Here is a 57,517-nt window from a genome sequence, read left to right as displayed (position 1 = left end):
GTTCCGGATGACGGACGAGAAGGGCGGCGACGACAAGGTCCTCTGCGTGCCCTACGAGGACCCGCGTCAGGAGCACCTGCGCGACATCCACCACCTGGGCGAGTTCGACCGGCTGGAGATCCAGCACTTCTTCGAGGTCTACAAGGACCTGGAGCCGGGCAAGTCGGTCGAGGGCGCGACCTGGGTGGGCCGGGTCGAGGCCGAGGCGGAGATCGCCGCGTCGTACCGGCGCGCCAAGGAGGCCGAGGAGCGCGGCGAGACGCTGCACTGACGCTCACGCTTTCACCGGAGGCCCGGGTCGCGCTTCGCGACCCGGGCCTTGCGCGTGTTCAGGCGAGCAGGTCGCGGGCCCGGTCGTAGAGGTCGAGCACCGCGCAGGCCACCGGCACGACCGCGACCACGAGCGCGGTGTCGGTCAGGTCGGCCAGCCGGCCGAGGTACGGGGAGACCGGGCGCCGGGCGTACGTGGCGCCGGCGGTGACCGCCGTGAGTGCCAGGGCCAGCCCGCCCACTGTCAGCGCCAGGCGGCCACCGGGACCGGCCCGCTCGGCCAGCACCACGCCGAGCAGGGCGAACCCGGCCAGCCCGGCGACGACAGCGGGCACCCGGTGCCGTACCGCCACGAACAGGCGGGAGCGCAGCAGCAGCACCCCGCAGGCGACGGCGGCGAGCAGCAGCCCGGCGGTACGCCCGACGGAGACGAGCACCGCAACCGCGCCGACTGCGAGCACCGCGTGGCCGAGCAGCATGCCGGTGAGCACCTCCTCGGCGCGGGCCACCGCCGCGTGCACCCGCCCCCGGTCCGGCAGGTCCCGGGTGCCGGCCGGGCTGGGCAGGGTGAGCGGTGGCAGCGGCAGCTTGCCGACCCGGATGGCCAGCAACGGCAGCCCGCCGAGCGCGAACACCAGCACGGCGAGCAGGACCGCGGCGGTGCCGTCCGGGTCGAGCAGCAGCCCGCCGAGCGCGGCCGCCACGCCTGCCACGCCGACAGTCACCCCGGCCACGGAGACGCGGGACCGGCTGGCCACGCCGAGCAGGCCGAGCACCGCCACCAGCAGCAGCGCCACCGAGCCGACCAGCAGTTCGGGGGCGCCGACCCAGCGCAGGCCGGGGATCGGGCCGACCGGGTCGCCGGAGGTGACCGCCAGCGCACCGGCCGCCGCGGCCCAGGGCAGCGCGTACCCGCCGAGCGTGGCGCCGACCGGGCCGTCCCCGTACGCCCGGGACGCCGCGGTGGCGGTGAGCACCAGGATCAGGGCGACCGCCGCGGCGACCGGCCAGCCGCGCGCGCCCGGCCCGCCCGCGACCACGGCGACCAGGCCGACGGCCAGGGGTACGGCGGCACCGGCGAGCGCCGCGGCCCGGGTGGCCCGGCCCGACCAGGCGGCACCCCGGCGCCGGGCGCCGTCCACGATCGCCTCGACCACGTCGTCGTACTCCAGTTCGGGCCACTGCGCGCGGGCCGGCACCAGGTGCAGCACCTCGCCGTCGCGCACTCCTTGCGGCAGCAGCGCCTGGGCGGTGGCGAGCACCGCCCCGTCGGTCCGGCGCAGCACCCACCCGCCGTGCCGTTCCCCGTCGTCGGCCAGCCCCTCACCGGCGTGCCGGAGCACCTCGGGCAACAGCTCGGCCAGGGGCACCTGCTCCGGGAGGGCCACGTCGACCCGCCGCCTGGGCGCGCTGATCGTGACCCGGGCGAGTCCGCTTGTCATCGAGGCATCTCCATATCGAGCGGAGGGAGTGGGCTGACGGACGAGAGGACTTTACCTACGATGAGCCAGGCTCGGGTTACCCAGAGCCACTTCCGGGGAGGGTGAGTGTCCACTGTCGTCATCAAGCGGCCGCCACGCCGCCCGGCACCGGAGATCCCGGTCGGTGAGCTGCCCGTCGAGGCGCCGCCGGAGATCCCCGCCGCGACCGGTGGGCGCTGGCAGCAGGCGCTGATGGTGCTGCCGATGCTCGGCGGGACGGTGGCCATGGCGATGATGTTCGGCCGCGGCGGCGGGGCCTACTCGTACGTGGTGGGCGGCATGTTCGGCCTCTCCTCGCTGGCGATGCTGGTCACCACCTGGGGCAGCGCCGGGCCGAAGAAGTCCGAGCTGATGGCCGCCCGCCGGGAGTACCTGCGCCACCTCGCCACGCTCCGGCGCCGGGTGCGGGAGACCGCCGGCGCCCAGCGGGCCGGGCTGTCCTACCGCCATCCGGAGCCGGGGCGGCTCTGGTCGACAGTCGACAGTCACCGGGTGTGGGAGCGCCGGCCGGGCGACCCGGACTTCGCCGTGGTCCGGGTCGGCGTGGGCCCGCAGACGCTCGCCACCCCGCTGGTCCCGCCGGTCACCCGCCCGCTGGAGGAGCTGGAGCCGATGACGGCCGGGGCGCTGCGGCGCTTCCTGGACGCGTACTCGGTGGTGCCGGACCTGCCGGTGGCGCTGTCGCTGCGCAGTTTCGCCCGGGTCTTCGTGCGCGGCCCGGCCGGCCCGGTACGCGGCGCCGGCTCGCCCGCCGCGCAGGCGCTGGCCCGGGCGGTGCTCACCCAGCTCGCCGTCTTCCACGCGCCGGACGAGCTGCTGATCGCGGTCTGCGCCGGGCCGGAACGCCGGACCGCCTGGGAGTGGGTGAAGTGGCTGCCGCACGCCCACCATCCGGCGCGCACCGACGCGCTGGGCCCGGTGCGGCTGGTCACCAGCTCCGCCGCCGACCTGGAACGGCTGCTCGACGACGTGCTCGGCGCCCGGTCCCGGTTCAGCCCGCACGGCACCGCCACCGACGGGCCGCACGTCGTGGTGGTGCTCGACGGCGGTGACCTGACCGGCGCGACCGACCTGGCCGGTGACGGCGGCATCGACGCGGTCACAGTGCTCGACCTGGACACTCCGCCGCCCCGGCTGCTCGACCGGTACGCGCTCCTGCTCGACCTGGTCGACGGCCGGCTGCACTCGCACTCCGCGGAGGGGCACGCCGAGGTGGGCGCCGCCGACGCGCTGGCGCCCGCCGACGCCGAGGCGGTGGCCCGGCGGCTCGCGCCGCTGCGGCTGGCCGGCACGGTACGCGGACCGGACGCGCCGCCCGGCGCCGAGCTGGGTCTGCCCGAGCTGCTGGGTCTCGGCGACCCGGAGAGCTTCACCGCCGAGCAGGGCTGGGCGCCCCGGGCCGCGCGGGACCGGCTGCGGGTGCCGATCGGCGTGGGCGCCGACGGCGGGGCGATCGACCTCGACCTGAAGGAGTCGGCGCAGGACGGCATGGGCCCGCACGGCCTGCTGATCGGCGCGACCGGCTCGGGCAAGTCGGAGCTGCTGCGCACGCTCGTGCTCGGGCTGGCCGCCACGCACAGCTCGGAACAGCTCAACTTCGTCCTCGTCGACTTCAAGGGCGGCGCCACGTTCGCGCCGTTCGGGCGGCTGCCGCACACCGCCGCCGTGATCACCAACCTGGCCGACGCGCTGCCGCTGGTGGACCGGATGGTGGACGCGATCAACGGGGAGCTGATGCGCCGGCAGGAGCTGCTGCGCCGGGCCGGCAACTTCGCGAGCGTGCGCGACTACGAGCGGGCCCGGGCGGCCGGTTCGCCGCTGGCCCCGCTGCCGTCGCTGCTGCTGATCTGCGACGAGTTCTCCGAGCTGCTGTCCGCCAAGCCCGACTTCATCGACCTGTTCGTGCAGATCGGCCGGCTGGGCCGGTCGCTCGGGGTGCACCTGCTGCTTGCCAGCCAGCGGCTGGAGGAGGGGCGGCTGCGCGGGCTGGACACGCACCTGTCGTACCGGATCGGTTTGCGGACGTTCTCGGCGCTGGAGTCCCGGACGGTGCTGGGCGTGCCGGACGCGCACGAGCTGCCGCGCAGCCCGGGGCACGGTTACCTGCGCTCGGGCACCGATCCGCTGGTCCGGTTCAAGGCCGCGTACGTCTCCGGCGCGGTCCGCCGCCGCGGCGGCGGGGCGGGCGCGTCCGGCGCCGGTGAGGCACGGGTGCTCGCGTTCTCCACCCACCTGGTCCCGGTGCCCGAGCCGCCCGCGCCCGTCGCCCCGCCCGCCGAGGACGACAGCGGCGAGACGTTGCTGGACCTGCTCGTGGACCGGCTGACCGGGCAGGGCCCACCGGCGCATCAGGTGTGGCTGCCACCGCTGGACGCCTCGCCCGCCCTGGACGAGCTGCTCGGCCCGGTCGGCGTCGACCCGGCACGCGGGCTCACGGTGGCGAATCCGGAGCTGCACGGGGCGCTCCAGGTGCCGGTGGCGGTAGTGGACAAGCCGTTCGAGCAGCGGCGTGACCTGCTCTGGCTGGCGCTGGACGGCGCGGCCGGGCACGTCGCTGTGGTCGGCACCACCCGCAGCGGCCGGTCCAGCCTGCTGCGCACCCTGGTCTGCGCGCTCGCGCTCACCCACACCCCGGCCGAGGTGCAGGTCTACTGCCTCGACTTCGGCAGCGGGACGCTGGGCACGCTGCGCGACCTGCCGCACGTGGGCGGTGTCAGCGGGCGGACCGACGGCACCGCGGTGCGCCGTACCGTCGGCGAGGTCGCCGGCCTGCTGGCCGAGCGGGAGCGGCGTTTCGCCGAGGCCGGTGTGGAGTCGATGGCCGCATGGCGACGGCGGCGGGCGGCGGGCGCGCCGGACCCGTTCGGGGACGTGTTCCTTGTGGTGGACGGCTGGAACACGCTGCGCGGCGAGTACGAGGATCTGGAACCGCTGGTCACGGAGCTCGCCACCCGGGGCCTGGCGTACGGGGTGCACGTGGTGGCGAGCGCGCTGCGCTGGTCGGACTTCCGCCCGGCGATCCGTGACCTGTTCGGCTCCCGCCTGGAGTTGCGTCTCGGCGACCCGGCCGACTCGGTGGTGGTCAAGCGCGCGCTGGCGGCAACCGTGCCGGAGGAGCGTCCGGGACGCGGCATCACGGCGGGAGGGCTGCACTTCCTCACCGCCGAACCCCGCGTCGAGGCACTGGGCACGGAGACCGCCGACATGGTCAAGGCGGTCGCCGGCGCGTGGACCGGTCCGCCGGCGCCCCGGGTGCGGCTGCTTCCGCCGGTGCTGCCGTACGCCGAGCTGGACCAGAGCGCGACGAGCGGGCTGGCGTTCCCGATCGGCGTGGCCGAGGCGGACCTGTCCCAGGTGGTGCTGGACTTCGCCACCGAGCCGAACTTCCTGGTCTTCGGCGACGCCGAGTGCGGCAAGTCGTCGTTCCTGCGGGCGCTCGCCACCTCGATCGTCAACCGGTTCACCCCGGAGCAGGCCCGGGTGATGCTCGTGGACTACCGGCGCAGCCTGATGGGCGTGATCGAGACGCCGCACCTGATCGGGTACGGGACCGCGGCGCCGCACACCGCCGAGCTGATCGAGTCGGCCGCAGGCTATCTCCAGGGGCGGCAGCCGGGGCCGGAGGTGACCCCGGCGCAGCTGCGCAGCCGGTCGTGGTGGCAGGGACCGGAACTGTTCGTGCTCGTCGACGACTACGACCTGGTGGCCGGTGGCCCGACGAATCCGTTGCGGGCGTTGGAGGAGCATCTGCCGCACGCGCGGGACGTCGGGCTGCACCTGGTGCTGGCGCGGCGTACCGGCGGTGCCGGGCGGACCGCGTACGAGCCGATCGTGCAGCGGCTGCGCGAGCTGTCCACGGCGGGGCTGGTGATGTCGGGCGGCCCGGAGGAGGGCGCGCTCGTCGGTCAGGTCAAGGCCGGGCCGCTGCCCCCGGGGCGGGCGCGTCTGGTCACGCGCCGGGAGGGGGTGCGCCTGGTGCAGTTGGCGCATCTCCCGCCCGGGTGATCCGCCTCGCGGAGTTGCCCCGTGACGGTCGGGACAACCGGTAATCTCCGTGCAGCATGTGTCTGACGCGACCGAACGGCTGGGGAATGTGACAGGGGATCGGCAGGGACCGCCCGGTGGGCCGCCCCGGCGTCGCGCCGGACGCGCGCTGCTCGCCGCCGTGTCGGCGCTGGCCACCGTCGCCGGTCCGCTGGCGCCGCCGGCCCACGCCGCGCCCGCCGCCCCGGCCACAGTGGCGCGTCCCTGGGTGTCCCCCGACCGCCTGCTGCGCACCGATCAGGTACGCGACGAGCAGTGGCAGCTGGAGGAGTTGCGGGCGAAGACCGCGTGGCGCACCTCGACCGGGCGCGGCGTGGTGGTCGCGGTGATCGACTCCGGTGTGGACGGCACCCACCCCGACCTGGCGGGCCAGGTGCTGCCCGGCCTCGATCTGGTGACGCCGGACGGCTCGGACGGCCCGGACCCGGTGGGGCACGGCACCACGGTGGCCGGGCTGATCGCCGGGCGGGCCGACGACGACCGGGGCGTGCTGGGGCTCGCGCCGGACGCCAAGATCCTTCCGGTCCGGGTCCTCGACGCCGAGAACCGCTACGACGACGCGCTGATCATCGCCAAGGCGGTGCGCTGGGCGGTCGACAACGGCGCCCAGGTGGTCAACCTGTCGCTCGGCGGCAGCAGCGACAACCCGGCCCTGGCCGCGGCGCTCGACTACGCGTTCGCCCGGGACGTGGTGGTGGTGGCCTGCACCGGCAATCTGGCCACCTCGACGACCACCGAGGTCTGGTACCCGGCCCGGGAACCGGGTGTGCTCGCGGTCGCCGGGCTGGAGCGGACCAGCGAGAACCTCTGGTCCGGCTCGATCACGGGTCACGAGACGGTGCTCAGCGCCCCGGCCACCGGGCTCTACGGCGCCCGGCCGGAGGGCTACTGGCGGGTGCAGGGTACGAGCTTCGCCGCGCCGCTCGTCGCCGCGACGGCTGCCCTGGTCCGCGCGCGGTATCCGAAGATGTCAGCCGGGGACGTGGTGAACCGGCTGATCGCCACCGCCCGGGATCTCGGCCCGACCGGCCGGGACGACCGGTTCGGCTACGGCCTTGTCGATCCGGTGGCCGCGCTCACCGCCGACGTCCCGGCGGTGGGCCACAACCCGCTCGACGACAACGGCTCCCCCGGCGTGGTGGGCTTCGGGCCGGCGCCCGGCGACACGCGGGACACCCGGGCCGCCGCGGCGGGCCGGGGCGGTGACCCGCTGGGGCGTTCCTCGGAGGGCTGGAACGCCCGGCCGGCGGGCCAGACGGACGCCTCCGCCCCGGAACGGCTCTGGACCGGCCTGGCCCTGTTCGTCGCACTCGTCACCGGCACCGCGTTGATGGTTCGCCGGTTCCGGCAGACCCGTCGCTGAACCGGTCTGATCCCGCCCTCGGATGGGTAGGGAGAGCCCCATGGACACCACCGGGGCCACTGTCACGCGGCAGCGGTCGTGGCGGAGCCGCCGCCTCGACCCCGAGCACTCGCTGGGCCTGCGGCTCACCCTGGCCGCGGTCGCGGCGTTCCTGGTGCTGGTGCCGTTCGCCCTGATCGCGCTGCTGGTGCTCGGCGCGTGGCCGCCTCTGCTGCGGCTGGACGCCTCGATCGCCGACGCGTTCCACGGGTACGCACAGGACCATTCCGCCTGGGTCGATGTGATGACGATCTGGACGCACGTGTTCGGGCCCGGGCCGCTGCGGGTGGCCGCGGTCGTGGTGGTGGTCTGGCTGGTCCGGCGCGGCGCGTCCCGGCTCGCGATCTGGGTGGTCGTCACAATGGCCGCCGGCGGGCTGCTCGGCGCGCTGCTCAAGCTGCTCGTCGGCCGGGACCGGCCGGATCTGCTCGACCCGGTGGCCCGGGCCGCCGGTTACTCGTTTCCGTCCGGTCACGCGCTCAACGCCACGCTGGCGGCGGGTGTGCTGCTGCTGGTGTTCCTGCCGTTCGTGCGGGACAGCCGCCGGGGCCGGGTCGCGCTGTGGACCGCCGCCGTGCTGGTCGCAGTGGTGACCGGGCTCAGCCGGATCGCGCTGGGCGTGCACTGGACCAGCGACGTGGTGGGCGGCTGGGTGCTCGGGGCGGCGGTGGTGGCCGCGACAGCGGCCGGCTTCGCCACCTGGCGCAGCGGATCCGGGCGGCCGTCCGCCCGTGCGCTCCGTGAGGGGGTCGAGCCGGAGCTGGCCGACCAGCGGCCGGAGGGCGGCCGGGCGTAACCGGACCCGCGCCGGGGTACAGGCGTGCCCATGTCCGATGTCGTGATCCGAGTCACCCGGCGTGTCCTGCTGCCGCTGGCCCTGCTCTTCGCGCTGATGGTGGGCCTGGGCCTGCTGGTGACCCGGGTGCTGGCCCGTACCTGGCCGTTCACCGTGGAGGACACGGTCAACCGTGAGCTGGCCGGCGACCGGACGCCGGGGTGGAACGACGTCTCGCTGGTGTTCAGCACGCTGGCCAGCACCCAGATGATCGTCGTGGTGACGGTGCTGGCGGCGCTGGTGCTGCGGCTGGTGCTGCACCGCTGGCGGGAGCCGCTGTTCCTGTGCGCGGCGGTGACCGCGCAGGCGCTGATCTTCCTGTTCACCACCATGGCCATCGACCGGAACCGCCCGGCCGTCGCGCACATGGACGCCTCCCCGCCCACGTCCAGCTTCCCGTCCGGGCACACCTCGGCGGCCACGGCGCTCTACCTCGGTCTCGCGGTGCTGCTGGCGCTGCGGGCGCGCAGCACCCCGGCCAAGGTCGGCTGGTGGACGCTGCTGGTGCTGGTGCCGATCGGCGTGGCGCTCACCCGGATGTACCGGGGCATGCACCACCCGAGCGACGTGGTCGCCTCGTTCCTCAACGGCGGCGCGTGCGTAGCGATCATGGCGCGGGCGGTACTCGACCGCACGCTCACCTGGGGCCGCGCCCGGCTGCCGCTGTCCCGCTCGGGCGACGAGGCGACACCGGCGGGAGCACCGGCGGGTGGCTGAGCGCCGCCGGCCGGCTCAGGTGCAGTCGCCGGTCGCCACTCCCCGGGTACGCTCCGCGCCCGCGAGCGCCACCGGTCGCGCCTCGGCGGCGGTCACCGCGAAACCGGTGTTCGGGTCGTCCGCCGCCGCCGCGAAGATCACGCCGAGCACCAGACCGTTCGAGGAGACCAGCGGGCCGCCGGAGTTGCCGCTGCGCACCAGCGCCCGGATCGTGTAGATCTCCCGGTTGACGTCACCGGCCGAGTAGATGTCCGGGCCGGTGATCCGGTCGACGTCCCGGATCCGGGCCGGGCGGGCGTCGTACGGGCCGTCGAGCGGGAAGCCGAGCACGATCGCGTCAGCGCCGGTGGCGGCCGGGCCGGCGGCGAAACGCAGCGACGGGCCGGGCAGCCCGGGTACGTAGAGCACCGCCAGGTCCCGGTCCGGGTCGTAGACGACGACCTCGCCGTCGTACCGCTCGCCGCGCAGTTCCACAGCCACCGAGCGGGTGCCGGCCACCACGTGCGCGTTGGTCATCACCCGGTCGTCGGCGTACACGAAACCGGAGCCCTCGATGCGGCGCGAGCAGCTCGGCGCGGAGCCGAGCACCTTCACCACCGACCGCCTGCTGTTCTGCACCACCTGGGAGTTGGCCAGCGCCGGGTCGGGCGGTGCCACCTGCCGGGCCCGGGTCGGCGCGAGGTCGCCGAACACGTCCGGGAAGCCGTTGGTGTCGACCGTGTCGCGCAGCGCTGTGGACAGGTCCTGCGCCTTGTCCGGCAGCACCTGGTCGACGACGGTGAGCAGCGCGCTGTTGCGGACCGAGGAGGCCAGCCACGGCACCGAGGAGGAGCCGAGCGGCACGGCGACCAGCCACGCCACGAGCATGACCGCGATGACCGAGATGAACGCGCCGCCGACGTCGTCGATCTTCCGGCCGGCCGGGCCGGTGATGGCGGCCCGCAGGTTCGAGCCGAGCCAGCCCGCCAGCGCCTGCCCCAGCACCGCGAGCCCGAAGATCGCCACCAGGGAGATCAGCACGCGTGTGCCGCTCGCCGCGAACTGCTGCGCGATCAGCGGCCCGACCTGGAGGCCGAGCAGCGCTCCGAGGAAGAAGCCGGAGAACGACAGGGCTCCGATGACGAAACCCTGACGGTATCCGCTGATCGCGAACACGAGCATGAGCAGAAGAAGGACGAGATCCACGGCGGACACGCCCCAAGGGTACGGGCACGGGGCCCGTGCTCGGCTCAGCGCTCGCGGAACGTGACCCGGGGATGCGTACGGGTGATCAGCGCACCGGGCTCTCGTCGGCCGCCTCGGTGCCCGCCGACGGAGCGGGCGTGGCGTCCACGGGCGGCAGGTCCACCACACGCGAGTGCGGCCAGGGCCGGGACCAGCCGCCCATCTCCAGCAGCCGGTCGATCACGCCTGCGGTGAAGCCCCAGACGAGCATGCCGCGTGCGGAGAAGGCGGGACCGATCCAGCCGCTCGGGTGGCGTACCCGCATGCGGTTGTCCGGGTCGACCAGCTCGGTGACCGGCAGCCGGGCCACGTGCGCGACCTCGGCCGGCTCGCGCGGGTGCACCGGGTGCGGGTCGTGCCACCAGGCGAGCACCGGGGTGACCACGAAGTCGCTGACCGGGATCCAGAGCCGGGGCAGCTCGGCGAGCACTGTGACGCTGCCGGGGTCGAGGCCGACCTCCTCGTTCGCCTCGCGCAGCGCGGTGGCGCGGGCGTCGGCGTCCTCCGGGTCGGCCGCCCCGCCCGGGAAGGCCGGCTGCCCGGCGTGGTTGCGCAGCGTCGCGGCGCGCTGGAGGACGAGCACGTCCGGCCCGGCGCCGGGCTCCTCGCCGAGCAGCACCAGTACGGCGCTCTCCCGGCCGCCGCTGGACGGCGTGACGATGCGGGTGAAGTCCTCCGCCCGCGCGGTGCCGAGCCGGCCCAGCAGCGGGTCGAACCACAGCGGCGGCCGTCGGGTCATACCCGCACCCCGAGGTGACGTTCGAGCAGCGCGGCGAGGCGGGCGTCGTCGAGCGCGCCGGTCGCGTCGGTGTGCCGGATCCGCCCGTCGGCGTCGACGAGCACTGTGAGCGGGAACGCGTTGCGTTCCAGCGCGCGCTGGAACGCGTCGCCCTGGTCGAGCAGCATCGGGAAGTCGACGCCGTAGTCCTCGCCGATGGACTGCGCGCCGCCGCGGCTGTCCCGGCTGTTCACGCCGATCACCTGGAACCGGCCGTCGGCCCGCTCGCTGAGCCGCTGGAACGCGGGCAGCTCCTTGCGGCACGGCGGGCACCAGGAGGCCCACACGTTGATCACCGCCGGGCCCTTGACGTCGCGCAGGTTCACCGGCGCGCCGCCGGTGAAGCAGTTGAGCGTCAGGTCGGGGAGCTGGTCCCCGGCCTTCCCTGCAAGCGTCGGGGACACGGCCTTCCCGGCGGACGTCGGGGACGCGGCGGCGGGCGCGACGGTCAGCGGGGCGCAGTCGGCGAACGGCGAGGGGCGCTCGGCCCGGGTGGCGGGCGCGGGACGTTCCGGCTCCTCGGTCGTGGCGGTGCAGCCCGCCGTCGCCAGCAGCAGCGGGACGAGAAGGTACGCGAGCCGGCGCATCACGGCACGTCCGCCGCTGCCGCCTGCTGCGGCACCAGGTCGGGATCGAGGCCGACGGCCACCGCCAGGTCACGGGCGCGGGGGCCCTTGAGCAGCTTGGCCGCGGCGGCCGGCTCGGTCGGCCCGGTGCCGTACGCGGGACACAGCTTCGCCAGCGTGCACGCGCCGCAGGCGGGCTTGCGGGCGTGGCAGACCCGGCGGCCGTGGAAGATGACCCGGTGCGACAGCATCGTCCAGTCGCGCTTGGGGTAGAGCGCGCCGATCGCGTGCTCGATCTTCACCGGATCGGTCTCGGTGGTGAGCTGCCACCGGTGCACCAGCCGCTGGAAGTGGGTGTCGACGGTGATGCCGGGGACGCCGAAGGCGTTGCCGAGGATGACGTTGGCGGTCTTTCGGCCGATCCCCGGCAGGGTCACCAGGTCGTCGAGCCGCCCGGGCACCTCGCCGTCGTACCGCTCGCAGAGCGCCCGCCCGAGGTTGATCAGGGAGCTGGTCTTGTTGCGGTAGAACCCGGTGGGCCGGATCAGCTCCTCCAGCTCGGCACGGTCCGCCGCGGCGTAGTCGGCGGCGGTGCGGTAGCGGGCGAACAGCTTCGGCGTGACCTCGTTGACCTTCTTGTCGGTGCACTGGGCGGACAGGATCGTCGCCACTGCGAGCTCCAGCGCGTTGGCGTGGTCGAGTTCACAGTGCGCGTCGGGGTGCGTCTCGGTCAGCACGCGGCCGATGCGCCGGGCGCGGCGCGTACGACCGAGGTCGGTCTCGGGGGAACGCGTGGTCACGTCGGCCAGCCTACGTCGCGGGACCGACGCTCCGGCGGCTCGGCGCGGCCGGGGTGCGCTCAGCCACCCGCCGGTGCGGTGATCTTGCCGGTCCCGTCGAGCTTCGCGCCGGTGTCCGGGAAGTCGGACCGGTTCAGGTCACGGACCAGTCCGAGGCCGCGGTTCTGCCGGTCCACCGAGGGACGGCCCACGCCGTTCATCACGGTGGAGGTGAACGTGCCACCGGCGAACTTCCCGTCGGCGGTGAGCGACACCTTGAGCACGCCGCCCCAGCCGAGCCGGCCGGAGCTGTTCAGCGACTTCCCGCCACCGGCGAAGTTGCCGAGGCTGTACGCGATCAGCCGCCCCTTGTAGAACTCCATCCCGCGCAGCACGTGCGGGCCGTGCCCGATGACCAGGTCGGCGCCGGCGTCGATGACGGTCCGGGAGAAGCGGATCGGGTCGCCGCGGTTCTCGCCGAAGAACATCTCGGTGCCCGGCTTCACCCGGGTCTTGTCGGCACCCTCGGCGCCCATGTGCACCTGCACCACCACGATCTGGGCCTGCTCCTTGGCCATCTCGATCACCTGCTTGGCGGCGTTCAGGTCGACCAGGCTGTTGGACCAGGGGTACGACGAGAAGCCCACCACGGCGACCTTGATGCCCTTGACGTCCACCACGGTGATCTCGCCCGGCGCGCCGGTGTGCTTGAGCCCGTGCGCCTCCAGCGCCGACTGGGTGTTCTCGTAGCCCTGGCGGCCGTAGTCGTAGCCGTGGTTGTTGGCCTGGTTGAGCAGCTGGAACCCGGCCGAGCGCAGGTGTGCGGCGTAGCCGGGCGGCGCGCGGAACTGGTAGCAGTTCTTCGGCTCCGGGCCGCACTTGCCGGCGCCGGTGTCGTCGGTGAGCGGCTCCTCCAGGTTGCCCATCACCAGGTCGCCCTTGAGCGCCGACTTCACGTCGTCGAAGAAGCCCTTGCCGCCGTTCGGGGGCAGCCGGTCCGGCGCGTTACCCATGATCACGTCACCGGTCGCGGTGAGCGAGATCGACGGCTCCTTCGACGCATCAGGCGCGGCCGGCTGGTCACCGGTGGCCGGCCAGGCCGAGCCGGTCGATCCGCCGCCCTGTCCCGTCTGCCACCGGGGGTCGCCGCCGGACCCGCCGGCGTCGCCGCAGCCGGCGACGAACAGGACGGCGACGAGCGCGGCGAACGCGGCCAGGCGTCGGCCGAGCACCGCACGACGCGGGCCGGGCACGGCGGCTGGCGGTCCGGCGACGGCGGCGCGGAGGGTACGGGGCACAGAGCGGGCGGAAGCGTACATCGTCGGCGACGCTACCGTCCCCGGAACGCCGCGACGAGGGCCGATCGGTCGGAAAACCCGGCGTGTCGCGTGTGCCGGGCCCACGTCAGCCCGCCCGCCGGTCGGACCAGGGCACCACGGTCCCGGCGCCGCCGGAGCGCACGGCGGCGTGCACGGCCCGCGCCAGCGGTGCGCCCCAGGATGACCGGGGACCGCCGTACGGGGCCGGATCGCCGTCGGCCGGGCAGAGCACCGTCACCGCGTCGGTGGGGGTGCCCGTGGCGGGCAGTCCGAGTTCCCAGATCGCCTGGGCCTTCGCCTCGGTGGCGGTGGCCACGGCGTTGACCAGGGCGGCGTCGCCGAGCCGCACCGGGACGTACACGACGATGTTGACGGTGCCGACGTGCTGCGCGGGCCGGGCCGGCTCGCTCGCGGCCGACGGCGCCGGCTCGGGCACGGCGGACGGCTCGGGTGTGACGGTGGCCGGCTCGGGGGCGGCGGCCCAGACCGGCGTGCCCAGGCCGACAGTCGCCCAGACGCGGACGCCGCCGTCCGTGCGGCGGACCACCTCGCTCACGTCCACGCCGGTCAGCAGCCCGACGCCGGGGCCGTCCAGGTCGAGGCCGTGCGCCAGCTCGGCCAGGTGCGCGGCGGGGTCGTCCCGGTCGTACGACATGGGCACCGTCGCGTTCAGCACCCACCGGCGGACGCCGATCCCCCCGCCCAGCGGCGCGGAGCCGACCGCCAGCAGCGGGGCCTCGGCCCGCCAGGCCAGCATCGGGATGTCCCACCCGGATTCGGACCGGCTGGTCAGGAACGGCTCACACAGCACGCCGGTCACCCTACGATCACAGGTGGGAACGGGTGGCGCCGGCCCGTGCCGGGGGCGGGATCTTAGCCGCTCCCCAGGTCGGGTGGGTTACGCCCAACGATCAAGATTCCAGGGGTGCACCTCTGATTCCTGCTCATGTGCGCCTAGACTGGCGGCGCGCGAGGGATCAGCGGACGGCAGACCCGGCCGACGGACGGCACGCGCAGGCGGAGGTGCGCGATGGACGAGGTACTGGCCCGCAGCGGGATCTTCCAGGGTGTCGACCCGGAGGCTGCCGAGGCGCTCGCCAAGGAGATGGAGACGATCGAGGTCCGCAAGGGCGAGATCGTGTTCAACGAGGGCGAGCCCGGCGACAGTCTCTACATCCTCCTGTCCGGCAAGATCAAGGTGGGTCGCCGCGCGGCGGACGGCCGGCAGAACCTGATCGCCGTGATGGGCCCGTCGGACATGGTCGGTGAGCTGTCGCTCTTCGACCCCGGTCCGCGTACGGCGACGGCCACGGCGGTCACCGACACCCGCCTGGTCCGGCTGCGCAAGCAGGCGCTGCGGCCGTGGCTGAACAACCGGCCCGAGATCGCCGAGCAGCTGCTGCGGGTGCTCGCCCGCCGGCTGCGCCGGACCAACGACTCGCTCGCCGACCTGATCTTCACCGACGTACCGGGCCGGGTCGCCAAGAACCTGCTCCAGATGGCCGGCCGGTTCGGCACCCGCGACGGCGGCGTGCTGCGCGTGACGCACGACCTCACCCAGGAGGAGATCGCCCAGCTCGTCGGCGCCTCCCGGGAGACCGTCAACAAGGCGCTGGCCGACTTCGCCTCGCGCGGCTGGCTGCGGCTGGACGGCAAGAGCATCATCATCCTCGACCCGGAGCGCCTGGCCCGCCGCGCGCGGGTCTGACCCTCCGTACCGGCTTCCCGGCCCGGCCCGCCACCGCGCGGAGCCGGGCCGATGCCGTCTTCTGCGCAGGCCGGGCCGATGCCGTCTCTGCCCAAGCCGGGGCCGATGCCGTCTCTGAGCGGGCCGGTGCCGTCAGGGCGCGGGACGGCCGGTGCCGGCTCTGCCCGCCGCAGAATCGCTTGGTGCTCCCGCAACGGGGTCGCCAGGCTGGGACGATGCCCGATCGCGTCGCCGTCCTCTCCGACATCCACGGTGTGCTGCCCGCGCTGGAAGCAGTGCTGGCCGAGCCGGACGTGGCAGCCGCCGACCTGATCGTCCTCACCGGTGACCTGGCGGCCGGTCCGCAGCCGGTCGAGGTGCTGGACCGGCTGGCCGCGCTCGGTGACCGGGCCTGCTGGGTCGGCGGGAACGCCGACCGGGAGCTGGTGCAGGCGCGGGCCGGCAGGTCCTCCCCCATCGCCGTCTCGAACTGGGCCGCCGGGCAGCTCCGCGACGACCAGGTGGCCCGGCTGGCGGCGCTGCCGCCGTCCGTCACGCTGCCGGTCACCGGTCTGGGCGACGTGCTGTTCTGCCACGCCACCCCGCGCGACGACGAGGAGGTCGTGCTCGTGGACTCGCGGCTGGACCGCTGGGCCGAGGTCTTCGCCGGCCTGCCGGCCGAGATAGGCACGGTGGTCTGCGGACACACGCACATGCCGTTCACCCGGCTGGTCGACCGTCGCCTGGTGGTGAACCCGGGCAGCGTCGGCATGCCGTACGGGGGCGCGGGCGCCTGGTGGGCGCTGCTCGGCCCGGGCGTGCAGTTGCGCCGGACCCGCTTCGACGTGGACGCCGCCTGCGCCCGGGTCGCCGCCGAGTCCACGTTCCCTGATGCGGCGGCCTGGGCCGACGAGTACGTCCGCTCCCGCCACTCCGACGCCGACGCCCTCACGGTCTTCGCTCCGCGCGACGGCCGCTGAGGCGTTAACAAGGGGCCCTTCCTCTACCGCAGGCGTTAACAAGGGCCCCCTCCTTTCAGAAAAAGTCAGGCTTGACTGTTTGTTTTGGGCGGGGCACGCTGTCTGCGTGTCGAGCCGAGTTCCGCAGCAGGAGCGCAGCCGTGCCACCCAGGCCCGGCTGCTGGAGGCGACTGTCGAGTGCCTGGTGGAGCACGGCTGGTCCGGCACCACGACGACAGTGGTGGCAGCCCACGCCGGCGTCTCCCGGGGCGCCCAGCTGCACCACTACCCCACCAAGGCCGCCCTGGTGACCGCCGCCGTCACGCACCTGACCGAGCGCCGGGCGGCCGAGCTGCGCGCCGAGGCGGCGCACCTGCCGGTCGGCCCGAAGCGGCTCGACGGCGTGGTCGACCTGCTCGCCGCCTCGTTCACCGGCCCGCTGTTCGTGGCCGCGCTGGAACTGTGGGTGGCCGCGCGTACCGACGCCGAGCTGCGCGCCGCGCTGGTGCCGCTGGAGGCGCGGATCGGCCGCGAGATGCACCGGCTCACCGTCGAGCTGCTCGGTGTGGACGAGCGCAAGCCGGGCGTACGTGAGTCGGTGCAGGCCACCCTCGACCTGCTCCGCGGCCTCGGCGTGGCCAACCTGCTCAGCGACGACTCGCCCCGCCGCGCCGCCCTGCTGCACACCTGGAAACGCCAGCTCGCCGCGCTGCTCACCCCCGAGAGCGAGCGGCACTGATCCCCTGACGCCCCACCCCGCCCGGAGGCACAATGGTCGACCTGACAGCCCTGCTCGCGGATCTGGCCGCCGAGTCCGAACAGCTCGACGCGCTCGTCGCGGACCTGCCGCCGGAAGGATGGGAGCGGCCGACACCGGCCCCGGGCTGGACCGTCGCGCACCAGGTCGCGCACCTGGCATGGACCGACCACGTCGCCTACCTGGCGGCCACCGACGAGTCCGCGTTCTTCGCCTCGGTGATGGCCGCACCGGACCCGTCGCGCCTGGTCGAGGACGGTGCCGAGTCCTTCCTGGCGCCACCGCCCGCGCTGCTGGCCCGGTGGCGTGCCGGCCGGTCTGCGCTCGCCGGGGCGCTCGCCGCCGTACCGGCCGGGCAGAAGATCCCCTGGTACGGCACCAGCATGTCGCCCACGTCGATGGTCACGGCACGGCTGATGGAGACGTGGGCGCACGGCGAGGACGTAGCAGACGCGCTGGGCGTCAGCCGTACCCCGACCGCGCGCCTGCGGCACATCGCGCACCTCGGCTTCCGTACCCTCGGGCACGGCTTCTCCGCCCACGGCCGCGACGTGCCCACGGCGCCGGTGCGGGTCGAGCTGACCGCGCCCGCGGACGGCGAGGTGTGGGAGTTCGGACCGGCCGACGCGACCGACCGGGTGACCGGCCCGGCGCTCGACTTCTGCCTGCTCGTCACGCAGCGCCGGCACCGCGCGGACCTGGCCCTGACCGCCACCGGGCCGGTGGCCGACGAGTGGCTGGACGTGGCCCAGGCGTTCGCCGGGCCGCCCGGCGACAAGCGCGAGCCGGCGAACGGAACCTCCTCATGAGCGTGCTGCGGATCGGGAACGCGTCGGGCTTCTACGGCGACCGCTTCGCCGCCTGGCGGGAGATGCTCGACGGCGGCGAACTGGACGTGCTGACCGGTGACTACCTGGCCGAGCTGACCATGCTCATCCTCGGCCGGGACCGGATGCGCGACCCGTCGCTCGGCTACGCCAAGACGTTCCTGCGCCAGGCGGAGGGCGTGCTCGGCACCGCGCTGGAGCGCGGCGTCACGCTGGTCACCAACGCGGGCGGCCTCAACCCGGCGGGGCTGGCCGACGCGATCCGGTCACTCGGCGACCGGCTCGGCCTCCAGGTCCGGGTCGGGTACGTCGAGGGCGACGCGATCCAGCGGCCGGACGCGCTGACCGCGAACGCGTACCTGGGCGCGTTCGGGATCGCGGCCTGCCTCGACGCGGGCGCGGACGTGGTGGTCACCGGGCGGGTCACCGACGCCTCGCTGGCTGTCGGCCCGGCGATCGCCCGCTTCGGGTGGACCCGCGACGACCTCGACGCGCTGGCCGGCGCGACTGTCGCCGGGCACCTGATCGAGTGCGGCGCGCAGGTCACCGGCGGCAACTTCAGCTTCTTCACCGAGTTGCCGGACGGCGGGCACCGGCCCGGCTTCCCGATCGCCGAACTGCACGCGGACGGCTCGTCGGTGCTCACCAAGCACGCCGGCACCGGCGGCGCGGTGACGGTCGAGACGGTCACCGCCCAGCTGCTGTACGAGGTGGGCGGACCGGACTACCTCGGGCCGGACGTGGTGACCCGGCTGGACACGGTACGGCTGGCGCAGGAGGGCCCGGACCGGGTACGCGTCTCCGGGGTGCGCGGCACGCCGCCGCCGGACACGCTCAAGGTGGGCGTCAACAACCTGGGCGGCTTCCGCAACTCGATGACGTTCGTGCTGTGCGGGCTGGACATCCCGGCCAAGGCGGCGCTGGTCCGGGGCCAGATCGAGGAGTCGGTCGGCACGGAGGGGCTGGAGTTCACGCTGGCCCGTACCGACCACCCGGACACCGGCGACACCGAGGCGGCGAGCGCGCTGCTGCACGTACACCTGCGCGACGGCGACAAGTCGCGGGCCGGGCGGGCGTTCTCGGCGGCGGCGGTGGAGCTGGCGCTGGCCTCCTACCCGGGCTGCACGCTCACCACGCTGCCCGGTGACGCGACGCCGTACGGGGTGTTCACCGCCGACGCGATCGCGCAGGACGCTGTCGAGCACGTCGCGGTGCTGCCCTCCGGGGAGCGGGTGGCGATCGCGCCGCCGACGGTGACGGGCGGTTTGCAGGGGGCCCCTGTACAACACGAGGCGTTAAGAGGGGGCCCTTCCTTACCCGCCACCCGGCGGGGGCCGCTCGGTGAGCTGGTCGGGGCGCGGTCGGGCGACAAGGGTGGCGACGCCAACCTGGGCGTCTGGGCCCGCACCGACGCGACCTGGCCGTGGCTGCGCGACTGGCTGACGGTGGAGCGGCTGGCCGAGCTGCTGCCGGAGACGGCGGCGCTGGCCGTCGAGCGGTACGAGCTGCCGAACCTGCGCGCTGTCAACTTCGTGATCCGAGGGCTGCTGGGGCAGGGCGTGGCCGCGTCCACCCGGTTCGACCCCCAGGCCAAGGCGCTCGGCGAGCTGCTGCGCTCGCGAGTGGTCGATCTTCCGACGGAGGTTCCGGCATGACCATCGTGGACACGCCGGAACGCCGGCAACTGCGCGAGCTGACCCGTTCGTTCGTGACCCGGGAGGTGCTGCCGCACCTGTCCGACTGGGAGCGGGCGGGCGAGGTACCCCGGTCGCTGCACGAGACCGCCGCCAAGATCGGCCTGCTCGGCATCGGCTTCCCGGAGTCGGTCGGCGGCAGCGGCGGCGACCTGCTCGACTCGATGGTGGTCACCGAGGAGATCATCCGCTCGGGCGGGTCGTCCGGGCTGGTCGCCGCGTTGTTCACGCACGGGATCGCGCTGCCGCACATGGTCGAGACCCAGGACGAAGGGCTGATCGACAAGTACGTGCGGCCCGTGCTCGCCGGGACGATGATCGGCGCGCTGGCGATCACCGAACCGGACGGCGGCTCGGACGTGGCGGGCATCCGCACCTGCGCGGTCCGCGACGGTGACCACTACGTCGTCAACGGGTCCAAGACGTACATCACCAGCGGGGTCCGCGCCGACTTCGTCACCACTGCTGTCTGCACCGAGTTCCCCGGTTCGGGCTCGGTCAGCCTGCTGGTCATCGACAAGGGCACGCCCGGGTTCACGGTGGGGCGGCGGCTGGAGAAGCTGGGCTGGCACTGCTCGGACACCGCCGAGCTGTCCTTCGTCGACGTGCGGGTGCCGGTGACGAACCGGGTCGGCCCGGAGGACACCGGCTTCCTCGCCATCATGCAGCAGTTCGCCAACGAGCGGCTGTCGCTCGCCACCCAGGCGTACGCGACCGCGCAGCGCTGCGTGGACCTGGCCGTGCAGTGGTGCCGGGACCGCCAGACGTTCGGCCGGCCGCTCGTCGGGCGCCAGGTCGTCCGGCACAAGCTGGCCGAGATGCACAGCCGCACCGACGCGGCGCGGGCGTACGTGCACGACGTCGCCGAGCGGGTGGCCGCCGGGCAGCCGGTGGTGACCGAGGTGGCGATGGCGAAGAACGTGGCGGTGGCCACCTGCGACTGGGTGGTCGACGCGGCGCTGCAACTGCACGGCGGCTTCGGCTACATGCGCGACGCCGAGGTGGAGCGGCACTACCGCGACGCCCGTCTGCTCGGCATCGGCGGCGGCACCACCGAGATCATGAACGAGATCATCGCGAAGGGCATGGGCCTATGAGCACGACTGTCCTGCAGAGCACCATCGACCCGTCCGCGCCCGCCTTCACCGCCAACCGGGAGGCGCTGCTGGAACGCCTGGCGGAGCTGGAGGAGGCGCTCGACCAGGCCCGGGGCGGTGGCGGCGAGAAGTACGTGACCCGGCACCACGGTCGCGGCAAGCTGCTCCCCCGGGAGCGGATCGAGCTGCTGCTCGACCCGGACAGCCCGTTCCTGGAGTTGTCGTCGGTGGCCGCGTACGGCACGGACTTCCCGGTCGGTGCCAGCACCGTGACGGGCATCGGCGTGGTCGAGGGCGTCGAGTGCCTGATCGTGGCGAACGACCCGACGGTACGCGGCGGCGCGATCAACCCGTGGTCACTGGCGAAGACCCGGCGGGCCGGTGAGATCGCGGCGGCCAACCGGCTGCCGATGGTGAACCTGGTCGAGTCGGCTGGCGCCGACCTACCCACCCAGGCGGAGATCTTCATTCCCGGCGGCCGGGTGTTCCGTGACCTGACCCGGCTCTCCGCGCAGCGGATCCCGACCGTGAGCGTGGTCTTCGGCAACGCCACAGCAGGTGGCGCGTACGTGCCGGGCATGTCGGACTACACCGTCATGATCCGCGACCGTTCGCAGGTCTACCTGGCCGGACCGCCGCTGGTGAAGATGGCCACCGGCGAGGTCACCGACGACGAGTCGCTCGGCGGCGCGGCGATGCACGCCACCACGTCCGGCCTGGCCGACTTCCTCGCCGAGGACGAGCGCGACGGCATCCGGCTGGCCCGGCAGTGCGTCCGCCGGCTCAACTGGCGCAAGCACGGCCCTCCGCCGCGCAACCCCCACCCGCTGCCGCCCCGGTACGACCCGGAGGAGCTGCTCGGCATCGCCAGCGCCGACCTGAAGGTGCCGTTCGACCCGCGCGAGGTACTGGCCCGGGTGCTCGACGACAGCGCGTTCGACGAGTTCAAGCCCGGCTACGGCACCGCGCTGGTCACCGGCTGGGGCGAGCTGCACGGCTACCCGGTCGGCGTACTCGCGAACGCCCGGGGCGTGCTGTTCAGCCAGGAGGCGCAGAAGGCGGCCCAGTTCATCCAGCTCGCCAACGCGGCTGACACACCGCTGGTCTTCCTCCAGAACACCACCGGCTACATGGTCGGCACCGAGTACGAGCAGCGCGGCATCATCAAGCACGGCGCCCTGATGATCAACGCGGTGTCGAACTCGAAGGTGCCGCACCTGACGGTCAACCTGGGCGCCTCCTACGGCGCCGGCAACTACGGCATGTGCGGCCGGGCGTACGAGCCCCGGTTCCTGTTCACCTGGCCGAACGCGAAGTCGGCGGTGATGGGCCCGGCGCAGCTCGCCGGTGTGCTGTCCATCGTGGCCCGGCAGGCGGCCGCCGCCCGGGGACGCGAGTACGACGAGGACACCGACGCCGCCATGCGGATGATGGTCGAGCAGCAGATCGAGTCGCAGTCCGGGGCGCTGTTCCTGTCCGGGCGGCTCTACGACGACGGGGTGATCGACCCCCGGGACACCCGTACCGTCCTCGGGCTGTGCCTGTCGGCGATCCACAACGGACCGGTGAAGGGCGCCGACGGTTTCGGCGTCTTCCGGATGTGACCTGTGAGCGCGAGGAACGCAGCGAAGCGGAGTCCCGCAGTCGCGAACGAAAGGCAGGCACCGTGAGCGCGAGGAACGCAGCGAAGCGGAGTCCCGCAGTCGCGAACGAAAGGCAGGCACCGTGAGCGCGAGGAACGCAGCGAAGCGGAGTCCCGCAGTCGCGAACGAAAGGCAGGCTCAGCGCGGATGATCAACAAACTTCTGGTTGCGAACCGGGGCGAGATCGCCCGCCGGGTCTTCGCCACCTGCCGCGCCCTCGGCGTGGCCACCGTCGCCGTGCACTCCGACGCGGACGCCGACGCGCCGTTCGTGGCCGACGCCGACCAGGCCGTCCGGCTGCCGGGTAACACGCCGGCCGAGACGTACCTGCGCATCGACGCCATCCTGGACGCGGCCCGGCGCTCCGGCGCGGACGCCGTCCACCCCGGCTACGGCTTCCTGGCCGAGAACGCCGAGTTCGCCGCGGCGGTGACCGACGCGGGCCTGACCTGGGTCGGGCCGTCCGCGAAGGCGATCGCCGCGATGGGCGACAAGATGGCCGCCAAGGCGATGCTCGCCGACGCGGGCGTGCCGATGCTGCCCACCTGGACCGACCCGGCCGAGGTCACCGCCTTCCCGGTGCTGGTCAAGGCCGCCGCTGGTGGCGGCGGCCGGGGCATGCGGATCGTCCGCGACGCCGCGGGGCTGGCCGAGGCCGTCGCTGGTGCGCGCCGCGAGGCGGCGGCGGCGTTCGGCGACGGCACCGTCTTCATCGAGCGGTACGTGGAACGCGGTCGCCACGTCGAGGTGCAGATCTTCGGCGACACCCACGGCACCGTCGTGGCCCTCGGGGTACGCGACTGCTCGATCCAGCGCCGCCACCAGAAGATCGTCGAGGAGGCACCGGGTGTGCTGCCCGACGACGTGCGCGCGGAGTTGCACGAGGCGGCGGTGGCGGCCGGGCGGGCTGTCGACTACGTCGGCGCGGGAACCGTGGAGTTCCTGCTCGCGCCGGACGGGCAGGTGCACTTCCTGGAGATGAACACCCGCCTCCAGGTGGAACATCCGGTCACCGAGCTGACCACCGGGCTGGACCTGGTCCGGCTGCAACTGCTCGTCGCCGAGGGCGAGCCGCTGCCGGTCACCACCACGCCACCGGCCGACGGCCACGCCATCGAGGTACGGCTGTGCGCCGAGGACCCGGCTCAGGGCTTCCGCCCGGCCACCGGCACGCTGCACCGGTTCGCGATCCCCGGGGTGGCAGCCGAGTTCGGTCCGGCCCGTGGCCTGCGCCTGGACTCCGGCGTCGTGGACGGCTCGACGGTGAGCGTGCACTACGACTCGATGCTGGCGAAGCTCGTCGCCTGGGCGCCCACCCGCACCGAGGCGGCCCGTGCCCTGGCCGGCGCGCTGGCCCGCGCCGAACTGCACGGCGTGGCCACCAACCGGGACCTGCTGGTCCGCGTGCTGCGCAGCGCGGAGTTCACCGCCGTGGACCTCGACACCGGCTTCCTGGACCGGCACCCGGAGGTGTTCGCGCCACTGCTGCCGGCGGAGCAGCTTCCGGTGGCGGCGCTGGCGGCGGCGCTGTCCGGGGCCGCCGAGCGCCGGGCCGCCGCACCGGTGCTGGCCGGGTTGCCGTCGGGCTGGCGCAACGTGCCGTCCTTCCCGCAGGTCACCCGCTTCACCGTCGGCGACGGCGAGGAGATCGAGGTGCACTACCGCCTCGACCGCACCGGCGGCCTCGCCGAGTGGGGAAGGAAGGGCCCCCTCTTAACGGATCCGGTAGAGGAAGGGTCCTCTGTTAACACCGAGCTGCCGGTGGTCGAGCTGGTGACTGCCACCCCGGGCCGGGTGGTGCTCGACGTGGACGGGGTGCGGCGGGCCTTCCGCGTACACCGGGCGGGGTCGTCGGTCTTCGTGGACGGCCCGGACGGGGCGGCGAGCCTCACCGAACTGCCCCGCCTGCCCCTGCCCACCGCGGAGCTGGCGGCCGGGTCGCTGCTCGCGCCGCTGCCCGGCGCGGTGACCCGGGTACACGTCGAGGTCGGTCAGCGGGTCGCTGCCGGTGACCTGTTGCTGACGCTGGAAGCGATGAAGCTCGAACATCCCGTGCTCGCCCCCGCCGACGGCGTGGTGACGGAGCTGCCGGTGCCGGCCGGCGGCCAGGTCGAGACGGGTGCCGTACTTGCCGTGGTGGACCCCGAGGAGGACCCGCAGTGAACTTCGACCTGACCCCCGAGCAGGACCAGCTCCGCGACGCCGTACGGGCGTTGGGCCGCAAGTACGGCCACTCCTACTTCGTCGAGAAGGCCAGGTCCGGCGAGCACACCACCGAGCTGTGGCACGAGGCCGGACGGCTGGGCTACCTGGGCGTGAACATCCCCACCGAGTACGGCGGCGGGGGCGGCGGCATCACCGAGCTGGCGCTGGTGTGCGAGGAGCTGGCCGCGACCGGCTGCCCGCTGCTGCTCCTGGTGGTCTCCCCCGCCATCGCCGCCACGATCATCAACAAGCACGGTACGGAGGAGCAGCGCAAGAAGCACCTCCCCGGCCTCGCCGACGGCTCCCAGAAGATCGTCTTCGCGATCACCGAGCCGGACGCCGGATCGAACTTCCACCGCCTCGCCACAGTGGCCCGCCGCGACGGCGACGACTGGCTGCTCAGCGGCCGGAAGATCTACATCTCCGGGGTGGACGAGGCCGGGCACGTCCTCGTGGTCGCTCGTACCGAGGACGCGTCCACCGGGAAGTTGAAGCCGGCGCTGTTCATCGTGCCGACCGACGCGCCCGGCCTGGAGAAGTCCAAGCTGGACATGGAGATCCTGTCGCCGGAGAACCAGTTCCTGCTCTTCCTCGACGACGTCCGGCTCCCCGCCGACGCGCTCGTCGGTGAATCGCTCGACGCCGGGCTGCCCGCCCTGTTCGCCGGCCTCAACCCGGAGCGCATCACTGTTGCCGCGATGGGCGCCGGCACCGGCCGGTACGCGATCGAGAGGGCAAGCGACTACACCGCTACCCGCAAGGTGTGGGGCGGACGTTCGATCGGCTCGCACCAGGGCGTCTCGCACCCGCTGGCGCACGCGGCAGTGCAGGTCGAGCTGGCCCGACTGATGATCCACAAGGCGGCGACGCTCTACGACGCGGGCCGCGACCTGGAAGCAGGCATCTCCGGCAACATGGCCAAGTACGCGGCCGGCGAGGCCGCAGCGCTCGCCGTCGACACCGCCGTGCAGGCGCTCGGCGGGGCCGGCATGACCACCGAGTACGGCGTGGCGACGCTGCTCGGCGCGGTACGCGCCGGACGGATCGCCCCGGTCAGCCGGGAGATGATCCTCAACTTCGTCGCCCAGCACGTCCTCGGCCAGGACAAGTCCTACTGACCGGGGTGGGCCCCGGGTACGGCGGGTGCCCGATCACCCGCCGTACCCCGGGGGTCCGTCAGCGGACGGTCAGCGTGCCGACCGCCGGGCGCGGCGTCGCCACCGGCGGCAGCCGCTTCGGCTCGCCCCGGCTCGGCTCGCCCGCCCGGGCCAGCGCGCTCTTCGACGCTTCCGCCCGGCCGGCCGCCGCGTCCTCCTGGAACGGCTGCGCGTCACCGACGCAGAGCGTGCCCTTGGCCGGCAGCTTGCCGGTGAGCAGGTACGCGTCGATCCGGCCGGTCACGCACGCCGAGGTGCCGTACGCGGTGTGGCCCCAGCTGTCGCTGCTCAGCAGGCGGCTGTTCGGCAGCAGCTTCGCCGAGCTGACCGCCCCCTGGTAGTTGGTCGCCGGATCCCAGTAGTTGCCGACCACCAGCACCGGGGCGGCGGTGACCCGGTTGAACGGCCCGGTCCAGGCGTCCTCGTCCCGCACCGTCCAGGTGTTGCGGGCACAGGGCGAGGTGCCCCAGGCCCACGCCCGCCCGAAGTAGGGCGCCCGCTTGTCCTCCTTCGCCGACAGCGCCGGCCAGGCGTCGGCGCTCTTCGGGTGGTACGCGTCGGTGCAGTCGACGGTCAGGAACGTCTCCAGCCCGTTGTCGTACGGGAAGTCGTACCCCCGCTGTTGCCGTGCCTGCGCGGCGCGGGCGGCGAGTGCCTTGCGGGCCGTGGCGGTGGCGGCCTTGCCGGCGGCCGGGTCGGTCAGGGCCAGGAGCTGGACGGTCAGGTCCACCACCGACTGCCAGCCGTACGGGTCGTAGAGCGCACCGAGCGTGGCACCGACGAAGTCGGCGTAGCTGACGGTGAACGAGCCGAAGTCCGGGTCCTCGATCACCACCGGCTTCTTGCGCAGCCGCTTCGCCACCGTGTCGTACGCGGCCAGCGGGTTGCCGGTGGCGGCGAGCTCGCACTGCTCGGCGCCAGCCTTGCCGCACCGGGTCAGGATCTCCCGCAGCGCCCGGTACGCCCCGTCGGCGCTGCGCAGCCGCGTCTCCTGGAGCTGGTTGCGGGCACTGCCCTGGCCGATCCAGGCGTTCGGGTCGAGCACGCCGTCGACGACCAGCGCGCGGAAGCGGTCCGGGAACATGTTGGCGTAGTACTGGCCCAGCGCGGTGCCGTAGCTGAAGCCGAGGTAGCTGAGCAACTTGTCGCCGACGGCGCGGCGCAGCACGTCCATGTCGCGGGCCACCTCGGCGGTGGACGCCGCGCCGGTGAGCGGCTTACCGGTGGTGGAGCACGCCTTGCCGACCGCCTTGGACGCCGCGACGTACGCCTTCTCCTCCGCCTTGGTCCACGGGAACGCGACGTTCAGCCCGGCGTACGCGCGGGTCTGGTCCTTCACCGAGCGGAAGCACTTGATGTTCTCACTGGCCTCGACGCCGCGCGGGTCGACGCCGACGATGTCGAAACGGTCGAGCAGGTCGTCGCCGAGGAAGTAGGGCGCGGCGAGCGCGATGCTCGTGCCGGAGCCACCCGGGCCACCCGGGTTGAGGAAGAGGCTGCCGACCTTGCGCTGCTGGTCGCGGGCCTTGACCCGGAGCAGGGCGACCTCGGTGGTGGCGCCCTTCGGGTTGTCGTAGTCCAGCGGGAGCCGGACCGTGGCGCACTCGGCGTAGTCGTAGCAGGCGTACCAGTCGAGCTTCGGCGTCGGCACGCGGTCCACCCGGCGCGCCTCGGCGGCGGTGGTCCTGTCGTGCGCGGGTGGTTGCGGAGTCGCCGCCGCGGCGGGCGCGACGGCCGGTCCGGCGAGGAGGACGCCGGCGATCCCGGTTGCGGCCAGGGATCGGATTGCACGGGGCATGAGGCTGCCTTCCGTCGGGGAACAGTTCCGTCGAGGAGACCTCGACCCCCGTCACTGTAGGGATCGACGCCCACGTTAGTGGCCCCCAAACGGGGATCGATACGGCAAACAACCAGATGATGTAACGATTTTTTCTCGATCGTCGCTACCTGCGACTCCGAAGTGGAGCGCCGGTGACGGGAAGCCGTCTCATCCCGCCGGTTGACAGGTGGACGCGCTGGGCCATGCTTGTCGGGTGAGATCGTTCCCGAAGCCCGATGCGCGGGCGAAGGCCGTCGTCGCGTCCCTGGCGACGGTGGCGGCGGTGGTGACCCTCGCCGTGTGGCGTCCGCCCGGCATCCTGTCGGTCGTGCTGGCCCTGGTCTGCGTCCTGCTCGCCATGATCACGGGAGTGACGATCACCGCCGCGCGTCAGCCCGGCGGCACCGGCGGGCCCGCCCCGCAGGCCGAGACCTGGCCGGTCCCCCACCAGGGGTACGGAGTGGACGCCGACACGCTGGAGGCGATCGACCCGCGCGCGGTACGGAACCTGCGCACGCCGGCGGGCCAGCCGATCGACGCGGACACGCTGGAGACGCTCGACCCGCGGGTGGTACGCGGCATGCGGGCGACGACGGCGGTGGACGCCGACACGCTGGAGACGCTCGACCCGCGGTCGGTCCGGCAGGGCCGGACCGTGAACGGGCTCAGCGACCGGTGAGCGTGGGGCCGGCGAGCGCGTTGACGCCCCGGCCGGCCAGACAGCGGTAGGTGCGGTCCGCCTCGGCCTCCGGCGGCAGCACCTCCAGGTTCCACCCGCTCGCCGACTTGCCGCCGCTGACCAGCCGGAACGTGTCGGCGTTGCACACCCGCCCGACGGCCGGGTCGGCCGCCACCGTCTCGTGGCGGGCCCCGGCGAGACCGGCCGGCAGGTCACCGGCGGCGTAGGTCTCCCAGGTGTGCTGGCCGTCGCACGGCACCCGGCTCGCCTCGGCCCGGTCGCGGCGCAGCCGTACCGGACCGAAGCACTCCAGTTCCGTCGCGCAGCGCGCCCCGGCGGGCAGCCGCACGTCGGCGGACGCGCAGCCGGGCACCGGCGCCACCCCGGCCACGCCGCTGGTCGCCGGTGTGGGCGTGACGGCCGGCGTGTGCCCGCCTGCCACCCAGCCGCCACCGGCCGAGGCGGCGAGCGCCAGCACACCGGCGCCGCCGAGGAACCAGCGCTTGGGCCAGCGCCGGCCACGCGAGGCCACCGTCGGGTGGTCGTCGTCCGCGGGCGGCCGCGGGTTCGGCCCGCCGGTGCGGTGGAACCGGTCGCCGGTGCCGCCGTCGTACAGGCCGCCGGTCGCCGGGGCGCCGTCCAGCGGCAGCGAGGCGAGCAGGCCGCGCAGTTCGACCGCGGAGGGCCGCGCGCCCGGGTCGTTCGACATGCCCAACCGGAGTACGTCGATCAGCTCACCGGGCACGCCGGGCAGGCCCGGGATCGGCTGCTGGAACATCTCCAGCACGGTGACCAGGCTCGGGTTGCGTTCGGAGTGCCAGCGCGGCGGACGGCCGTACATCACCGCGTAGAGCGTGGCGCACAGCGAGTAGACGTCGACTGCGGGCGTGGGTGGACTGTGGTTGAACGTCTCCGGTGGCGCGTACGCCGGGGTGAGCGCCTCCAGCATCACCGAGGAGTCGCGGAACTCGGCGAGCACCGCCAGGCCGAAGTCGGCCAGGACGGCCGAGTTGAACTCGGAGTGCAGGATGTTCGCCGGCTTGACGTCGCGGTGCAGGACGCCCGCCGCGTGCGAGTGTGCCAGCGCGTCGGCGATCTTCACGCCGAGGTCGCGGGTCTCCGCCGGGCCCAGCGGCGAGGTGCGCATCCGCTCGGCGTACGAGCCGTCGCACAGCTCCATGATGAGGTAGGGGTGCTGGTCGACGGTGACGCCGACGTCGAACAGGTCCACCACGTGGGGGTGCGACGACATCCGCCCGGCGGCACGGGCCTCGCGCAGGAAACGGGCCTGGTCGCGTTCGCTGTCCAGCGTGCGGTTCTCGATCTTGACCGCGACCTCGCGCCCCACCGAGATCTGGGTGGCCCGGTAGATGGTGGCGTACCCGCCCCGGGCGAACACCTGCAGATCGGTCAGACCGGGCACGATGGGCAGCCGCAGGGCGCCGGGCGGGGTCTCGGTCACGACTCGAAAATACCCAACGATCCGGACCCGTCAGCGCGCCGTGTCGGTGGCCGGCACCGGACCCGGGACGGAGTCGTCAGTGGCGGCGGCCGCCCGGCGGGCGTCCCACCACAGGCCGACCGCCGTCGCAACCGCGCCCAGGCCCTCCCACGCGGCGACCGCGAAGAAGCGATCCGGCGCGACGTCGGAGAGCACCGCGATGGTGAACACGGTGAAGGTGACCAGGCGGAACCACACGGTGAACCGGTAGAACGGCCGCCACTCGGTGGCGACGGCGAGCAGGTAGTAGACCCCCATGTTGAACGAGGCCATCGAGGACGCGGTGAGGAATGTGCCGGTGTAGTCGCCCGGAGCGCGCTCGGCCGGCACCTCGAAGCCGAGCAGGCGCAGCTGCGTCTCCGGCCAGATCAGACCGAGCGCGCCGAGCAGCAGCGCGAGGAGCCCGAAGACCGCGATCGTCCAGCCGGCGCCCGAGCGCGGCAGCCTCATCGTTCCTCCCCAGCGTGGTCCGCCGGTGACGCAGGCGCGCACCGGGAGGCGGCAGTCGATCCACCACTGTCGCGGCCCCACGCTAACCGGCTCCACCGACGAACACATCCCCGGAACCGTCAGAACAACGGGCGGTCAGCCGCCGGAGAGGCGGACCCGCAACGCGTCCGCGACGATCCGCTCACTGCGCTGCTCGGTGGCGTACGCGAGGCGTACCGCCTCCTCCGCGTTCGTCAGCGCCTCGGCCCGGCGACCGCAGGCGTCGAGCGCCTCGGCCAGCACCAGCAGCGCCACCACCTGGCTGCGCACGTCCTCGGCCGGGGCGGTGATCGACCGCTGAGCCCAGTCAAGCGCCTGCTCGCGCTGGCCGTGGGCGAGCAGCGCGGCGGCGTACCGGGCCATCGTCTGCCGCCGTGAGAACAGCAGCGAGGGCGCGTTCGCCGCGCCGGTCGCGACCGGGGCGAGCAGCCCCACAGCGGTGCCCGGGTCACCCGCCGCGAGCCGGGCCATGGCGAGCAGCACCCGCGGCGCGACCTGGGCCGGCGCCTGCGGGTTGTGCGGCTCCACCCGGGTCAGCACCGACCGCGCCTCCCGCTCGGCTGTCTCATGGTCGCCCATGTCCAGCGCCACGAAGCCGCGCAGCGTGCCGGCCATGCCGGTGAGCAACGGGTGGGTGGTCCGGTCGGCGTACTCGAGCGCCTCGGTGAACAGGTCGGCCGCGTGTTCCGGCTCGCCCAGCCCGCGCGCCACCACCCCGCGCACCACCAGCGCGAAGCCCTGCCCCCAGTCGTCGCCCACCTCGGCGAAGTCCCGGTACGCGCGCCGCGCCGCCCGGTCCGCCTCGGCCAGGTCGCCCAGCTCGGCGGTGGCGTACGCCTCGACCGCGCGCAGCGTCCCCACCGCCCACGCCTCGCCGACCCGCTCCCCGAACGGCAGGAACACCCGCGCCATCCGGCACGCCTCCCGCAGCCGGCCGGCGAGCAGCCGGGCGAACGCGGTGGTGCCGCGCAGCCAAGCCCGCCCGTACGGGTCCTTCAGCTCGGCGAAGAGCCGGGCGGCCCGGCCGAGCACCGCGTCGGTGCCGGCGAAGTCGCCCCGGGTGGTGGTCACCCAGGCCAGGTTCTGCAACGACCAGGCCTGCCCGCGGGGATCCCGCGCGGCGAGACTGACCTGGTAGGACGCGGCCAGCCGGCTGCTCGCCTGCCCGAGCCGGCCGGCGATGAAGTCGGCCATGCCGAGCCGCCGCATCGCCGACGCCCGCAGCGTGGGCAGACCGGCGTCGGTGGCCACCTGCAACGCCTCCTGCCAGTTGCACTCGGCCCGCTCGGCGTCACCGAGTGTCTGCTGGGCCTGCCCGGCGAGCAGCAGCGCAGCGGTCCGGGTGGCCGGGTCGCCGGTGTTCGCGGCGATCTTCTCGGCGAACGCGAGCGCGTCGGCCGGGCGGCCGATCTGGAGCAGCGCCCGGGCGTGCACCACCCGGTCCGCCGGTGGCACCCCGTCGCGGGCCAGCTCGGCCGCGCGCTCGGCGTACTCGACGGCGAGCGCCGGCTCCCCCGACCGCAGCGACCGGCGGGCGGCCCGGCCCAGCGCGGCCACGCCCAGCGGGGTGACCGCCCGGGCCGGCGCGTCCGGGCGCAGCTTGACCGCGTCGGCGAGCGCTGTGGCCCGCTCCACGTGCTCGGCGACGAAGTCGTCCCGGGCGGCCTCGGTGAACGCGCCCCCCGGGGCGCCGCCGGTCTCGTCGACGCTCTCCGGCGCGGCCCAGCGGGCCAGCGCCGCGTGCCGCTCGGCCAGCTCGGCCTTGCTCACCCCGGCGTACGCGGCCTCCCGCATCAGCGGGGTGGCGAAGGCGAACCCGCTGCGGGTGCGGTGCAGCATGCGCCGTTGCAGCAGCTCCTCCACGGCCCGGTCCAGCTCGACGGCGGCCACCGCGGCGGGCCGCCCGTCCCGTCCGACCCGCTGCTCCCGCAACGCCTCCAGCGCTCCCGCCGGCACGGTGTCGCCCACCACGGCGGCATCGCGCAACGCCGAGCGGGCGTTGGGCGGCAGCGCGTCGATACGCGCGGCGAGCACCGCGGCCAGGTCCCGGGAGAGCAGGCGGCTGCCGAGCGAGCCGGGGGCGAGTCGCCAGCCGACGTCGGCGCCCCGCCCCGGGCCGGCGGTGAGCGCACCGCGCTCCATCAGCAGCGTGACCAGCTCGGCCAGGTAGAACGGGTTGCCCTGCGCGGTGGCGAGCAGCCGGTCCGCGTCGGTCTGGGGCATGCGGCCACCGGACAGGTAGCTGGTGAGCAACCGGGAGGCGTCCGCGCCGCGCAGCGGCGGCAGCGCGTGCACCTCGGCGTCCGCGACGCGGGTCAGCGCGCCGGCGGTGCGTACCAGCTCGGGACGGCCGAGCAGCAGCACCAGCACCGGCCCGCTGAGCCGGTTGAGGGTCAGCGCCAGCGCCTTGAGCGTCTCGGCGGTGGCGTCGTGCAGGTCGTCCACCACGATCACCAGCGGCGCCTCACCGGCGAGCGCGCTGAGCAGGTCCGCCACGGCGGTCGGCACCGCCTCGTCGTCCGGCGGCGGCCCGGCCGCGTTCCACTCGCCGTTCTCGGTGGCGGGCGGGAGTTCGGCGTACCCGAGCAGGGCCAGGAGCTGGTCCACGGCGATCGGCGGCGGGTCGCCGGGGAGCCGGGACAGGCGCTGGCCGAGGCGGCGCAGCCGCTCCTCGACGGCCGGCCGGGTGACGGCGGTGGCCGCGTCGCCCGGCAGGCCGACGGCGGCCCGGACCAGGTCGGCCAGCGGCGCCAGCCGGCGGCGCTCGCCGAACGCCGCGCAGCGTACCGAGAGCACGCGGGCGCCGGTGTGCGCCGCGTACCGCCCGGCGCCGACGTCGTAGCCGGCAGCGAGGCGTTCCACCTCGGCCGCGAACCGGGACTTGCCGATCCCCGCCTCGGCGGTCATCAGCAGCACCCGGGGCTCGCCCCTGTCGATCACCTCGGCGAGCCGGCCGGCGATCCGGCCGATCTCGGTCTCCCGGCCCACGAACGGCGCCTCGTCACCGAGGCCGGACCGGGTGCCGGGCGCGTCGAGCAGGCCCAGCAGCTCGTACGCCTCGACCGGTTCCCGCTTGCCCTTGAGCCGCAGCGGGCGAAGCGCCCGCCAGGAGGCGACGTGCCGGGTGGCCGCGGAGGTGCGCGCACCGGCGTAGACCGCGCCGACCGCGGCGGCGTCGGCCAGCCGGGCGGCGGTGTTCACCGTGTCGCCGATGACCGTGTACTCGATCGCCGCCTGGATGCCGGCGATGACGTCTCCGGTGTTGAGGCCGACGCGCAGGCCCAGCGGCGCGCCGCCGCCGCGCTCGTCGTCGAGCACCCGCCGCACCGCACGCTGCATGGACAGCGCCGCGCGGACCGCCCGCTCGGCGTCGTCCTCGTGCGCGACCGGGGCGCCGAAGACCGCCATGATCCCGTCGCCGGTGAGCTTGTCGACGTGCCCGCCGAAGGTCTTGACCGCTCCCGCGAGGGCCGCCAGCACCCGGTCGGTGACCGCGCCGACCCGTTCCGGGTCCAGGTCCTCCGACCAGGAGGTGAAGTCGGAGAGGTCACCGAAGAGCACGGTCACCACGCGGCGCTCGGCCGCGGGCAGCGTGGCGGCAGCCGGCAGCGCCGCCCCGCAGTTGTGGCAGAACCGCGCCCCGGGCACGGCTACGGTTCCGCACACCGGGCAGGTCACGGCTGCTCCACTCCGAGGTGTTCGAGCTGGGCCCGGACCGACCACTCGGCGGCCCACCACAGCGACCTGTCGACGTCGGCGTAGACCACTGCGACCACCTCGGCCGCGGTGGTGGCGCCCGCGGCGACGGCGGCGCGCACCTGGTCCAGCCGGGCCCGCCGGTGGGCCAGGTAGAAGTCGGCCGCCACACCGCAGTCGGCCAGCGCCGGGCCGTGGCCCGGCAGCGCCGGGATCTCCCGGTACGTGGAGAGCAGCTCCAGGCTCGACAGGTAGTCGCCGAGGTGCCCGTCCGGGTGGGCGACCACTGTGGTGCCCCGGCCGAGGATGGTGTCGCCGGTCAGCACGACGCGCTCGCCGCCGTGCGCGGCGACGAGGCAGACCGAGTCGGCGGTGTGCCCGGGGGTGGGCAGCAGTCGCAGGTCCAGCCCCACGTCGAGCGCGGTGTCGGCGCTGAGCGGCTCACCTCCGGCGGTGTGCGCCGGGTCGGCGGCGAGCACCGGTACGCCGTCGAGCAGCTCACGCAACCGGGGCGCGCCCTCGGTGTGGTCGGCGTGCCCGTGCGTGATCAGCACGCACCCGATGCGCCCCTGCGCCGCGATCGCGGCCAGGTGCCCCTCGTCGGCGGGCCCCGGGTCGACCACGACGGCGGGCGCGTCCGGCCCGGCCCGCAGCACCCAGGTGTTGGTCCCGTCGAGCGTCATCGGCCCCGGGTTCGGCGCACGCAGCAACGTCACCCACGCCGGTAGCTCCTCCGCAAGCGCCCCCGCGGCCCCGGCCATACGCCCACCCATGGCTGCGATCGTACGACTCCGCCCGCCGCTCCCCGCGATCTTGCAGTTCCGGCCCGAGCTTTGTCCCCGTGTGGGGCTTCTGCCGGGGCCGCAACCGCAAGATCGCGGGCTCTCGCGGCGGGCGAGAGGGCACGGTCACGCGACCTCGACGATGACCTCTACCTCTACCGGGGCGTCGAGGGGGAGTTCGGCCACGCCTACCGCGCTGCGGGCGTGGCGGCCGGCCTCGCCGAACACGGCGCCGAACAGGTCGGAGGCGCCGTTGATCACGCCGGGCTGGCCGGTGAAGCCGGGTGCGCTGGCCACGAAGCCGGTCAGCTTCACCACCTTGACCACGTTCTCCAGCCCGACCAGCGCGTCGATCGCGGCGAGCGCGTTCAGCGCGCACCGCTGCGCCAGGTCCTTCGCCTGCTCGGCCGAGACGCCGTTGCCGACCTTCCCGGTGGCGAGCAGCTTGCCCTCGGCCATCGGCAGCTGGCCGGACACGTAGACGTGCTGCCCGGACTGGACGGCCGGTACGTAGCTGGCCACCGGCGGCACCACCTCGGGCAGTTCGAGGCCGAGCTCGGCGAGCTTCGCCTGGGGTCCGTTGCTCATCGAGGTCAGCCCTTCGGACGCTTCAGGTACGCGACGAGCTGCTCCGGGTTCGGGCCGGGGACCACGGAGACCAGTTCCCAGCCGTCCTCGCCCCAGTTGTCGAGGATCTGCTTGGTCGCGTGGACCAGCAGCGGCACCGTGGCGTATTCCCACTTCTGCATCGGAGGAGGGCTCCCTTGCCTGACTTGGACTTCGGTCAGGCACAGCCTACGGTCCGCCGCGGTCACCAGGACGCGGGACGCGGCTCCGGCGCCGGCGGCGGCTCGCCGCACGGGCCCTCGTGCTCGAAGCGCTGCGGGCACCGGCTGCGGTCGGGCAGCAGCAGGTCGCAGAAGACCCGGTGCCTGTTGTTCTGGTCGTCGGCGGTGGAGACGGTGGTCTCGCCCGCGTCCAGCTCCATCAGGAAGCCCAGCGAGGTGGCCACGGTGCCGGCGAGCGCGGTGGCCGCCGCCAGGTCGGGCACCCGGACCTGGAGGTGGATGACGTAGCCGGGCTCGTCCTCGTCCCGCCCCCTCCCGCCGGAACGGGGAAGCGTCCGGACCACGTCGGCCGGAGGGCCGTAGGAGCGCTCGTTGAACGGCGCGCCCGGTCCCTCGGCCTCACCCGGCCGTCCGGCCCGGGCACCGGGGAACTGGCCCCGAGGACTGTTCTCCGCGTCGCGCATCCTTCGCCTCCGGGCGTCGTACCTGTTCACCAACACCGCAATCCGGCTCGGAGCCGTCCCCGGCCCGGCTCTCCGCGTCGGGGACGAACGTAGATCCTGCGACAAGTCCCGGCAACGGGACGCGCACGCCTCGTCACGTCCAGTCACATTTGCGACACAAGGCTGGTCGGGATCGCGGTAGCCGTCTCCGTCCGGCGGGGCGCGTACGCGGGGCTGGCAAGCGCCCCGCCGACCGATACCCTTCCGGACTGGACGCGCGCCGACGCGCGCCCGCACACCTCGACCCGTGCCCGTCGCCTGGGGCGGCGACGGGAGCCGCAACCCGGGGGAGACAGATGACCCAACCGCCCGTCGGTGGCGACACCGGCACGCCCGGCGACCCGAATCCGCAACCGCCGCCCACCGGCGGCGCGCCGCCGGGATCCGCACCCCCGGCCGGCCCGCCGGCGTACCCGTCCGAACCCCAGCCGCGCAAGCGACCGGCGGTGCTGATCGTCTCGCTGGTGCTGGCCGCCGCGGTCCTGCTCTGCGGCGGTGGGGGCACTGCCGCATTCCTCGCGCTGCGCAACAGCGAGGACGGCCAGGGCGCGAAGGAGCCGCAGGTCGCGGTGGACGGCTTCCTCAAGGCCGTCTACCAGGAGCGCGACGCCGAGAAGGCTGCGACGTTCGTCTGCTCCGCGGCCCGCGACGACGAGAAGATCACCACCAAGGTCGCCGAGGTCCAGAAGTACGTCGCGCAGTACCAGAACCCCCGGTTCCGCTGGCCCACCCCGACCGTCGACAACCAGACCGGGGACCGGGCCACCGTCTCCGCCCGGGTGACCATGACCACCGCCGACGAGAAGGTCGCCGAGCAGGCGCTGCGTTTCACAGTGGTGCGGAAGACGGGTTGGTGGGTCTGCGAGGTCGGCTGATCCCACCGGCCGGACAGAGCTGGTCCCAACGGCTGGTTAGGCTCGACGGGTGGCAGCGAGTGAGCAGCCGGCCGAGTCCGCCGGCAGATGGCCGGCCCGCCTGCACGTGGTGACCGGCAAGGGCGGCACAGGAAAGACGAGCGTGGCCGCCGCGCTGGCCCTCGGCCTGGCCGCCGGGGGCCGGCGCACCCTGCTGGTCGAGGTGGAGGGCCGGCAGGGCATCGCCCAGCTCTTCGGCACCGACCCGCTGCCGTACGAGGAACGGCACCTCGCCGACGCGCCCGGCGGCGGTGAGGTGCGGGCGCTGGCGGTGGACGCCGAGGAGGCGCTCCTCGAATACCTGGACATGTTCTACAAGCTCGGCGCCGCCGGCCGGGCGCTGCGCAAGCTCGGCGCGATCGACTTCGCCACCACGATCGCGCCGGGCCTGCGCGACGTGCTGCTCACCGGCAAGGTCAAGGAGGCGACCACCCGGACCAGCGGGTCGCGCCGGACGTACGACGCGGTGGTGCTGGACGCGCCCCCGACCGGGCGGATCGGCCGCTTCCTGAACGTGACGGCGGAGACCGCCCGGCTGGCGAAGGTCGGCCCGATCAAGACCCAGAGCGAGGGCGTCTCCGCGCTGCTCCGGTCGCCGATGACCGCTGTGCACGTGGTCACGCTGCTGGAGGAGATGCCGGTCCAGGAGACGCTCGACGCGGTCGCGGAGCTGACCCAGCTCGGTTTCCCGGTCGGCCGCGTGATCGTCAACGGCGTCCGCCCGCCGGTGCCGGCCGGTCGGGCGGTGACAGCGGCCGAGCTGAAGCGCGGGCTGGCCGCCGCCGGCCTGCCGACCGACGGCCCGACCGTGGCCGGGCTCGTCGAGGAAGCCCGTGACCAGCAGGTACGCCGTGATCTGGAGGACTCCCTCCGGGGTGACCTGGTGGATCTCGGCCTGCCCCTGGTCGAGTTGCCGCTGCTGCCCGAGGGGGTCGACCGGGCCGGGCTGGAGACGCTCGCCGAGGCCCTCGTCCGGGCGGATTGACTCACACCTGCGGCCGGCACGGAGCAGAGTGCCCCTCGGGACCGATACGCTCGATTGGTGCCTTCCGAAGACGCGGCGCCTCCGCTTGACGTCGACCAGATCCTCGCCGACGACGGCGTACGGATCGTGGTCTGCTGCGGGGCGGGCGGCGTGGGCAAGACGACCACGGCGGCGGCGCTGGCGCTGCGCGCGGCCGAGCGGCACGGCCGGCGGACGGTGGTGCTCACCATCGACCCGGCGCGCCGGCTGGCCCAGTCGCTCGGCCTGACCGAACTGGACAACACACCCCGGCAGGTCAAGGGCATCGACGTCGAGGCCGGCGGCGGTGAACTGCACGCCATGATGCTCGACATGAAGCGCACGTTCGACGACGTGGTGCTCCAGCACACCGACCCGGCGAAGGCGGCGGAGATCTTCGCCAACCCCTTCTACCAGGCCATGAGTTCCACCTTCGCCGGCACGCAGGAATACATGGCGATGGAGAAGCTGGGCCAGTTGCACGCCCGGGGCGAGTGGGACCTGATCGTGGTGGACACGCCGCCGTCGCGCTCCGCGCTCGACTTCCTGGACGCGCCGGCCCGGCTGTCCCGGTTCCTCGACGGCCGGATGCTGCGGCTGCTGCTGGCCCCGGCGCGCAGCGGCGGGCGGAGCATGTTCAGCCTGGTCACGGCGAGCTTCGGGATGTTCTCCAAGGTGGTGCAGAAGGTGATCGGCGCCCAGCTGCTCACCGACCTGTCCGGCTTCGTGGCCGCCCTCGACTCGATGTTCGGCGGGTTCCGGCAGCGCGCCGAACAGACGTACCGGATCCTCCAGGCCCGGGAGACGGCGTTCCTGCTGGTCGCGGCGCCGGAGCCGGACGCGGTCCGGGAGGCCGCCTACTTCGCCGGTCGCCTGCGGGAGGAGCGGATGCCGCTGGCCGGGCTGGTGCTCAACCGGGTGCACCGGCCGGCGGCGGACCTGTCCGCCGCGGAGAGCCTGGCCGCCGCGGAGCGGCTGGCCGGCGTGGGTGGGCACGAGGGCACCGTCGAGGTGTTGCGCGCGCACGCCGCGCTGGCCCAGCAGGCGGTACGCGAGGAGCAGGTGGCGGCCCGGTTCACCGAGGCGTTCCCGGCGGTGCCGGCGGTGTCGGTGACGGCGCAGCCCGCCGACGTGCACGACGTCGACGGGCTGCGGACGATCGGCGAGGCGATCAGCCGGAGCTGACCGGTCCGGTCAGTTGGCCGTGGTGACCAGGATCTTGTCCTTGCCGGCCTTCTCCTTGGCGTTCTTCTTCATGGCCGCCTCGAACATCTTGCGCCAGCTGGTGACCTGCGGGTGGCGGCGCAGCAACGCCCGGCGTTCGCGCTCGGTCATGCCACCCCACACCCCGAACTCGATCCGGTTGTCGAGCGCGTCGGCCAGGCACTCGTACCGAACTGGGCAGCTCCGGCAGATCCTCTTCGCCACGTTCTGTTCGGCGCCCTGTACGAACAACGCGTCCGGGTCTCCGTTCTGACACGCCGCCAGTGACGGCCAGTCAGTGATCATGCCCATCTGTACACGTCCCCCCTTGCAGTACCTACCGACTTCGCGCGAGCAGCCCTCGTACTTCCCCCCGGTCGTTCGCGCCGGCCTCCCCAGGGCGGCACAAACGACTCATGGCTGCGGTCGCCGCCACCATCATGCTGTGTAGTCGCCCGATTACGCAACGTTGTCGGCGAAATCCATCATTCCGGACACTCCCGGCTTCCCGGGCTTTCGCCCCGCGACTACCCCGCCCGAGTACGTGAAAACGCTGCGCCACTGCCGGACTTCGGCAGAGACTTCCGCCGGATCTCACGCAACCCCGGACCAGGGCTCGTGCGTTTAGCACAACGAGGCCGGCGCATGCAGGAAATGGGGAAACTTCCCCACGCGCCCGCCGATTCCTACTCGCGTACCCTGTCGAGGTGACCTGGATGCGGAAACGTGACCACAACGTGCTGACCAACGCCGCATCGCTGCTGATCTGCGGCCTCTTGGCCGGAGTGGTGGTCGCCGCGGCGGCCTTCCCCGTGGCAGCGATGTCCGGACTGGCCGCCAAGGCCGGAGCGGAGACGTTCGAGGCGCTGCCCAAGGAGCTGACAGTCGCCCGGGCACCCCAGATCACCAAGCTGCTCGCGGCCGACGGCAAGACCGTGCTGGCCACGATGTACGACGAGAACCGCAAGGACGTCCAGCTCAAGGACATCTCGCCGTACATGCAGAAGGCCATCATCGCGGCCGAGGACCACGACTTCTACAAGCACAACGGCGTGGACATCAACGGTGTGGCGCGGGCCTTCGTCAACAACCAGGCCGCCGGCTCCTCCCGGCAGGGCGCGTCGACGCTCACCATGCAGTACGTCCGGCTGGCCATCTCCTACTCGGCCACCCACCCGGCCGACGTCGTGGCCGCGACCGAGGACACCAGCGGTCGCAAGCTGCGCGAGATGAGCCTGGCGCTCCAGGTCGACAAGGAACTCTCCAAGGACGAGATCCTCCGGCGCTACCTGAACATCGCCGCGTTCGGCAACGGCGCGTACGGCATCTGGGCGGCCAGCCAGGTCTACTTCAACAAGCCGCCGAGCAAGCTCGACATCCAGGAGTCGGCGATGCTCGCCGGCATGGTGAAGGCCCCCACCTCGTTCGACCCGACCACCAAGTCGGGCTACCCCGAGGCGGTCGGCCGGCGCGACTACGTCATCCAGAACATGGTGCAGATCGGCGCGATCAACCAGCAGGAGGCGGACGCCGCCAAGAAGATCAAGCTCGAGGTCAGGGGCAAGCGCACCCCGAACGGCTGCACCCAGACCACCACCCGCTCCTGGGGCTTCTTCTGCGACTACCTCTACCGCTGGTGGCTCCAGCAGGAGACGTTCGGCGCCACCTCGTACGACCGGGAGCGGCGGCTCAAGAGCGGCGGCTACACGATCATCTCCACGCTGGACGTCCAGGCGCAGAAGGGCGCCGACAAGGCCGTCCGCAACAAGCTCGGCGAGAGCAGCAAGGCGGCCCGGATGGTGGCCGCTGTCGAACCGGGCACCGGCCGGGTCCGTGCCGTGGCGGTGAACCGGAACTTCAAGCTCGACGACCCGGCCGACCCGCAGAACAAGATTTCCAGCGACCCGAAGAAGGCCAAGAAGAAGATCCGGGGCAACTACCCCAACACGGTGAACCCGCTGGTCACCGGTGGTCCCGGCATCGCCGGCTACCAGGCCGGCTCGACCTTCAAGATCTTCACGCTGGTGGCCGCGCTGGAGAAGGGCTACCCGCTCAGCTACCCCATCAACGCGCAGCCGGTGTTCAAGTCGGACTACCCGGTCGAGTTCAACTCCCCCGCCGCCTGCCCGGGCACCAGCAAGTACTGCCCGAAGAACGCCAACCCCGCGATGGCCGGCATGCACAACATGTGGAGCGGCTTCGGCTTCTCGGTGAACACGTTCTTCATCGACCTGCAGCAGCGGGTCGGCGCGGAGAACGTGGTGAAGGCCGCGCAGAAGCTCGGCATCACGTTCCGCTCGTCGAGCGACGCGCAGCTCGCCGCCAACCCGCACCAGTGGGGCGCGTTCAGCCTCGGCGTCTCCCAGACGACGCCGCTGGAGCTGGCGAACGCGTACGCCACGCTCGCCGCCGACGGCAAGTACTGCGAGCCGATCCCGGTGCAGGAGATCCGCGGTCCGGACGGTGAGAAGCTGGACGTCGCCAACCCCCGCTGCGAGCAGCGGGTCAGCACCGAGGTGGCCCGCGCCGCCGTCGACGCCGCGCGCTGCCCGGTCGGTGACCGCTCCTCCACCACCAAGTGCGGCCCCGCCACCGCCGGCAACGTCCGCAACATCGTCAACGCGCCCGTGGCCGGCAAGTCCGGCACCACCGACTCCGACCGCACCTCGGCCCTGGTCGCGATGACCAAGCAGTATGCGGTGGCCGGCATCATGGCCGACCCGGACTGGCCGCAGACCAACCAGAAGATGGGCCACGACGAGACGCCCCAGGGTATCAACCCGGCGGTCTACCAGACGCTGCGTGACGCCATGAAGGGCAAGGAGCGGAAGAACTTCACCCCGCCCAGCGGCAAGATCGTCCTGGGCGACCAGCGCTCCATCCCGGGCGTGAAGTGCGAGTCGATCGAGACCGCGAAGTCCCGGCTGAAGGGTGCCGGCTTCGAGCCGGTGGTCTCCAGCAACAAGGTGCCGTCGGAGTGCCCGGCCGGCACCGCGGCCGGCACCAGCCCCGACGGGCGCACCATCAAGGGCGGCGTGGTGATGATCGAGGTCAGCTCCGGCCAGGGCGGCACCCCGGAGCAGGGCGGCACCGCGACACCGGACCGGCCGGGTGGCCCGGGCGGACCGGGTAACGGCAGACCGGGACGACCCGGGAACTGATCCCGGACAGCAGACAGCGACGGCCACCTCCTCCGGGAGGTGGCCGTCGTCGTTTCCGCGCTACGGAAGCGCCGGGTCAGAGACCGAGCTGGCGGCGTACCTCGGCGGCCACCCGACCACCCTCGGCCCGGCCGGCCACCGCGGCCTGGGCCGCCTTCATGGCCGGGCCCATCTGCGCCTTACCGGTGAAGCCGCCCGCGGCGAGCGCCCCCGAGACCAGCTCGGCCAGCTCCTCGTCGGAGAGCTGCTTGGGCAGGTAGCGCTCCAGCACCTCGCCCTCGGCGGTCTCCTTGCCGGCCTGCTCGTCGCGCCCCGCGTCGGCGAACGCCACCGCCGCCTCGCGGCGCTTCTTCGCCTCCTTGGTCAGCACGGCGAGCACCTCGTCGTCGCTGAGCTCGCGCTTTTCCCGGCCGGCGACCTCGGCGTTGCCCACGGCGGCCAGGGCCATCCGCAGCGTGGAGGTGGTCAGCTCGTCGCGCGCCTTGAGAGCGGCGCGCATGTCGGCGGTGAGACGGTCCTTCAGCGTGCTCATGGACGGTGAAACTACCCTGAACGCCATGCGAAAGCGCACACTATTCCGGCTCGCGGCCGGAACCGTCGCCGCCGGCGCGGCCACCCTGGCGTACGCGTCGCTCGTCGAGCGCAACATGTTCACCCTCCGCCGGTACGACGTGCCGGTGCTCCCGACCGACGCCGAACCGCTGCGGGTGCTGCACCTCTCCGACCTGCACATGATGCCCGGCCAGCGACGCAAGCAGGACTGGGTGGCCTCCCTGGCCGCACTCGACCCGGACCTGGTCGTGGTCACCGGCGACAACATGGCGCACCCCGAGTCGGTGCCGGGCGTGCTGCGCGCCCTGCAACCGCTGCTCGACCTGCCCGGCGCGTTCGTCTTCGGCTCCAACGACTACACCGGGCCGGTCCTGAAGAACCCCTTCACCTACTTCCTGCCCGACCGGGAGTACACCGAGGGTGTGCCGCTGCCGTACGAGGAACTGCGCGACATCCTCACCGGCGCCGGCTGGGCCGACCTGAACAACGCCCGCACCACGCTCAAGGCCGGCGGGCGGGAGATCGAGCTGGCAGGCGTCGACGACCCCCACATCGAACGGGACGACTACGACGCCGTGGCCGGCCCGGTCAGCCGCGACGCGGCGCTGTCCATCGCGCTGTCGCACTCCCCGGAGCCGGTCCTGCTGGACCGGATGGCGGCCGACGGCTTCGGCCTGCTGCTGGCCGGGCACACCCACGGCGGCCAGGTCTGCGTGCCCGGGTACGGCGCGCTGGTGACCAACTGCGGACTGCCCCGCTCGATGGCGCGCGGGCTGCACCGCTGGCCCGGCTCCGGCTCCTGGCTGCACGTCTCCGCCGGCCTCGGCACCCACCCCACCGCCCCGATCCGCTTCGCCTGCCCACCCGAGGCCAGCATCCTCACCCTGATCTCCCGCTGACCCCCGCTGATCCCGGCAGATCTTGGTACGCGGCCGCCCCTCGGAGGGCTGATCCGTACCAAGATCTGCCGGGGGCGGAGGGCGGGGGGTACCGAGTTTGACCGTGGGGGCGGGTGGGCTACTATTTGTCGGCACGCCTCGGGGTGTGGCGCAGCTTGGTAGCGCGCTTCGTTCGGGACGAAGAGGTCGTCGGTTCGAATCCGGCCACCCCGACCAGAGGTAAGAGGGCACATCCGATCTCGGATGTGCCCTCTGCGTTTCCCCGGCCCCGCTCACCGTCGCAGTAGGATCCCGCCATGCCACGGCCGGTCGTCTTCGACCTCTTCCACACCCTGGTCCACGGCGCCGACGACGAGCGGGACCGCGTGGTGGGCGAGATGGCGCTCATGGTCGGGGTCGATCCGGCGGCGCTCGTCGACGCGTACCACGCGACCTGGCGGGACCGGCTCGTCCGGTGGAACGCGGAGGAGACCGTCCGCATCCTCGCCGGGCGCCTCGGCGGCTCGCCGACCGATGAGCAGGTGACCCGCGCCGCCGCGCACCGGCTGACCCTCGCCCACCGGGTGCTGGGTCGCGTCTCGCCCGCCACGCTGGACGTGCTCGACGCGCTGCGGGAGCGCGGGCACCGGCTGGCCCTGATCAGCAACGCCACCTCCGAGACGGCCGAGGCGTGGGCGGCCGTCCCGCTCGCGCGGCGCTTCGACGTCACGGTGTTCTCCTGCGAGGTCGGGCTGGCCAAGCCGGACCCGGCGATCTACCGTGCGGCCGCGCAGCGGCTGGGCGTCACGCCGGCCGACTGCGTATACGTGGGCGACGGCGCGGACGGCGAGCTGGCCGGCGCGGCGGCGGCCGGCATGACGGTGCTCCGGACCACGGAACACCAGGACACCGACCCGGGCTGGATCGGACCGGTGATCGCGAACCTCGGTGACCTGCCCGCCCACGTGGAGCAACCGGCCTCGGCCGATTAGATCGACGGAACTGCCCGAAGCCACCCCGCCACGCGCGGTTGCCCCTGCCTCCTGGCAAAGTGTGCGCATGTCGCCGATGATCCGATCCCGCCTGACCGATTGGACCACCGTCGCGCCCCTGGTCGCCGTGCTCGTGCTCGTGATGACCTGGGGACGGGAGCTGCCCGGCCCGCTCATCTTCGTGGTGGCGGCCCTGCTCGCCGCGGCCGTACTGGCGGCGGTGCACCACGCCGAGGTGGTCGCGCACAAGGTCGGTGAACCGTTCGGGTCACTCGTGCTCGCGGTGGCGGTCACCGTGATCGAAGTCGGTCTGATCGTCACGCTGATGATCAGCGGCGGGGACAAGACGCAGGCGCTGGCGCGGGACACCGTCTTCGCCGCCATCATGATCACCTGCAACGGCATCCTCGGCCTGTCGCTGCTGCTCGGCGCGCTGCGGCGGCAGGTCGCGGTGTTCAATCCGGAGGGCACCGGCGGGGCGCTCGCCACTGTGGCCACGCTCGCCACGCTCAGCCTGGTGGTGCCGACGTTCACCACGAGCCGGCCGGGACCGGAGTTCTCCCCGGCGCAGCTCGCCTTCGCAGCGGTCGCCTCGCTGGCGCTCTACCTGCTGTTCGTCATGGTGCAGACCGGCCGGCACCGCGACTACTTCCTCCCGGTCACGCAGGAGGGCAGCATCCTCGCCGAGGACAAGAACGGTGACGGGCACGCCGAGCCGCCGTCCACGCGTACCGCGCTGGCCAGCCTGGCCCTGCTGGTGGTGGCGCTCGTCGCGGTGGTGGGCGACGCGAAGACGATCTCCCCGGCGATCGAGACGGCGGTCGGCGCGGCCAACCTGCCGCAGGCGTTCGTCGGCGTGGTCATCGCGCTGCTGGTGCTGCTGCCGGAGACGCTCGCCGCCGCCCGGGCAGCCCGGCGGGACCGCGTGCAGATCAGCCTCAATCTCGCGCTCGGCTCGGCCATGGCCAGCATCGGCCTGACCATCCCGGCCATCGCGATCGCCTCGATCTGGCTGGACGGGCCGCTGGTGCTGGGCCTGGGCGGCACCCAGATGACGCTGCTGGCGCTGACCGCTGTGGCAGCGGTACTCACCGTGGTGCCGGGGCGGGCGACTGTGCTCCAGGGCGGGGTGCACCTGGTGCTGCTCGCCGCGTTCGTCTTCCTGGCCGCCAGCCCGTAAGCCGCCGCGCCGGCCGTGGCCCGCCGCCAGGACGTGGGCCGCGGGCCGCGGGCCAGAAGGCAGGCAGACCGTCAGTCGTGCATCTCCGTGCGCGCCACCTCGGCGAACGCGGCGGTCAGGTACTCGGCGAACGGGCGCCCGGTGACCGCCAGCAGGTCGGCCACCAGCAGCGGCGCGTGCCGGGCGATCGCCGCCGGGGCGGGCGGGTTCTCGTCGTCGCCCGGGTCGTAGACGCCGAGCGCGCCGGCCAGCAGCACCAGCAGCACGTGCGGGTCGACGTCGGGCCACCAGGACGCCGCCGAACGGACGCACTGTTCGAGCACCTGGCGTACGTCGTCGCCGTCCAGCCCGTCCGGGTGGCCCTCCTCCAGCAGCAGCCGGACCACGCCGCCGAGCACCAGCCCGGCCCGGTCGGCGGCGGCCAGCCGCTCGACGGCCGGGGCGTACGCCTCGGCGTCGCGGGCCTGCGCGGCGCTCACCGCGTCGGTGGCCGTCTCGGCGATCTCGCGGGCCGGTGCGGGCAGGTGCCGCCAGGTCGTGGTCACCGGGTCAGCATGGCAGAGCACGTGTGATCGCTCACCTTCCGGCCCGGCGACCACCTGTGTAAGGGGTAAACGGGTCGCGGTAGTCGTACCCGCCGAACAGAATCCCTGCCATGCTGCGCCGCGCCCTGCCCGCCCGTCCCGAAGCCCGCCGGATCCTGCTCGGCACCTTGTTCTCCGCTGTCGGGCGCGGCCTCACCCTGCCGTTCCTGTTCATCTACCTCACCGACGTACGCGGCCTGACCGACACCCGGGCCGGGCTGGTGATCGGCTGGTTCGGCGCTGTCACGCTCGCTCTGTCGCCGCTGGCCGGCACGTTCATCGACCGGTTCGGCGCGCGCCGGGTGGTGTTGCCCTGCCTGGTGATCGAGGCGGTCGGGACCGGCTCGCTGGCGCTGGTCGACTCGACCGCCTCGGCGTTCGGCGTGATGACGGTCGTCGCGGTGGGCAGTTCGGCGATCTGGGCCGGGCAGAACACGATCCTCGCCTCGCTGACCGGTGACGGCGAGCGGCAGCGCGTCTTCGGGCTCAACTTCGCGCTGCTCAACCTGGGCATCGGCACAGGCGGTCTGATCTCCGGCGCGGTGGTCGACGTGGCCCGTCCGATCACCTTCGAGGTGATCTACCTGCTGGACGCGGTGAGCTACCTGACTCCGGCCCTGATCCTGCTCACGCTGCCGAACGTGGGGCACCGGCCGATCCTGGCCACGGGCGCGAAGGCCGACGACCGGAGGAGTGGCGGCTACCTCACGGTGCTGCGGGACCGGCCGTTCCGCCGCCTGGTCGTCTTCGGCCTGGTACTCACCACCTGCGGGTACGCGCAGATCGAGGTGGGCTTCGCGGCGTACTCGGTCCGGGTGGTCGAGGTGACGCCCCGGGTGGTGGCGTGGGCGCTCGCCGCGAACACCGTGATGATCGTGCTCTCGCAGCTACTGGTGATCCGGCGGTTGGAGGGGCGCAGCCGTACCCGGGCACTCGCCACCGTCGGCGCGGTCTTCGCCGGCGCGTGGCTGGTGCTCGGCGCGGCGGGTGTGGTGGGCAGCGGCAACGCGGTGCTCGCGGCGCTCGGCGTGGTGGCCTGTTCGGCGATCTTCGGGTTCGGCGAGACGATGCTGTCGCCGGTCATGCCCGCGCTCACAAACGCGCTGGCCACCGACGAGCTGCGCGGCCGGTACAACGCGATGAGCTCGATGATCTTCGGGATCAGCGGCGTGGTCGGTCCGGTCACCGCCGGGCCGCTGATCGGCGCGGCGCACGGCCGGGTGTGGGTGGCGGTCGTGGTGGGCGGCTGCCTGGCCGCCTCGGTGCTCGCGCTGTCGCTGCGTCCGCTGCTCACCGCCACGCAGGACGGCCGCCTGGCCCCCGCCCCGGCCAAGCAGCCGGCCGGCGTGGCCTGACACGCGAACGGGCCCCGGAGCTGAACGCTCCGGGGCCCGTCGGCGGTGCGGTCGGCCGTCAGCCGGCGGCGACCTCGGTGGTCGTGCGGATCCGGTCCAGCGCCGGCGGGGAGACCGGCGACTTCTCGGTCAGGTACGCGGTGAAGGCGTCCAGGTCGATCTGGCCGGTCACCGCGTTGGTGCCACCGGTCAGGACGCTGAAGCCGTCGCCGCCACCGGCGAGGAAGTTGTTCACGGTGACCCGGTAGGTGGCGGTGTCCGTCACCGGGGTGCCGTTGATGGTGAGGCTGCCCCGGACCACCCGGGTGCCGGCGCACGGCGTGCCGGCCGGCGCGGTGGTGCCGTTGACGTCCACGACGTAGTTGACGGTCGAGGACGCGTAGAGCACGCGCGCGACGGTGAACTGCTGCTCCAGCATGCAGTAGAGCTGCGCGCCGGTCAGGTCCAGCGTCACCAGGTTGTTGGCGAACGGCTGCACGGTGAACGCCTCGGCGTAGGTGACCGGGCCGGCGTCGAGGTCGGCGCGGACGCCACCGGGGTTCATGAACGCGGCGACCGCGTTCTGCTCGGTGTCGGTGGCGGCGAGCTGCGCGTCGGCGATCAGGTTGCCGAGCGGCGACTCACCGGTCTGGTACGTCGGCTTGCCGTTGACGTCGACCCCGGTCTGGTACAGGTTCTCCTGGGTCTTGGTGATCGCGGCGGTGGTCTCGCCCACCACCCGGTCGGCCACCGGGCCGAGCGCGGTCTTGTACCGGTTGATCAGCTCGGTCGAGGCCGGGTCCTTCTCGACGTCCCGGGTGACCACCACGTTGTTCGCGGACGCGGTGACCACGTCGCGGGTACGCGGGTCGATCTTCAGGTCGATCTGGGTGACCAGGCGACCGAACGAGCTGGCGCTGGTGACCAGCTTGCCGTTGATGTTGCAGTTGTACGCGGCGTGGGTGTGCCCGCTGACGATCACGTCGATGGACGGGTCCATCCGGTTGGCGATGTCGACGATCGGGCCGCTGAACCCGGTGCAGTCGTTGATGCCGCCGCCGTTCTGCACGCCGCCCTCGTGCAGCAGCACGACGATGCTCTTGACCCCGAGCAGGCGCAGGATCTTGGCGTACTTGTTGGCGGTGTCGGCCTCGTCGGTGAACCGCAGGCCGGCGACGCCCTGCTGGCTGACGATGTTCGGGGTGCCCTCCAGGGTCATCCCGATGAAGCCGATCGGGACACCCTTGACGATCTTGATGCCGAACGGCTGCATCAGCGGCAGGCCGGTGGAGGTCTTGAAGGCGTTCGCCGAGAGGTACTTGAACTTGGCGCCACCGAACGGGGTGCCGTCGGCGCAGCCGTCCACCGGGTGGCAGCCGCCGCGCTGCATGCGCAGCAGCTCGGCCGCGCCCTCGTCGAACTCGTGGTTGCCGACGCTTGCGAACTCCAGCCCGGCGAGGTTCATCTCCTCGATGGTGGGCTCGTCGTGGAACGCGGCGGAGAGCAGCGGCGAGGCGCCGATCAGGTCACCCGCGGCGACCGTGACAGTGCCCTTGCCCTGCTGCTTGGCGGCGGCGCGCATCGACTTCAGGTGGCTGGCCAGGTATTCCGCGCCACCGGCCGGCTGGCCCTCGATGGTGCCGCTGGAGCCGGTCGGCGGCTCCAGGTTTCCGTGGAAGTCGTTGATCGCGAGCAACTGGACGTCGACCGGCTTCGGGCGGGCCTCGGCCTGGTCGGGGGTGACGGCGACCGCTGTGAACGCGGTCGCGGCGAGTGCGGCCAGGCCGACGGCGGCCCGGCGTCGCATCCCGGTGACGGACATGGAACTCCTCGTGAGATGCCGGTATGTGGCGTCCGGGCGATGGTTCGCCCGGCGACCCTGATCCGTGCCGTGACAGGTGTCGATCGCGGAGGGCGGTACTCGGGGGAACGCCGCCCCGCCGGGGTAGCTTCTCATCCACCGGCCGCCAGGTCGAACGGGGCGGCATCAGGAATCGTCGTTGTCCTGAGCGGCCCGTACCGGTCTGCCGGACGAGTCGGACATGACGGTCAGGTGAAATTCCGCGCGGCGCACGCTGTCGATGCCTGCCGCTGTCGAAGGCGTCGGCTCCCAGGGACAGGGAGCCGACGCCGACGCTCATGTCACGCGGAAATCCTTGCGCTGGCAACCGTCCTTGCCGGAATCACCTCCTGCCGGACACCCATCGCGGACCGAACGGTCGTTCATGTCCGACGGCCCGGCATATCGAACGAACTGTCCGAACTCGACTCACTGCCGGGCGTGCCGGTCCGAGGTCCGCTGTGGGCGGTGCCGACGAGCCTGCGCAACGCCGGACGCGTCCACCGCCCGGCGACCCCCGGCCGGCCCGCCAGATAGCCGACCGTCCGCGCGGCGTCCCAGCCGTGCGCCTCGCGCAGCCCGCGCGCCAGCATCCCGAGATAGACCGGGGCGGGCCGGGTCCACTGCACCTCCACCGCCCGATGCGGCGCGGTGAACGTGAGCATCGGCAGATCCTCGTGGACGCCGACGCGCAGCAGCGTCTCGTAGCGGCCCGGCCCGAGCGTCGCCCGCCCGGTCTCGACCGCCGCAAGGATCCCGGCCAGGTCGGCGCCGGGCGGCCGGTACATCTCCTGCGCGGCGATGTCAGCGAACTGCTCGACGGTCACCAGATAGCCGCGCGCTGCTGCCCGGCCGGGCAGCAGCGGGTCGTAGAACGCCATGCCGCCGGTCCAGGCCCGCGACTCACCGGCGAAGTAGACGCCGCCGGGGATCAGCACCGGCACCGTCCGGCGCGGTGGCCGGCGGTCCCGGCAGCCGGGGTACGTGCGCAGCCCGCCCGGTGGACACCCACCACGCAGGTACCAGCCGAGCCGGGCGGCGTGCAGGTTCGAGCCGTACGCGACGTACCAGAGCATCGGCGGCGCGGCTCAGAACCAGCAGGTGCGCCCGGCGGCGTGGCTGACCTGGACGGTGTGCGTCACGCAGCCGCCGTCGGCGATGCGGTGCAGCAGGAAGGCGGTCGGCTCGGCGACGAACCCCGGCTCCTCGTCGTCGGTCATGCTGAGGCTCACCTGGATCCAGGTGCTCGGCGCGGTGGTCAGCACCGTACCGGCGAACGCGCTCGTCACCTGGCGTTGCAGGTGCCCCGCGGCGACGCGTACGACATGGGGGTGACGGCCGACCACGGCGGCGAGCGCGTCGGCGTCGGCGAGGCCCATCGCGTCCATGCCCGGCACGCCCACGGTGACCGGCGGATGGTGCAGGCACACGACGGCGGGCGCGTCGGTACGCCCGGCGAGCACCCCGTCCAGCCAGGCGAGCTGCTCGTCGCCGAGCCGTCCGCCGGGGCTGCCCGGGGTGAGCGAGTCGAGCACCACGAGCGTCGCGTCCGGCAGGTCGACGTGGTAGTGCGCCGAGAAGCCACCGGCCAGGTACGGGGTGCCGCCGAACGTGTCGAGCAGCGACTCGCGGTCGTCGTGGTTGCCGGTCACCAGGTGCACAGGCAGCGGGAACGCGCCGACGATCTCGCGCAGGGCGAGGTATTCGTCCGGCCGGCCGTTCGCGGTGAGGTCGCCGGTGATCACCACGCAGTCGGGCCGGGGGCGCAGGGCGAGCACCGTGCCGAGCGCCCGGTGCAACCCGGACGCCGGGTCGGCCGCGAGCGGGCCGGTGGTCACGTGCGGGTCGCTGAGCTGGGCGATGAGCATCGGCCGCCTCCTCGGGTGCCCGGGCCCTCACGCTATCGCCGCGCACCCTCCCCGCGCAGGCCCGCTTCTGCCCACAGGCTGTGTCCACAGCCTGTGGATAGCACATGTGTACGAAGGTCGGTGGCGGTTGCGCTGAGTACCCTTGATCGCGACCCGACCCCCTCCGAGCAGGAACGACGTGGATCACGAGCGAGTCCTCCGCGACGTCACGGTGCGCCTCCCCACGGCGTCGACCGTCCCGGAGGCGTGCCAGTGGACCGTCGCCGCGCTCGCCCGGCACACCCCGGCGACCGCCACCGTCCTGCTCCGCGTCCACGACCGTCTGCGCTGCGTCGCCGCGACCGGCGCCTGGCAGGTCTTCTCGCACGTGCCGGCCACCGCCGACGGCACCCCGCCGGGCCGCCACCGGCCCGAACCCTCGGTGGTACGGCGGGTCTACGCCTCCGGGACCACCGCCGCCGTGCCCGACGTCGGCGCCGACCCCGACTACCTCGAGGTCCGCCCGGACGTCACAGCCGAACTCTGTGTGCCGGTACGCGACCCGGACGGCCGTCCGATCGGGGTGCTCGACCTCCAGTGGAGCGAGCCGGTCGTGCTCGCGGCCTGGCGGGAGACAGCCGAACTGGTGGCGGACCGCCTCGGCGGGCGGATCGCCGCGCTCGGCGGGCCGCCGGCCGAGAGCCGCAGCGAGAAGCTGCTCCGGCACGCCGCCGCGTTCACCGCCGCCCCGACCGACTGGGACCTGATGACCGCCGCGCTCGCCGCGGCCCGGGACGTCTCAGCGCTCTCCGCCGCCGTACTGGTGCTCACCGGCCGGCGCGGCCCACGCCTCGGCGCGCCCACGGCCACACCGGGCGAGCTGGAGGCACGGATCCGGGCCGAGCTGGACGAGGCCGGACCGGCCGCGCTCGACCGCATGATCGACCGGGCCCACCGGTACGGCTCGGCGTACACGCTGGGCGAGGCGGGCCACCCGCCCACCGAGGAGTACCTGCCGCTGACCCGGGCCGGCGCGCGCACGCTTGTGGCGGTGCCGGTCGGCACACCGGCCTCCGGTGGCGTGCTGCTCGTCGCCGACGAGCAGCGCCTGCGCCCCGACCCGACCACAGTCAACCTGATCGAGCTGCTCGCCGGGCAGGCGTGGACCTGCCTGGACCGGCTGCGTACGCTCGCCCGGCTCCGCGAGCAGGCCAGCTCGGACCCGCTCACCGGGCTGCGGCACACCGGCCCGTTCGGGCAGCGGATCGCCACCGCCACGCCGGGGCGTACCGCGCTGCTGGCGATCGACGTGGACGGGTTCAAGGACGTCAACGACACGTACGGCCACCAGGCCGGTGACCGGCTCCTGGTGGGGCTGGCCCGGGCGCTCGAAGGCGCGCTACGTCAGGGCGACGAGCTGTACCGGACCGGCGGCGACGAGTTCGTGGCGGTGATCGAGGTGAGCCGCCCGGAGGAGGCGGTACGGATCGCCGAACGGCTCACCGAGGCGGCCCGGCGTACCGGCCGGACGATCAGCGTCGGCATCGCCCTGCCGAGACCCGGCGAGTCTCCCGAACGCACCCTGCACCGAGCCGACCAGGCTCTCTACGCCGTGAAGCGCCACGGCCGAGACGGCGTCCACCTCTCCGCCGCCTGACCCACTCCGTCCGCCCCCGCCCCCGTCACCCCTCTCCCTCGCGATCTTGCACTTTAGGCCCTGGCAAATGCCGCATATGCCCCACAAGCAGGGCCGAAAATGCAAGATCAACGCCGGACGGGGCGGCGGCGGGAGGGCGGCGGGAGGAGGGCCGCGTTATGGGCGGGTCAGGTCCTTGGCCAGGAGTTCGGCGATCTGGGCCGTGTTGAGGGCGGCGCCCTTGCGGAGGTTGTCGCCCGTCACGAAGAGGTCCAGAGCGCGGGGGTCGTCCACCGCGCGGCGGATCCGGCCCACCCACGAGGGGTCGGTGCCGACGGCGTCGATCGGCATCGGGAACTCCCCTGCGGCCGGGTCGTCGACCAGGATCACGCCCGGCGCGTTGCGCAGCACCTCACGGGCGCCCTCGGCGTCCACCTCGGTGGCGAAGACCGCGTGCACGGCGACCGAGTGGCCGGTCACCACCGGCACCCGTACGCAGGTGGCGGACACCTTGAGGTCGGGCAGCCCGAGGATCTTGCGCGACTCGTTGCGCAGCTTCATCTCCTCGGAGGACCAGCCGCCATCGGCGAGCGAGCCCGCCCACGGTACGACGTTCAGCGCCAGCGGGGCCGGGAACGGACCCAGCTCATCGCCGACTGCCTGTCGCACGTCACCGGCGCGGGAACCGAGCACCCGGTCGCCGGCGATCTTGCCGAGCTGGAGGTGCAGCGCGTCCACGCCGGCCTGGCCCGCCCCGGAGACCGCCTGGTACGACGCGAGCACCAGCTCGCGCAGCCCGTACTCGCGGTGCAGCGGCGCGACCGCCACGATCATCGCCAGCGTGGTGCAGTTGGCGTTGGCGATGATGCCCTTGGGCCGGTTGCGTACCTGCTCGGGGTTGATCTCGGGGACCACCAGCGGGACGTCGCGGTCCATCCGGAACGCGCCGGAGTTGTCCACCACCACCGCGCCGCGCGCGGCGGCGACCGGGGCCCACTCCGCGGAGACGTCGTCCGGCACGTCGAACATCGCCACGTCGACGCCGTCGAGCGCGTCGGCGGTGAGCGCCTGGACGGTCAGCTCCTCGCCCCGGCACTGCACGCGCCGGCCGGCCGACCGCTCGGAGGCGAGCAGCCGGATCTCGCCCCACACGTTGCGCCGGGAGGAGAGGATCTGGCACATCACCGTACCGACGGCACCTGTCGCCCCGACCACGGCGAGGGTGGGCAGCGACGCCATGGCGCGTTACCGCCCGGTGCCGGCGTAGACGACGGCTTCGGTGTCACCACCCAGCTCGAAGGCGTCGTGGATGGCGCGGACCGCCTTGTCGAGGTCGGTGTCGCGGCAGACCACGGAGACCCGGATCTCCGACGTGGAGATCATCTCGATGTTCACGCCGGCCGCGCCGAGGGCGGCGAAGAAGCCGGCGGCCACGCCCGGGTGCGAGCGCATGCCTGCGCCGATGAGGGAGACCTTGCCGACGTGGTCGTCGTACAGCAGGCCCTTGAACTTGACCGACTCCTGGATCTTGCTGAGCGCGGTCATCGCGGTCGGGCCGTCGGCCTTGGGCAGCGTGAACGAGATGTCCGTGCGGCCGGTGCCCTCGGTGGACACGTTCTGCACGATCATGTCGATGTTGATCTCCGCGCCGGCCACGGTGTCGAAGATCGACGCGGCGGCGCCCGGCTCGTCGGGCACGCCGACGATCGTGATCTTCGCTTCGCTGCGGTCGTGGGCGACCCCGGTGATCAGTGCCTGTTCCACAGGAAGGTCCTCCATCGATCCGGTGACCATCGTGCCGGTGTTGGTCGAGTATGACGAACGGACGTGGATCGGCAAGCCCGCGCGCCGCGCGTACTCGACGCTGCGCAGGTGCAGCACCTTCGCGCCGCAGGCGGCCAGTTCCAGCATCTCCTCGTACGTGATCTGCTTGATGTGCCGGGCGTTCGGCACGATGCGCGGGTCGGCGGTGAAGATGCCGTCCACGTCGGTGTAGATCTCGCAGACGTCCGCCTCCAGCGCGGCGGCGAGCGCCACGGCAGTGGTGTCCGAACCGCCCCGCCCGAGCGTGGTGACGTCCTTGGTGTCCTGCGAGACGCCCTGGAAACCGGCGACGATGACAACCGCGCCCTCGTCCAGCGCGCCCTTGAGTCGCCCCGGGGTCACGTCGATGATCCGGGCCCGGCCGTGCACCGAGGTGGTGATCACGCCGGCCTGCGAACCGGTGAACGAGCGTGCCTCGTACCCCAGGTTGTGGATGGCCATGGCCAGCAGCGCCATGGAGATCCGCTCCCCGGCGGTGAGCAGCATGTCCAGCTCACGGCCCGGCGGCAGCGGGCTGACCTGGTTGGCCAGGTCGAGCAGCTCGTCGGTGGTGTCGCCCATGGCGGACACCACCACCACCACGTCGTCGCCGGCCTTGCGCGCGGCCACGATGCGCTCGGCCACCCGCTTGATCCGCTCGGCGTTGGCGACGGAGGACCCGCCGTACTTCTGCACCACGAGTGCCACGACGGTGCACTCCCTCCCAGCGACGACCCTGAGCGTGCCGACGCCGCCGGGTCTCTCGGTCCGGCGGCGCGTGTCAGACCGCCTCAGCCTATCGGGCGGGCCGCGAGGCCGGGTCGGGTGATCCCACCATCCGGCCCCGCCGTGGGGCGGCTCACCAGCCCGGAAGTACGCGACACGCCAAGCGGTACAGCCGTACGGTGGGCTGACCTGGACCCTCCCCACGACGCAGAATGAGCCGGTGCACGCTCATCGACGTGCGGCCCGCCGGCTGACCGGCGTGCTCGCGCTCACCCTGCCGGTACTGCTGGCCGCCTGCGACGGCGGCCACCCCGAGGCGGCGCCCACCGGCACCGCCGACCCGGTCCCGGTGCAGGTCGACGCCGCCCGCGAGGAACTGGCCGGACTGGCCGCCGCGGCGCAGGACCGGCACCTCACCGCCACGTACGCGTTCGCGCCCGCCGAGGGCACGCCCCGCACGGTGGCCTTCACCAGCGCCAACGACGGCAGCTGGCGGGTCGACGTGCCCGGCTGGGGGCACGCCGGCACGGTGGACGTCTCGCTCGCCGGCACCTCCGACGGGCTGTTCCAGTGCGCGCTGCCCTCGGCCGGCTGGGCGCAGGCGGCGACCTGCGTCCGCCTCGGCGACGCCGACGACGCGGTGCCGCGCCGGCTCGACCCCCGCGTGCAGCACCCGTTCACCGACTGGCTGGAGGTGCTCACCGACCGGCGCGCGCCGCTCGCGGTGTCCCCCGCCGAGCCGCTGCCCGGCGCCACCGGCCCCTGCTACACGGTCGACAGCACCTCGGCATCGCTCAACGCGCCGCTGGACGTGGGCATCTACTGCTTCCGGGAGGACGGCACACCCGCGGCGGTACGGGCCGGATTCGGCACCCTGACGCTGACCGGCGAGCCCGGCGCCGCGCCGGGCACCGTCGAGCTGGCCGGTGCGGTGACAGACGGCGAGCCGGTGGGACGGGACGCCCCGAGTCCGGGGACCCCGTAGCCGGCCCCGATCCGGTGACTCTGATCCCATAGTCCGGACGAGCCTTCCCACTGCACGTCCCACCACGTAGGGTGACCTTGTCATGTGGCGCGCGTACCTTCTCCTTGGCTGCCGCGACGAGGCCTGACCGGCCGGCACCTCGTCGCGGAGTCGCTACGCGCCGTCCAGCACATCCGATCTTCTTCTCGGCACCGCCGCGCACCGTCGCCCGGCAGCCCGCCGACACCTTTCCGATCTGCTGACGCCACATGTTCCAGGGAGCACTCCGAGATGGCTCAACCTGTCACCGAGACCGATCCGTTCGCCCGCCAGCGCCCCAGCCGGATGCCGGTCCACCGCTACGTTCCGTACGACAGCGAGTTCGGCGTCGACCTGCCGGACCGCGCCTGGCCCACCCGCCGCGTCGAGGCCGCGCCCCGCTGGTGCGCAGTCGACCTCCGCGACGGCAACCAGGCCCTGATCGACCCGATGTCGCCCGAGCGCAAGCGGCGGATGTTCCAGCTCCTGGTGCAGATGGGCTACAAGGAGATCGAGGTCGGCTTCCCGTCGGCGAGCCAGACCGACTACGACTTCGTACGGCAGCTGATCGAGCAGGACCTGATCCCCGAGGACGTCACCATCCAGGTGCTGACCCAGTGCCGGGAGCACCTGATCGAGCGGACCTTCGAGTCGCTGCGCGGCGCGCACCGGGCCATCGTGCACTTCTACAACTCCACCTCGACGCTGCAGCGCCGGGTGGTCTTCGGCCTGGACCGCGACGGCATCACCGACATCGCCACCCAGGGCGCGCGGCTGTGCCAGAAGTACGCGGAGATCCACACCCCGGACACCGAGATCCACTACGAGTACTCGCCGGAGTCGTACACGGGCACCGAGCTGGAGTACGCGCTGGAGGTCTGCTCGGCGGTGATCGACGTGATCGACCCGACGCCGGACCGCAAGCTGATCATCAACCTGCCGGCCACCGTCGAGATGGCGATGCCGAACGTCTACGCCGACTCGATCGAGTGGATGCACCGGCGCCTGCCCCGGCGGGACAGCCTGGTGCTGAGCCTGCACCCGCACAACGACCGGGGCACCGGCGTGGCCGCCGCCGAGCTGGGCCTGCTGGCCGGCGCCGACCGGATCGAGGGCTGCCTGTTCGGCAACGGCGAGCGCACCGGCAACGTCGACCTGGTGAC

Annotated in this window: 49 protein-coding genes and 1 tRNA gene (2 of these 50 cut by a window edge); 27 read left to right on the top strand and 23 right to left on the bottom strand. The window is 73.4% G+C overall.

The window, feature by feature from the left end; translation table 11 throughout:
- Positions 1–271 carry the 3' portion of an inorganic diphosphatase gene (locus ML5_RS12990; protein ID WP_013288994.1) on the top strand. 236 nt of this gene lie to the left of the window's left edge, so only the last 271 of its 507 coding nucleotides appear in the window; its start codon lies beyond the left edge, outside the window; its stop codon occupies positions 269–271.
- A 58-nt stretch (positions 272–329) separates the two neighbouring features.
- Here the strand turns inward: ML5_RS12990 and eccD are convergent, their stop codons facing one another.
- On the bottom strand, positions 330–1,712 hold the full coding sequence (gene eccD / locus ML5_RS12985; protein WP_013474990.1) for a type VII secretion integral membrane protein EccD: 1,383 nt from the start codon (positions 1,710–1,712) through the stop codon (positions 330–332).
- A gap of 105 nt (positions 1,713–1,817) precedes the next feature.
- Here eccD and ML5_RS12980 point away from each other — a divergent pair, with 105 nt between their 5' ends.
- The 4 genes from ML5_RS12980 (at position 1,818) to ML5_RS12965 (ending at position 8,749) form a co-directional block, all read left to right on the top strand.
- A complete protein-coding gene (locus ML5_RS12980) occupies positions 1,818–5,756 on the top strand; it encodes a type VII secretion protein EccC (RefSeq protein ID WP_013474989.1) in 3,939 nt (1,312 codons plus the stop codon).
- Positions 5,757–5,844: 88 nt separating this feature from the next.
- Positions 5,845–7,158: a type VII secretion-associated serine protease mycosin gene (gene mycP, locus ML5_RS12975; protein WP_030273750.1), complete on the top strand. Its 1,314-nt coding sequence runs from the start codon at positions 5,845–5,847 to the stop codon at positions 7,156–7,158.
- Between the two features lie 40 nt (positions 7,159–7,198).
- On the top strand, positions 7,199–7,993 hold the full coding sequence (locus ML5_RS12970; protein WP_013474987.1) for a phosphatase PAP2 family protein: 795 nt from the start codon (positions 7,199–7,201) through the stop codon (positions 7,991–7,993).
- A 30-nt stretch (positions 7,994–8,023) separates the two neighbouring features.
- Positions 8,024–8,749, top strand: coding sequence for a phosphatase PAP2 family protein (locus ML5_RS12965; RefSeq protein WP_013474986.1), 726 nt, complete (start codon positions 8,024–8,026; stop codon positions 8,747–8,749).
- Positions 8,750–8,764: 15 nt separating this feature from the next.
- Here ML5_RS12965 and ML5_RS12960 read toward each other — a convergent pair whose 3' ends face one another.
- The 6 genes from ML5_RS12960 to ML5_RS12935 all read right to left on the bottom strand — a co-directional run bounded on the left by ML5_RS12960 (position 8,765) and on the right by ML5_RS12935 (position 14,226).
- Positions 8,765–9,943, bottom strand: coding sequence for a MarP family serine protease (locus ML5_RS12960; protein ID WP_013289000.1), 1,179 nt, complete (start codon positions 9,941–9,943; stop codon positions 8,765–8,767).
- Positions 9,944–10,019: 76 nt separating this feature from the next.
- Entirely contained in the window at positions 10,020–10,712 is a 693-nt protein-coding gene (locus tag ML5_RS12955) for a CoA pyrophosphatase (RefSeq protein WP_013474985.1), read from the bottom strand.
- Positions 10,709–11,341 carry a TlpA disulfide reductase family protein gene (locus tag ML5_RS12950; protein ID WP_201766724.1) on the bottom strand — a complete coding sequence of 211 codons (633 nt, stop codon included), beginning with the start codon at positions 11,339–11,341 and terminating at the stop codon, positions 10,709–10,711. Before ML5_RS12950 ends, ML5_RS12955 begins: the two co-directional genes overlap by 4 nt.
- Entirely contained in the window at positions 11,338–12,180 is an 843-nt protein-coding gene (gene nth, locus ML5_RS12945) for an endonuclease III (RefSeq protein ID WP_369752263.1), read from the bottom strand. Before nth ends, ML5_RS12950 begins: the two co-directional genes overlap by 4 nt.
- Positions 12,177–13,394, bottom strand: coding sequence for a CapA family protein (locus ML5_RS12940; protein WP_236619410.1), 1,218 nt, complete (start codon positions 13,392–13,394; stop codon positions 12,177–12,179). Before ML5_RS12940 ends, nth begins: the two co-directional genes overlap by 4 nt.
- 106 nt (positions 13,395–13,500) lie before the next feature.
- Positions 13,501–14,226: an adenosylcobinamide amidohydrolase gene (locus ML5_RS12935; RefSeq protein WP_013474982.1), complete on the bottom strand. Its 726-nt coding sequence runs from the start codon at positions 14,224–14,226 to the stop codon at positions 13,501–13,503.
- A gap of 219 nt (positions 14,227–14,445) precedes the next feature.
- Here ML5_RS12935 and ML5_RS12930 point away from each other — a divergent pair, with 219 nt between their 5' ends.
- The 9 genes from ML5_RS12930 to ML5_RS12890 all read left to right on the top strand — a co-directional run bounded on the left by ML5_RS12930 (position 14,446) and on the right by ML5_RS12890 (position 25,402).
- Positions 14,446–15,123, top strand: a complete 678-nt coding sequence (locus tag ML5_RS12930; protein WP_007466162.1) for a Crp/Fnr family transcriptional regulator — start codon at positions 14,446–14,448, stop codon at positions 15,121–15,123.
- Between the two features lie 215 nt (positions 15,124–15,338).
- Positions 15,339–16,082, top strand: a complete 744-nt coding sequence (locus ML5_RS12925) for a metallophosphoesterase (RefSeq protein WP_013474981.1) — start codon at positions 15,339–15,341, stop codon at positions 16,080–16,082.
- Positions 16,083–16,188: 106 nt separating this feature from the next.
- Complete coding sequence (locus tag ML5_RS12920; RefSeq protein ID WP_013289007.1) at positions 16,189–16,800, top strand: TetR/AcrR family transcriptional regulator; 612 nt, start codon at positions 16,189–16,191, stop codon at positions 16,798–16,800.
- Between the two features lie 32 nt (positions 16,801–16,832).
- Positions 16,833–17,627, top strand: coding sequence for a TIGR03084 family metal-binding protein (locus ML5_RS12915; protein WP_013474980.1), 795 nt, complete (start codon positions 16,833–16,835; stop codon positions 17,625–17,627).
- Complete coding sequence (locus ML5_RS12910) at positions 17,624–19,300, top strand: acyclic terpene utilization AtuA family protein (protein WP_013474979.1); 1,677 nt, start codon at positions 17,624–17,626, stop codon at positions 19,298–19,300. Before ML5_RS12915 ends, ML5_RS12910 begins: the two co-directional genes overlap by 4 nt.
- On the top strand, positions 19,297–20,436 hold the full coding sequence (locus tag ML5_RS12905) for an acyl-CoA dehydrogenase family protein (protein ID WP_013474978.1): 1,140 nt from the start codon (positions 19,297–19,299) through the stop codon (positions 20,434–20,436). The genes ML5_RS12910 and ML5_RS12905 overlap by 4 nt, the downstream gene beginning before the upstream one ends.
- Positions 20,433–22,040, top strand: a complete 1,608-nt coding sequence (locus ML5_RS12900; RefSeq protein ID WP_013474977.1) for an acyl-CoA carboxylase subunit beta — start codon at positions 20,433–20,435, stop codon at positions 22,038–22,040. The genes ML5_RS12905 and ML5_RS12900 overlap by 4 nt, the downstream gene beginning before the upstream one ends.
- A 186-nt stretch (positions 22,041–22,226) precedes the next feature.
- Positions 22,227–24,242, top strand: coding sequence for a biotin carboxylase N-terminal domain-containing protein (locus ML5_RS12895; protein WP_013474976.1), 2,016 nt, complete (start codon positions 22,227–22,229; stop codon positions 24,240–24,242).
- On the top strand, positions 24,239–25,402 hold the full coding sequence (locus ML5_RS12890; protein WP_013289013.1) for an acyl-CoA dehydrogenase family protein: 1,164 nt from the start codon (positions 24,239–24,241) through the stop codon (positions 25,400–25,402). The genes ML5_RS12895 and ML5_RS12890 overlap by 4 nt, the downstream gene beginning before the upstream one ends.
- A gap of 58 nt (positions 25,403–25,460) precedes the next feature.
- On the opposite strand, the gene ML5_RS12885 is transcribed toward ML5_RS12890, so the two are convergent.
- Positions 25,461–27,239 carry an alpha/beta hydrolase gene (locus ML5_RS12885; protein WP_013474975.1) on the bottom strand — a complete coding sequence of 593 codons (1,779 nt, stop codon included), beginning with the start codon at positions 27,237–27,239 and terminating at the stop codon, positions 25,461–25,463.
- 235 nt (positions 27,240–27,474) lie between these two features.
- Here ML5_RS12885 and ML5_RS12880 point away from each other — a divergent pair, with 235 nt between their 5' ends.
- A complete protein-coding gene (locus ML5_RS12880; RefSeq protein ID WP_013289015.1) occupies positions 27,475–27,939 on the top strand; it encodes a hypothetical protein in 465 nt (154 codons plus the stop codon).
- Here ML5_RS12880 and ML5_RS12875 read toward each other — a convergent pair.
- The 7 genes from ML5_RS12875 to ML5_RS12850 form a co-directional block, all read right to left on the bottom strand.
- Positions 27,926–29,401 carry a serine/threonine-protein kinase gene (locus ML5_RS12875; RefSeq protein WP_013474974.1) on the bottom strand — a complete coding sequence of 492 codons (1,476 nt, stop codon included), beginning with the start codon at positions 29,399–29,401 and terminating at the stop codon, positions 27,926–27,928. The two genes, ML5_RS12880 and ML5_RS12875, sit on opposite strands and share 14 nt — an antisense overlap.
- A 30-nt stretch (positions 29,402–29,431) precedes the next feature.
- Complete coding sequence (locus ML5_RS12870) at positions 29,432–29,890, bottom strand: hypothetical protein (protein ID WP_013289017.1); 459 nt, start codon at positions 29,888–29,890, stop codon at positions 29,432–29,434.
- A 135-nt stretch (positions 29,891–30,025) separates the two neighbouring features.
- Entirely contained in the window at positions 30,026–33,607 is a 3,582-nt protein-coding gene (locus ML5_RS12865) for an adenylate/guanylate cyclase domain-containing protein (protein ID WP_013289018.1), read from the bottom strand.
- Positions 33,604–34,398: an MBL fold metallo-hydrolase gene (locus ML5_RS12860; RefSeq protein ID WP_030273782.1), complete on the bottom strand. Its 795-nt coding sequence runs from the start codon at positions 34,396–34,398 to the stop codon at positions 33,604–33,606. The genes ML5_RS12865 and ML5_RS12860 overlap by 4 nt, the downstream gene beginning before the upstream one ends.
- 135 nt (positions 34,399–34,533) lie before the next feature.
- Positions 34,534–34,995, bottom strand: a complete 462-nt coding sequence (locus tag ML5_RS12855) for a RidA family protein (protein WP_013289020.1) — start codon at positions 34,993–34,995, stop codon at positions 34,534–34,536.
- Between the two features lie 5 nt (positions 34,996–35,000).
- Entirely contained in the window at positions 35,001–35,156 is a 156-nt protein-coding gene (locus ML5_RS31815; RefSeq protein WP_013289021.1) for a DUF4177 domain-containing protein, read from the bottom strand.
- A gap of 62 nt (positions 35,157–35,218) precedes the next feature.
- Positions 35,219–35,659 (bottom strand): hypothetical protein, encoded by a 441-nt coding sequence (locus ML5_RS12850; protein WP_013474973.1) that lies wholly within the window; start codon positions 35,657–35,659, stop codon positions 35,219–35,221.
- A 335-nt stretch (positions 35,660–35,994) separates the two neighbouring features.
- On the opposite strand from ML5_RS12850, the gene ML5_RS12845 reads away from it, so the two are divergent.
- From ML5_RS12845 to ML5_RS12835, 3 genes are read left to right on the top strand one after another with little or no spacing between them, the layout of a single operon-like run.
- Positions 35,995–36,573, top strand: coding sequence for a hypothetical protein (locus ML5_RS12845; protein ID WP_013474972.1), 579 nt, complete (start codon positions 35,995–35,997; stop codon positions 36,571–36,573).
- Between the two features lie 49 nt (positions 36,574–36,622).
- A complete protein-coding gene (locus ML5_RS12840; RefSeq protein WP_013474971.1) occupies positions 36,623–37,597 on the top strand; it encodes an ArsA-related P-loop ATPase in 975 nt (324 codons plus the stop codon).
- Between the two features lie 54 nt (positions 37,598–37,651).
- Entirely contained in the window at positions 37,652–38,800 is a 1,149-nt protein-coding gene (locus ML5_RS12835) for an ArsA-related P-loop ATPase (RefSeq protein ID WP_176739757.1), read from the top strand.
- Between the two features lie 9 nt (positions 38,801–38,809).
- On the opposite strand, the gene ML5_RS12830 is transcribed toward ML5_RS12835, so the two are convergent.
- Positions 38,810–39,130, bottom strand: a complete 321-nt coding sequence (locus ML5_RS12830; RefSeq protein ID WP_013289026.1) for a WhiB family transcriptional regulator — start codon at positions 39,128–39,130, stop codon at positions 38,810–38,812.
- Between the two features lie 404 nt (positions 39,131–39,534).
- Between ML5_RS12830 and ML5_RS12825 the strand changes: the two genes are divergently transcribed.
- On the top strand, positions 39,535–41,979 hold the full coding sequence (locus tag ML5_RS12825) for a transglycosylase domain-containing protein (RefSeq protein ID WP_013474969.1): 2,445 nt from the start codon (positions 39,535–39,537) through the stop codon (positions 41,977–41,979).
- Positions 41,980–42,055: 76 nt separating this feature from the next.
- Here the strand turns inward: ML5_RS12825 and ML5_RS12820 are convergent, their stop codons facing one another.
- Positions 42,056–42,511: a GatB/YqeY domain-containing protein gene (locus ML5_RS12820; RefSeq protein ID WP_013474968.1), complete on the bottom strand. Its 456-nt coding sequence runs from the start codon at positions 42,509–42,511 to the stop codon at positions 42,056–42,058.
- A 25-nt stretch (positions 42,512–42,536) separates the two neighbouring features.
- On the opposite strand from ML5_RS12820, the gene ML5_RS12815 reads away from it, so the two are divergent.
- From ML5_RS12815 to ML5_RS12800, 4 genes are all read left to right on the top strand, one after another.
- Positions 42,537–43,430, top strand: coding sequence for a metallophosphoesterase (locus ML5_RS12815; protein WP_013474967.1), 894 nt, complete (start codon positions 42,537–42,539; stop codon positions 43,428–43,430).
- 139 nt (positions 43,431–43,569) lie between these two features.
- Positions 43,570–43,646 (top strand) — tRNA-Pro (locus ML5_RS12810).
- An 80-nt stretch (positions 43,647–43,726) separates the two neighbouring features.
- Positions 43,727–44,401, top strand: coding sequence for an HAD family hydrolase (locus ML5_RS12805; RefSeq protein ID WP_013474966.1), 675 nt, complete (start codon positions 43,727–43,729; stop codon positions 44,399–44,401).
- A 76-nt stretch (positions 44,402–44,477) separates the two neighbouring features.
- Positions 44,478–45,581: a calcium:proton antiporter gene (locus ML5_RS12800; RefSeq protein WP_013289031.1), complete on the top strand. Its 1,104-nt coding sequence runs from the start codon at positions 44,478–44,480 to the stop codon at positions 45,579–45,581.
- Between the two features lie 71 nt (positions 45,582–45,652).
- On the opposite strand, the gene ML5_RS12795 is transcribed toward ML5_RS12800, so the two are convergent.
- Complete coding sequence (locus ML5_RS12795; protein ID WP_225319843.1) at positions 45,653–46,126, bottom strand: hypothetical protein; 474 nt, start codon at positions 46,124–46,126, stop codon at positions 45,653–45,655.
- A gap of 110 nt (positions 46,127–46,236) precedes the next feature.
- On the opposite strand from ML5_RS12795, the gene ML5_RS12790 reads away from it, so the two are divergent.
- Positions 46,237–47,520: an MFS transporter gene (locus ML5_RS12790; protein WP_013474964.1), complete on the top strand. Its 1,284-nt coding sequence runs from the start codon at positions 46,237–46,239 to the stop codon at positions 47,518–47,520.
- Between the two features lie 58 nt (positions 47,521–47,578).
- Here the strand turns inward: ML5_RS12790 and ML5_RS12785 are convergent, their stop codons facing one another.
- From ML5_RS12785 to ML5_RS12775, 3 genes are all read right to left on the bottom strand, one after another.
- Positions 47,579–49,321 (bottom strand): bifunctional UDP-sugar hydrolase/5'-nucleotidase, encoded by a 1,743-nt coding sequence (locus ML5_RS12785; RefSeq protein WP_013289034.1) that lies wholly within the window; start codon positions 49,319–49,321, stop codon positions 47,579–47,581.
- A gap of 401 nt (positions 49,322–49,722) precedes the next feature.
- On the bottom strand, positions 49,723–50,415 hold the full coding sequence (locus tag ML5_RS12780) for a hypothetical protein (protein ID WP_013474963.1): 693 nt from the start codon (positions 50,413–50,415) through the stop codon (positions 49,723–49,725).
- Between the two features lie 12 nt (positions 50,416–50,427).
- Positions 50,428–51,207 (bottom strand): phosphodiesterase, encoded by a 780-nt coding sequence (locus ML5_RS12775; protein ID WP_013474962.1) that lies wholly within the window; start codon positions 51,205–51,207, stop codon positions 50,428–50,430.
- 178 nt (positions 51,208–51,385) lie between these two features.
- Here ML5_RS12775 and ML5_RS12770 point away from each other — a divergent pair, with 178 nt between their 5' ends.
- Positions 51,386–52,843 (top strand): diguanylate cyclase domain-containing protein, encoded by a 1,458-nt coding sequence (locus ML5_RS12770; protein ID WP_013289037.1) that lies wholly within the window; start codon positions 51,386–51,388, stop codon positions 52,841–52,843.
- 156 nt (positions 52,844–52,999) lie between these two features.
- Here the strand turns inward: ML5_RS12770 and ML5_RS12765 are convergent, their stop codons facing one another.
- Together ML5_RS12765 and ML5_RS12760 are read right to left on the bottom strand one after the other, a co-directional pair.
- Positions 53,000–54,061: an aspartate-semialdehyde dehydrogenase gene (locus tag ML5_RS12765; protein WP_013289038.1), complete on the bottom strand. Its 1,062-nt coding sequence runs from the start codon at positions 54,059–54,061 to the stop codon at positions 53,000–53,002.
- Positions 54,062–54,067: 6 nt separating this feature from the next.
- Positions 54,068–55,333, bottom strand: a complete 1,266-nt coding sequence (locus ML5_RS12760) for an aspartate kinase (RefSeq protein ID WP_013289039.1) — start codon at positions 55,331–55,333, stop codon at positions 54,068–54,070.
- A 238-nt stretch (positions 55,334–55,571) separates the two neighbouring features.
- Between ML5_RS12760 and ML5_RS12755 the strand changes: the two genes are divergently transcribed.
- Positions 55,572–56,336 carry a hypothetical protein gene (locus ML5_RS12755; protein WP_236619409.1) on the top strand — a complete coding sequence of 255 codons (765 nt, stop codon included), beginning with the start codon at positions 55,572–55,574 and terminating at the stop codon, positions 56,334–56,336.
- A 270-nt stretch (positions 56,337–56,606) separates the two neighbouring features.
- On the top strand, positions 56,607–57,517 hold the 5' portion of the coding sequence (gene leuA, locus ML5_RS12750) for a 2-isopropylmalate synthase (RefSeq protein ID WP_013289041.1). It continues 835 nt past the right edge of the window; 911 of the gene's 1,746 nt are visible here — the first part of the coding sequence; its start codon is at positions 56,607–56,609; the stop codon falls past the right edge of the window.

The sequence above is a fragment of the Micromonospora sp. L5 genome (assembly GCF_000177655.2).
In the GTDB taxonomy this organism is placed as follows: domain Bacteria; phylum Actinomycetota; class Actinomycetes; order Mycobacteriales; family Micromonosporaceae; genus Micromonospora; species Micromonospora aurantiaca.
Note: the sequence above shows the minus strand (reverse complement) of the source record. Positions and strands in the feature narration are given on the sequence as shown.

Bases quoted from the DNA above. Each gene is read 5' to 3' on its own strand.
- ML5_RS12910 (WP_013474979.1), top strand. From the start codon at position 17,624: ATGAGCGTGCTGCGGATCGGGAACGCGTCGGGCTTCTACGGCGACCGC.
- ML5_RS12765 (WP_013289038.1), bottom strand. From the start codon at position 54,061: ATGGCGTCGCTGCCCACCCTCGCCGTGGTCGGGGCGACAGGTGCCGTC.
- ML5_RS12895 (WP_013474976.1), top strand. From the start codon at position 22,227: ATGATCAACAAACTTCTGGTTGCGAACCGGGGCGAGATCGCCCGCCGG.
- ML5_RS12955 (WP_013474985.1), bottom strand. From the start codon at position 10,712: ATGACCCGACGGCCGCCGCTGTGGTTCGACCCGCTGCTGGGCCGGCTC.
- ML5_RS12800 (WP_013289031.1), top strand. From the start codon at position 44,478: ATGATCCGATCCCGCCTGACCGATTGGACCACCGTCGCGCCCCTGGTC.
- ML5_RS12930 (WP_007466162.1), top strand. From the start codon at position 14,446: ATGGACGAGGTACTGGCCCGCAGCGGGATCTTCCAGGGTGTCGACCCG.
- ML5_RS12830 (WP_013289026.1), bottom strand. From the start codon at position 39,130: ATGGGCATGATCACTGACTGGCCGTCACTGGCGGCGTGTCAGAACGGA.
- ML5_RS12970 (WP_013474987.1), top strand. From the start codon at position 7,199: ATGGACACCACCGGGGCCACTGTCACGCGGCAGCGGTCGTGGCGGAGC.
- ML5_RS12780 (WP_013474963.1), bottom strand. From the start codon at position 50,415: ATGCTCTGGTACGTCGCGTACGGCTCGAACCTGCACGCCGCCCGGCTC.
- ML5_RS12825 (WP_013474969.1), top strand. From the start codon at position 39,535: ATGCGGAAACGTGACCACAACGTGCTGACCAACGCCGCATCGCTGCTG.
- ML5_RS12790 (WP_013474964.1), top strand. From the start codon at position 46,237: ATGCTGCGCCGCGCCCTGCCCGCCCGTCCCGAAGCCCGCCGGATCCTG.
- ML5_RS12785 (WP_013289034.1), bottom strand. From the start codon at position 49,321: ATGTCCGTCACCGGGATGCGACGCCGGGCCGCCGTCGGCCTGGCCGCA.
- eccD (WP_013474990.1), bottom strand. From the start codon at position 1,712: ATGACAAGCGGACTCGCCCGGGTCACGATCAGCGCGCCCAGGCGGCGG.
- ML5_RS12915 (WP_013474980.1), top strand. From the start codon at position 16,833: ATGGTCGACCTGACAGCCCTGCTCGCGGATCTGGCCGCCGAGTCCGAA.
- ML5_RS12815 (WP_013474967.1), top strand. From the start codon at position 42,537: ATGCGAAAGCGCACACTATTCCGGCTCGCGGCCGGAACCGTCGCCGCC.
- ML5_RS12905 (WP_013474978.1), top strand. From the start codon at position 19,297: ATGACCATCGTGGACACGCCGGAACGCCGGCAACTGCGCGAGCTGACC.
- ML5_RS12845 (WP_013474972.1), top strand. From the start codon at position 35,995: ATGACCCAACCGCCCGTCGGTGGCGACACCGGCACGCCCGGCGACCCG.
- ML5_RS12855 (WP_013289020.1), bottom strand. From the start codon at position 34,995: ATGAGCAACGGACCCCAGGCGAAGCTCGCCGAGCTCGGCCTCGAACTG.
- ML5_RS31815 (WP_013289021.1), bottom strand. From the start codon at position 35,156: ATGCAGAAGTGGGAATACGCCACGGTGCCGCTGCTGGTCCACGCGACC.
- ML5_RS12805 (WP_013474966.1), top strand. From the start codon at position 43,727: ATGCCACGGCCGGTCGTCTTCGACCTCTTCCACACCCTGGTCCACGGC.
- ML5_RS12820 (WP_013474968.1), bottom strand. From the start codon at position 42,511: ATGAGCACGCTGAAGGACCGTCTCACCGCCGACATGCGCGCCGCTCTC.
- ML5_RS12850 (WP_013474973.1), bottom strand. From the start codon at position 35,659: ATGCGCGACGCGGAGAACAGTCCTCGGGGCCAGTTCCCCGGTGCCCGG.
- ML5_RS12900 (WP_013474977.1), top strand. From the start codon at position 20,433: ATGAGCACGACTGTCCTGCAGAGCACCATCGACCCGTCCGCGCCCGCC.
- ML5_RS12965 (WP_013474986.1), top strand. From the start codon at position 8,024: ATGTCCGATGTCGTGATCCGAGTCACCCGGCGTGTCCTGCTGCCGCTG.
- ML5_RS12885 (WP_013474975.1), bottom strand. From the start codon at position 27,239: ATGCCCCGTGCAATCCGATCCCTGGCCGCAACCGGGATCGCCGGCGTC.
- ML5_RS12870 (WP_013289017.1), bottom strand. From the start codon at position 29,890: ATGAGGCTGCCGCGCTCGGGCGCCGGCTGGACGATCGCGGTCTTCGGG.
- ML5_RS12925 (WP_013474981.1), top strand. From the start codon at position 15,339: ATGCCCGATCGCGTCGCCGTCCTCTCCGACATCCACGGTGTGCTGCCC.
- ML5_RS12860 (WP_030273782.1), bottom strand. From the start codon at position 34,398: ATGGGTGGGCGTATGGCCGGGGCCGCGGGGGCGCTTGCGGAGGAGCTA.
- ML5_RS12775 (WP_013474962.1), bottom strand. From the start codon at position 51,207: ATGCTCATCGCCCAGCTCAGCGACCCGCACGTGACCACCGGCCCGCTC.